Source organism: Micromonospora sp. NPDC048935 (assembly GCF_043197875.1).
Taxonomy (GTDB): domain Bacteria; phylum Actinomycetota; class Actinomycetes; order Mycobacteriales; family Micromonosporaceae; genus Micromonospora.
In genome coordinates, this window is record NZ_JBICTZ010000003.1 from 394436 (window position 1) to 450950 (window position 56515).

The following is a 56515-nucleotide window of genomic DNA, read 5'->3' on the forward strand; positions in this document are numbered from 1 at the left end:
CCATGGCGGTCGGCGCCCCGGTGCTCGTCGAGTAACCGTGCCGGGTGTGCCAGTTGACAAGCGCCAACGCGGTGGTGAAGATGCCGGCCTCCCGGTCGGCGAGCAGGTGACCCACCTCGCGCAGGTTGACCGCCCGAGTCCCCGGAACCTGCGGCAACGGCGCGTCGACCGCGAAGACCGGCACCCCGTCCGGCTCGACGCCGAGGAACATCGCCGTCGACTCGGACCCGGCCGGCACGTCGGCCGAGGAGAACAGCACGAGCGCCGGAGGTGACGTGCCGGTGCGGGCCAGCGCCCGACCCTCGTCGGACGAGTCGAGCACCAGCACCCGGGCGCGCAGCCACGCCTCGGTCAACCACTGCGGATCACCCCGCCGGTGGGCCGCCCGGTCCAGCGTGGACCGCGCCAACGGTGGCGCCGCCTCGCCGCTCACGCCACCGCTCCGCTACGCGCGCTCACGCTGCTGGCTCGGTGTTGATCGTGGTCAGCGCGGCCAGACCCGGCGTGACCCGCTCGGCGTCACCGAGCACCACGATCGCCGCCCGAGCCGGCGCCAGGTAACGGGCCGCCACCCGTGCGACGTCGTCGATGCTCGCGTTCGCCAACCGCGCGGCGTACTCGGCGAGGAAGTCCAGACTCAGCCCGTTGCCCGCGTACGCGCTCGTCAACGCCGCCAACCCGGCCTGGGTGGACATGCCGAGCTGGAGGGTGCCCAGGGCGTACTGACGGGCCTGCTCCAACTCCTCGGGCTTCGGCGGCAGCGACGCCAACCGACCCAGCTCGTACGTCGTCTCCAGCAACGCCGGACCGGTGACCTCGGTGGCCACGTCGGCGGCGGCGACCAGCACCGACCCGGCCACGGAGTGCTCGATGCCCGAGTGCGGCCCGTACGTGTAGCCCTTGTCCTCGCGGATGTTCTCCACCCAGCGGGAGGAGAAGTAACCACCGAAGATCAGGTTGGCCAGTTGCAGCGGGGCGTGGTCCGGATCGGTGCGGGACACCGCCGGGAGCGCGATCCGCAACGACGACTGCACCGAGCCGGGCCGGTCGACGAGCAGCAGCGGCCCCGGCTCCAGCGGAGGGGTCGGCGGCAGCTCGGCGGTGCGCCCGGCGCCGGCCCAGCCGCCGAGCGCCCGCTCGGCCGCGTCCAGGGCCTTCTCCGGCCGCACGTCGCCGACCACGACGAGCTGCGCGCCGGCCGGGTGCACCCGCTCCGCGTGTAGGCTGCGCAGTGCCGCCGGTCGGACGGCACGGATCTGGCCGGGTTCCGGGGTCTGCGTCGCGTACGGGTGCCGCCCGTAGATCCGCTTCAGCAGCGCCTCCCGGGCCAGGTGCGACGGTTGGCTCTGCGCCACCTGGATCCGGTCGACGAGGCGGTCCCGTTCGGTGGCCACCTCGTCGCTGGGGTAGCTGGCGCCGGTCAGCACCTCGGCCAGCAGCTCCAGCATCCGGTCCAGGCCGGTGACCAGGCCGGCGCCGGAGAGCATCAGCCGGTCCGGGTCGACGCCCGCGGAGAGCCCGCCGCCCACCTTCTGCAACTCGGCGGCGATCTGCACGCTTGTCATCGACTCGGTGCCGGACAGCATGGTCTGCGAGAGCATCGCGCCGCGGGCCAGGTGGACCCGGCCGAACGGCACCCAGAGCCGCAGCTCGACGAGCGGCACGGCGGGCCGGCGTACGGCGATCACGGTGAGGCCGTTGGGCAGCGTGCGCTCGGCCTGCTTGGGCACCTTGAGCTTGCGGGTGGGCCCGAGCGGAGGCAGCGTACGCGGCCCCACGGGGGCGGTGGTGGTAGCAGTAGCAGCCGTCATCGGGCACCTCCGGCAATGACCTCGATCGCGGCGCGGCGCTCCGGGCGCAGGGTGGCCGCCGCGGCCCGGACCTGCTCCTCGGTGACCTCGCCCACCAGCCGGGGCAGCTCGTTGAGCAGGCCCGGCTCGCCGCGTTGCTGCTCCAACACGGCCATCCGCAGGGCCCGGCCGAGCACCGCGTCGGTGTCGCGCAGCAGGTGGGTCGCCATCCGAGCCTGGGTGCGGGCCAGCTCACCGTCGGTCAGCCCGTCCGTGGCCAGCCGGTCCAACTCCTCGTCGAGGGTGCGCAGGACCTTGTCCACATCTCCCCCGGGCGGCAGGTGCGCCTGCAACAGCAGCGCGGTGGGGTCGCGGACGTCGAACGGGTCACCCATGAAGCCGATATATCCGCCGAGGCTGGTCACCGTGCGGTCGCGCTGCACCAGCCGCTCGACCAGCCGCGACGCGTCACCGTCGGTGAGCACCTCGGCCAGCACCACGTAGGGCAGGTAGCCGGCGAAGTCGGTGACCGGGTCGGGCACCCGCCAGGCCCCGGCGACCGCCGGCAGCGGCGCCAGGGCATCGGTGTACGAGGTGCGCCGCTCGGCGGTCAGGTCGGGCTCGGTGAAGTCGGGCCGAAGCGGTGCCGGTCGGGCCGGCACGTCGCCGAAGTGCCGGGTGACGAGTTCGGTCGCCTCCGCCACGTCGATGTCGCCGCTGACGGCCAGCACGGCGTTGCCGCTGGCGTAGTAGCGGCGGAAGAAGTCGGCGGCGTCGGCGACAGTCGCCGACTCCAGATCGTCGAAGGAGCCGTAGCCGTCGTGCGCGTTCGGGAAGGTGTCGAACATGACCGGCGGCAGGGTCAGCCAGGGGAAACCGCCGTACGGACGGTTGAGGACGTTGACCCGGATCTCCTCCTTGACCACGTCGACCTGGTTGCGCAGGTTCTCCTCGGTCAGCCGGGGGCCGCGCATCCGGTCCGCCTCCAGGAACAGCGCGCGTTCCAGCGCGTTGCTCGGCAGCGTCTCGAAGTAGTCGGTGTAGTCCAGGTGGGTGGAGCCGTTGAACGTGCCACCCGCACCCTGCACGTGCCGGAAGTGGGCCAGCTTCTCCAGATTTTCCGAGCCCTGGAACATCAGGTGCTCGAAGAGGTGGGCGAAGCCGGTGCGTCCCTCCGGCTCGGAGCGGATGCCGACGTCGTAGACCACCGCCACCCCGATCACCGGGGCACTGCGGTCAGGGGTCAGCACCACCCGCAGGCCGTTGTCGAGGGTGAACCGCTCGACCGGATACTTCGTCGCTGGAATTCTGGATCTCCGGGCAGCCACGGAGTCGACCCTAGCGTGTCGGCACCCCCGCCACCCGCGACCTCCACGGAGCCGCCGCCACCGGGGCGTTCACGAGGGGCAGCACCTCGGCGCCGACCCGCTCGGCCTCCTCCCGGTGCGGCCAGCCGGAGAGGACGAACTCGTCGACGCCGAGCGCCGCGTACTCGTCGATCCGGGCCGCGACCTCGGCGTAGCTGCCCACCAACGCGGTGCCGGCACCCTCGCGGACCAGGCCGACGCCGGCCCAGAGGTTCGGTGCGACGGTGAGCCCGTCGGTGCGGCCGGCGTTGAGCGCGGCCATCCGGGCCTGTCCGACCGAGTCCATCCGGCGGAACCTGGCCTGGGCGGCGGCGATCCGCTCCGGGCTCATCCCGGCCAACAGCCGGTCGGCCTCCGCCCACGCCTCGGCGTCGGTGGGTCGGGCGATGACGTGCAGCCGCAGGCCGGTGCGCAGGGTGCGGCCCTGCTCGGCGGCGAGCGCCCGTACCCGGGCGACCCGGGCCGCGATAGACGCCGGCGGTTCGCCCCACATCAGGTACACGTCGGCCCGGCGGGCGGCCACCGTCTCGGCCGCCGGGGACGCACCGCCGAAGTAGACAGGCGGTGCCGGGGCCAGCGGGGTGGTCAGGCCGCCGCCGTCGACCCGGTAGTGCCTCCCGGCGTAGTCGAAGGGCCGTCCGGCCCAGGAGCGGCGGAGCACCTCGATGAACTCGCCGGTACGCGCGTAGCGGTCGTCGTGCCCGAGGAAGTCGCCGTACGCCCGCTGCTCGGTCGGGTCGCCGCCGGTCACGATGTTGAGCGACAGTCGGCCACCGGAGATGGCCTGGAACGCCTCGGCCTGCTGGGCGATCAGGGTGGGCAGTGCGAAGCCCGCCCGGACCGCGACGAGCATGCCCAGCCGCTCGGTGTGCTGGGCGACCGCGGCGCAGACGATCCACGGGTCGGGGCAGCCGGCGCCCACCGGCGTGAGGACGGCGGTGAAGCCGTGTGTCTCGGCGGTCCGGCCGACCTCGGCCAGGTACGCCACGGTGGCGGCCCGGTCGTGCCGGGCGGCGCCCGCGGTGACGGTGGCGGCACCGACCTGGTCGCCGTCTCCGGAGGTGGGCAGAAACCAGTGGAAGGTCATCGATCGCATCACCCGCCTACCCTAGCTAATCAGTAGGAAATACCGACATAACTGAAGCACGGCTTCCCGGCATGTGGATGAGCCTTGACGCTGGCCCCGCCCTGGCCCACTCTTCCTACCAACTAAGTAGGAATACTGCGGATTGGATGGACGATGAGACGGCTCCCCTTGCGCCGGTTGGTCACCCTGGCCACCCTTGCCGCCCTCGGGGCGGCGACCGTGGGCAGCGCCGCCGGGTGCGGAGACGACAGCGATGGCTCCGGCGGCGCCTCCGGCGGCCCGGTGACGCTGCGTCTCGGCTACTTCCCCAACATCACCCACGCGCCGGCGGTCGTCGGCGTGCAGAAGGGCATCTTCGCCGAAAAGCTCGGTACGAACGTCAAGCTCGACCCGAAGACCTTCAACGCCGGCCCGGCCGCCATCGAGGCCGTCTTCTCCGGTGCGCTGGACGCCACCTACATCGGTCCGAACCCGACGGTCAACGCCTTCTCCAAGTCCAAGGGCGAAGCCGTCCGCGTCATCTCCGGCGCGGCCTCCGGCGGCGTCGCCCTGGTCGTCAAGCCCGGCATCACCGGCGCGCAGGACCTGAGGGGCAAGAAGATCGCCACCCCGCAGCTGGGCAACACCCAGGACGTGGCGGTCCGCTACTGGCTCAAGCAGCAGGGTCTGACCACCACCAAGGAGGGTGGCGGCGACGTCAAGATCGTGCCGCAGGAGAACGCCCAGACGGTCGAGACGTTCAACAGCGGCGCGATCGACGGCGCCTGGGTGCCCGAGCCGTTCGTCTCCCGCCTGGTCAACGCCGGCGGCAAGGTGCTCGTCGACGAGCGAGACCTCTGGCCGGACCGGAAGTTCGTCATCACCAACCTGCTGGTCAGCACGAAGTTCCTCAAGGCACACCCGGACGTGGTGCAGAAGCTGGTCGACGGCCAGGTGGCCGCCAACGAGTTCGTCAACACCAAGCCCGAGGAGGCCCAGCAGGCCATCTCCGACGCGATCGGCCAGATCACCGGTAAGCCGCTGGACCTGAAGCTGATCAAGCAGGCGTGGCCGACGTTGGAGTTCACCAACGACCCGATCCCCTCGTCGCTGAAGGCGGGCCTCGACCACGCCGTCGAGGTCAAGCTGACCGACCCCGTCGACCTCAAGGGCCTGTACGACCTGACGTACCTCAACGAGGCCCTCAAGGCACAGGGCAAGCCCGAGGTCGTCCAGCCATGACGTCGACCACGACGACGCCGCAGGGCGCGACCACCGCGGTCGCGCTCTCCGGCGTGACCAAGGTGTACGGACGTGGCGCGAGCGCCGTCCTGGCCCTCGACGGTGTGTCGCTGGACGTCGCGCCCGGCGAGTTCGTCTGTCTGGTCGGCGCGTCCGGCTGTGGCAAGAGCACCCTGCTCAACCTGGTCGCCGGGCTGGACCGGCCCAGCGGCGGGCAGATCGGGCTGGCCGGCGACGTCAATCCGGGCCTGATGTTCCAGGAGCCGGCGCTGTTTCCCTGGCTGACCGTCGAGGGCAACGTGGAGGTGCCGCTCAAACTACGCGGGATGCCCCGGGCCGAACGCCACGAGCGGATCGCCGAGCTGCTGCGCACGGTGCACCTGGGCGACTTCGGCCGCAAGCGTCCGCACGAACTGTCCGGCGGAATGCGCCAGCGGGTCGCACTGGCCCGCACGCTGGCCCTGGACACGCCGGTGCTGCTGATGGACGAGCCGTTCGGCGCACTGGACGCGATGACCCGGGACATCCTGCACGACGAGTTGGAGCGGATCTGGTCCGAACGCCAGCTCTCGGTGCTCTTCGTGACGCACAACGTCCGCGAGGCCGCCCGGCTGGCCGACCGGATCATCCTGCTCTCCAGCCGCCCCGGCCGGATCATCTACTCCGCCGAGGTGGACATCCCGCGCCCACGGCGGATCGACTCCCCCGAGGTCGCCGCCATCGCCGCCGAGGTCACCGAGCGGCTCCGTACGGAGGTGGGCCGCCATGGCCAGTGACACCCTCACCGATCCGGCGCGTACCGACGCGCAGATCTCCGGCCTGGACGCGCTGGACATCGCCGGCCGGGACAAGGAGGTCTCCCGGGGCGCGCGCCTCTGGGCGGCCACCTGGCCCAAGTTGGCGGCGCTGGCCATCGCCGTCCTGGCCTGGCAGGTGGTGGTCTGGTCGGGTTGGAAGCCGCCGTACTCGCTGCCCGGCCCCCTGGAGGTCGGCCGTGAGCTGATCGCCCAGGCCCAGGGCCCACAGCTCTGGGAGGGCCTGGTCACCACGTTGCGCCGGGCCGCCGTCGGGTACGTCTTCTCGGTCGCCGTCGGCCTGCTGCTGGGCCTCGCGGTGGCCCGGTCCAAGGTGCTCCGGGCGGCCATCGGCTCGATGATCACGGCGTTGCAGACCATGCCGTCGATCGCCTGGTTCCCGCTTGCCATCCTGCTGTTCGAGCTGAGCGAGAAGGCGATCTTCTTCGTGGTGGTGCTCGGTGCCGCGCCGTCCATCGCCAACGGGGTGATCTCCGGTGTGGACTACGTGCCGCCGCTGCTGCTGCGCGCCGGCCGCAACCTGGGTGCGCGTGGGCTCAACCTCTACCGGTACGTCATCGCACCGGCCGCCCTGCCGGCGATCGTCGCCGGCCTGAAGCAGGGCTGGGCGTTCTCCTGGCGCAGCCTGATGGCCGGTGAGCTGATCGTGGTCGGCATCTCGCAGACCTCGCTCGGCGCCCAACTGACCTACTCTCGCGAGCTGTCCGACGCACCCTGGCTGCTCTCCACCATGATCGTCATCCTGGTGCTCGGTCTCGGCGTGGACGCCGCGTTCGGCGCCGCGGACAAGGCGATCCGGCGCCGCTGGGGCGTGCTCGACCAGGCGGGCAACTGACCGGTGTACGTCTCCGCGCGCAGCGACTACGCGCTCCGGGCGATGCTCGCCGTCGCCGCCGGTGGCGGCGGCGAGTTGGTCAAGGCGGCCAGCCTCGCCGAGGTGCAGGACATCCCGCTCAGCTTCCTCCAGGGCATCCTGCTCGACCTGCGCCGAGCGGGTCTGCTGCACAGTCATCGTGGCGCTGACGGCGGTTACGAGCTGACCCGCCCGGCCGACGAGATCACCGTCGGGGATGTGTTGCGCGCGGTCGGCGGTTCGCTCACCACGGTGCGCGGCCTGCCGGCCGAGCGCGCCGGCTACCACGGAGTGGCCGCGGGGTTGACCGACGTCTGGCTGGCGGTGCACGGGGCGATCGCCACGGTGGTCGACAGCACCACCCTGGCCAACCTGCTCACCCGTCACTCGACGGATCACGCCCGCACCACCTGAGCGGCGGAGGCGATGTGGTCGGGTCGGCGCCCCGCCGACCCGACCACATCTCGTACCGATCCTGACCGGGCCTGCCCCCACCGGCACCGGTCGGCCGGCCCACCGCTCAGCCCACGTGCGCGACCACCGGGACGGAGCCCGAGTCGTCAGGGCCGTGCAGCTCCACCAGGCCGGCGGGAGCGTTGCCCGCCAGCGTGGCATGCCAGGGTGCGAAGGCCGCAACCATGGCGAGCAACAGACCGACGAGCGCGACCGCGACCACCAGGATCAGCTCGCGCAGTGCGCCCGAGCCGGCTTCGCCCGCCATGGCCACCCCTCCCGTGTCGGGCCCCCCGCCCGACGTCCCCCGCTGGCCAGCTTCGACGACGGACAGCCGGTGCACAATCGGCCAGCCGACCCAGCCGAGGCTGATTACCGACTGAGCGGTTCGGTCGGCCAATCGACCGAGTGGTCTGGCCAACCAGGAGGAGTGGACACCCCGCTCGCCCCCCTTTGCTCTGCACCTGCGGATGCGACGGCTACGGCCCGTGACCGGCGCCTATTCGGGTGCAGAGCAAAGGCGGTCAGGAGGGGTTGGTGGGCCGCACCCGGTCCGACCCCGCGTGCGCCTGCCGCCACGCCACTCGCCGCAGACAGACCGACCCGCCACGCCGAAGCGGGACGGGTCGGTCTGTCGAAGCGCAGAAGAGATCAGAAGAGATCAGACGGTCCGCGGGCGGCGCGGGCGGCGCGACCGACCCGACGCGCGGTGGGCCGGGCGGGCGGCCCCGTCGGCGACCGCTGCGCCACCGGTGCGGACCCGACCTGCGGGCGCCGGCGGAGCGACGATGGTCACCGGCACACCGGACGGCTCACGGGCACCGGTGACCCGGGCCAACGACCCGTCACCGGGGCGCACCTGCACCGACTCGGGCCGGATACCGGCAACCGCCATCAGCCGCGACACGTCCCGGCGCTGCTCGGGCAGGACCAGGGTGACCACGGAACCGGACTCGCCGGCCCGCGCGGTCCGGCCGCCCCGGTGCAGGTAGTCCTTCGCCTCGGTCGGCGGGTCCACGTTGACCACCATGTCCAGGCCGTCGACGTGGATGCCCCGGGCCGCCACGTCGGTGGCCACCAGAGCGGTCACCTGGCCGTTGCGGAACTGCTCCAGGATGCGGGTGCGCTGCGGCTGGGACTTGCCACCGTGCAGCGCGGCCGCGCGTACACCCTTGGCGAGCAACTGCCGGGCGAGCCGGTCGGCGCGGTGCTTGGTGCCCATGAACAGGATGGTGCGGCCCTCGCGGGCGGCGATCCGGGTCAGCGCGTCGGGCTTGTCGACGGCGTCGACGTGCAGCACGTGGTGGGTCATCGCGGTGACCGTGGCGGTGCCCGGGTCGACCGAGTGGGTGACCGGGTTGCTCAGGAAGCGGCGGACCAGCCGGTCCACGCCGCCGTCCAGAGTGGCGGAGAAGAGCATCCGCTGCCCCTGCGGCGCGACCTGCTCCAGCAGCTTGGTGACCTGCGGCAGGAAGCCCATGTCGGCCATCTGGTCGGCCTCGTCCAGGACGGTGATCTCGACCTGGTCCAGCCGGGCGTCACCCCGGTTGATCAGGTCGTGCAGCCGGCCGGGGGTGGCGACGACCACCTCGGCGCCGGCCCGCAGCGCGTCCGCCTGCCGCTGCAACGACAACCCGCCGACGACTGTGGCGCAGCGCAGCCCGACAGCACGGGCGTACGGGGACAGTGCGGTGGTGACCTGCTGGGCCAGCTCACGGGTCGGCACCAGCACCAGGGCCAGCGGGCGACCCGGCCGGGCCTTACGGCCGGCGGTGCGGGACAGCAGCGGAAGCCCGAAGGCGAGCGTCTTGCCGGAACCGGTACGACCCCGGCCCAGGACGTCCCGGCCGGCGAGCGAGTCGGGCAGCGTCGCCGTCTGGATCGGGAACGGCTCGGTGATGCCCTGCGCGGTCAGCGCGGTGAGCAGCGCCGGCGCCAGACCGGTATGGGCGAAAGACGGAATAACTGTGGTCACGCAGGAGCCTTCCTCGACGCGGCACGTGTCGAGGGAGGGCGCCGAAGTCGGCGCTGTCACCGGCGGCACAGGGCAGCCAGGACTCACAAGCACGAACCGATTGGAGTACGGGCCGGCCCGCCGCCGGGCCGCCGCCCACGTGTGCAGGCGGCGGCGAGGCGGGCCGGTCCCGTCACCGTCACACCCGGAGGGTGCGACAGGTAATGCTGACCGATCCGAAGATCAGAGCGGGCGGATGTTCTCCGCCTGCGGGCCCTTCTGGCCCTGGGTCACCTCGAACTCGACCCGCTGGTTCTCGTCCAGGCTCCGGTAGCCGGAGGACTGGATCGCCGAGAAGTGGGCGAAGACGTCAGCGCCGCCGCCGTCCGGGGTGATGAAGCCGAAGCCCTTGTCAGCGTTGAACCACTTCACGGTGCCAATAGCCATGTGTTTCGTCTCCTTGACGGAACGTCGGACACGCACTTGTTGCGTGCCCGAAGAGGAGCGCTCCGCGCGGGGATGCGCGAATCGCCTGTCGCTTCTGGTCGCCCCGCCCGGAGAACTCCGGACACAACAAAGAGCGCCTGGGGCCACAATCCCGCCAGGCGCACACAGAGTCTCTGGTAACCAAAACTGCAACCCGGTCAACCTATCATGGTTTTCCCGCGAGCGGTCAATGTTGGACGGAATCTTCGGGCAACTGGGCGATCATGGCGGTGAGCCCCGTCACGTCCAGCAGGTCAGCGGGCCGAACCGTCACCCCGTGCCGGACGTAGTGGAACGCCGCGCCCACCAGGTCCACCGGCACGCCGGCCAGCTCCGCCCAGGCCAACCGGTACACCGCCAACTGCACGGCGGCCACCTCCGCCGCCGGCCCGGCGGGCTGCGCACCGGTCTTCCAGTCGACCACGTCGAACCGTCCTCCCGGGCGGGCGAACACCGCGTCCATCCGCCCCCGCACCACGACGCCGCCGATCACCGTGGCGAACGGCACCTCCACCTCCACCGGTGCCCGGTCGGCCCACTCGCTGGCCAGGAACCGCTCCTGAAGCTCGACCAGCGCCTCGTCGGGCGCGGCATCCGCGTCTGCCGCACCGGGCAGCTCGTCCAGATCCAGCAGGCGGTCAGCGCCGAAGCGCTGCTCCAGCCAGGCGTGGAAGGCGGTGCCTCGGCGGGCGTACGGGTTGGGCTCGGCCGGCACCGGGCGGCGCAGCGTACGGGCCAGCGCCGCCGGGTCGCGCCGCAACGCCACCAGCTGGGTAACGCTCAACTGCCCGGGCAGGGCCACCTCGACGGCACCGGAGAGTCGGGTCAGCTCGGCCCGCTCGGCCAGCAACAGATCCGCCTCGCGCTGCCAGCGCGCCACCTCCGGATCCCCCTCCGGCTCCACCGATCCCACCGGCCCGGCGACTGCCGATCCCACCGGCCCGACAGCCAGCGGCCCGACAGCCACCGCCGTCGGGCCGTCAGCCATCAGGCGGCGCACCAGCCCGGCCGCCTCGGCCAACTCCGGTCGGCGGCCACCCAGTGGGTCGGCCGGCCACTCCGCGCGGAGCACCACCTCGGCCGTGGGGTTCGTGGCGTCCGGGGTGGGCTCCGGCGCCCACGCGTCGATCAGGTGCCCCGGCCCACCGTCGAGGCAGGCGTCGTACACCTCACGCAGGAAGACCGACGGACCACGCGGCCGCTTCGTGCCCTCCCCCCACCAGTAGCCGGAGCACAGCAGCAGCCGGCGCGGCCGGGTGACCGCCACGTACGTCAGCCGGCGTTCCTCCCGCTCGTCGTGGGCCCGCCAGGCGTCGGTGAAGTCGGTCACCGCCCGGGCCACCGCCCGCTGGTCGGCCGCCTCGTCGAGTGCCAACTCGGGCAACCCGTCGGCGTCGCCCCGCAGCGGGAACGGCAGCACCCCCAACCCGCCCAACCAGTGATCGGAGTTGCGCACCGGCCCCGGCCACGACCCACGGCACAGGCCGGCCACCGCCACCACGTCCCACTCCAGACCCTTGGCGGCGTGTGCGGTGACCACCTGCACCGCGCCCTCCACCACCTCGACCTCGCCCGGTGCCAGACCGCGCTCCTCGTCCTCGGCGGCGGCCAGGTAGGACAGGAACCCGGACAGCGTCGCGCCCGGCGTCTCCCCACTGAAGCGGGCCGCCACGTCACCCAGGGCGTCCAGGTGCCCGCGGGCCAGGCCGGCGTCGCCGGCGCCGTCGCGGCCGGCCCGCACCGCGACCTCCACGTCCAGGCCGATGGTCCGCTCGATGTCCGCGATCAGGTCCGGCAGCGCCTGGTCCAGCCGGTACCGCAACAGCGCCAACTCCATGCCGTACGCGCGCAGCCGCGCGAAGCCCTCCGCCGAGTACGCCTGCGCCGGGCCGAGATCGGCAAGCGCCTCCACCAGGGTCGCCTCGTCCAGCAGGTCGGGGCTGATCTCCGCGGCCTCGTCGGCGGCCACCTGACGGCGGGCGTTGGCGATGGCTCGGGCCCGCCGGTGCAACGCCACCAGGTCACGCGGGCCGATCCGCCAGCGGGCGCCGGTGAGCAGCCGCAGCAGCGCCGCCCCGTCGGTCGGGTCGGCGAGCACCCGCAGCGTGCAGACCACGTCGCGTACCTCGGGGGTGTCCAACAGGCCGCCGAGCCCCACCACCTCGACCGGGAGGCCGCGCTCGCGCAGCGCGGACTCGATCGCCGGAATCTGACTGCGAACCCGGACCAACACGGCGGTGGTCGGACGCTGCGCCACCGGGATGTGCTCGGGGGCCGCGCCCGGCATCCGGGCCGCCCCACGCCAGGCGGCCAGCACGCTGTCGGCGATCCAGTCCGCCTCGTCTGCGTACGTGGGCAGCAGCGCGCAGTGCACCGTGCCGCCGGCCGCACCGCCGGGGCTGCGGTGCGGGATCGGGTCCCGGACGGTCAGCGCCGAGCGCAGCTCCGGCACCCGGGCGCCGGCCGCCCGCAACGGAGTCGACAGTGCGTTCGCCACCCGGAGGATCTCCGGACGGTTGCGCCAGCTCGTGGTGAGCCCCAGCGCCGGGGCCGGCTCACCGTCGGCGCGGGCGAACTCGGTGGGGAACCGGTCCAGGGTGCCGGCGCTGGCCCCCCGCCAGCCGTAGATCGACTGGCACGGGTCGCCCACCGCGGTCACCGGGTGCCCCCCGCCGAACAGGGCGTTGAGCAGCACCACCTGGGCGTGGCTGGTGTCCTGGTATTCGTCGAGCAGCACCGCCCGGAAGCGGCCCCGCTCGATCTCGCCGACCCCCGGGTGGTCACGGGCCACCCGGGCCGCCCGCGCGAGCTGGTCGGCGAAGTCCATCGCCTCGAAGTCCAGCTTGCGCCGGGCGTACGCGCGCACCAGCGGCAGCAGCCGCAGCCGGGTCTGTTGCAGGGTGAGGGCCTTGCGCACGTCGGCGTACACCCGGCCCGGCCGGGACTGCACCTCGGCGAAGAACCGGCCGGTCCAGGCCGCCAGCTGGTCCGGTGCGACCAGGTGCTCGTCCAGCTCACCGGCGAGCGCCAGCACCGCGTCGGTGATGGTGCTCGGCATCCGGTCCACCTCGGACATGTCGCCGTCGTAGTTGCGCACCAGCAGGTCGACCAACTGCCAGCGGGACGCCTCGGTGAGCAGCCGGGTCGACGGCTCGTAGCCGGACCGCAGCCCGTGCTCGGTGACGATCCGCCCCGCGTAGGAGTGGTACGTGGAGACTGTGGGCTCACCGGCGAGCGGATCGTCCAGTGGATCCCGGCCCTGCCGGCCGAGTCGGCGGATCAGCTGGTCGAGCCGGGTACGGACCCGGTGGGCCAACTCGCCGGCCGCCTTACGGGTGAAGGTCAGCCCGAGGATCTGCTCCGGGCGCACGTACGAGTTGGCCACCAGCCAGACCACCCGCGCGGCCATCGTCTCGGTCTTGCCCGACCCGGCTCCCGCGACCACCAGCAGCGGCTCCACCGGGGCGGCGATGATCGCGGCCTGCTCCCGGGTGGGCGCCGGCAACCGCAGCAGCTTGGCCAACTCCACGGGCGTGTACCGGGGGCCGGAGTCCGCCAGCCGGGGCGCCGGCGTCGGGCCCGCGCCGAACAGGGTGGGCTGGCTCACGGTGCCTTCTCACTCCTCGCCCTCACGGGTGCGCCGGACGGTCGGCGGCTCGACGACCTGACGCCCCTGCCCGGAGACCGGGCAGCTGGTGCGGACCGGGCAGACCCGGCACTTCGAGTTGGCCACCGCGGCGAACGTGGCGGCTGCCATCGTATCGGCGGTGCGCCGGACCAGCGCGGTCGCCCAGCCGGCCGCCGGGCCCTCACCTGCCGCCGGCTGGTTCTGCTCGCGGGCATCCTTCGCGGAGGTGCCGAGCTGCACCAGCGCCGCACCGCCGGACTCGTCGCCAAACTCGGCGAACGCCCCCGCCTCCACCGCCGCCTGGTACGCGCCGAGCTGCGGATGCTCGGCCAGCTCGCTGCCGGTGACGGCGGTGGACTTGCCGGTCTTCAGGTCGATCACCACGAGCCGGCCAGCCTCGTCGACCTCCAGCCGGTCGACCCGGCCGGTCAGGTCGACGGGCCGGTGCGGGTCGTCCAGGCGGACCGCGAACTCGTGCTCGATGGCGAGCAACCGACGCGGGTTGGTGGCCAGCCAGCGCAGCAGCTTGTCGACCATCGCCTCGGCGCGGTCCCGCTCCGGGCCGGCCATCCAGCGGGCGGCCAGCTCGATCGCGTCGAACCGGGCCGCCACGTAGTCGAGCAGGGCACCCCGGTCGGCGCTGGCGTCCTCGGCGAGCATCGCGGCGGCGTGCACCAGGTTGCCCACCCCCTGCGCCGTGCTGGTCGGGCCGCTGCCGCCGTGCCGTTCCAGCAACCACCGCAGGCTGCACCGCAGTGCGCTCTCCATGCCCGACGGGGTGACCCGCACCGGATCCCCGTCGTCGACGAGCGGCCGGTCGTCGGAGAGCGCGCGCAACCCCCACCAGTCGTCCGGGTGCGCACCGGGCACCCCGGCGGCGGCGAGCCGGGCCAACTCGGCCGCCGCCGCGCGCCGCCGGGCCGCCGGAGCGGCCGGGTCGGTGATGGCGGTACGCAGTTCGGCCACCAACGCCGGCAGGGTGAGCGCCCGAGGCGGACGCGTCACCGGCAGTGCCCCGGGACGATCCGGCTCCTCGTCATCACCGGTCCCGCCCGGTGGTGCGGTCGGTGCGACCGGCCCGGCACCCGGCGGGGTGGGCGGTGCGACCGGCCCGGCACCCGGCGGGGTGGGCGGCCGGGTCGGGCCCAGCTCGTGCAGGAACCGGCTCGGCTGCTCCTCGTGGTCGTCACCGCCGACGGCGGCCGAGGCCACGGCGCTGACCAGCAGCCGATGCCGGGCCCGGCTGATCGCGACGTGGAAGAGCCGGCGCTCCTCGTCCAGCAACGCCGAGGTCTGCCCCACCACGTTCGCCCTGGTGGCACCGTCGACAGACCGACCGGCCAGCACGTCGACCAGCCGCTCGGAGCCAAGCAGACTGCCCCGCAGTCGCAGGTCCGGCCAGATGCCCTCCTGCACGCCGGCCACCGCGACCAGGTCCCATTCCAGGCCCTTCGCGGCGTGTGCGGTGAGCAGGCGTACCGCCGCGCCCCGGTCGGCGGTCGGTGCGATGGTGTCGGCAGGCAGATCCTGGGCGAGCACGTGGTCGAGGAAGACCTCGGTGCGGGCGCCGGGCAGCCGGTCGGTGAACCGGGCCGCCGCGTCGAAGAGCACGAGCACGGCATCGAGGTCGCGGTCGGCCGCCTCGGCCCGCCGCCGCCGGGCCAGGTCCCCCTCGCCGGCCGCCGGCCGCCCCTGGTTGATCGCACCCGCCCAGCGCTCGGCGAGCCCGCTGGCGTTCCACACGGCCCAGAGCACGTCCTCGGCGGTCGAGCCCGGCCTGCCGGCGGCCTCCCGGGCAATGGCCAGCAGACCGGCCACCGCCTGCGCCGGCTCGGCCCAGCGGCGCTCGATGTCGGCCAGTTCCTCCGGGTCGCGCAGGGCCTCGACGATCAGCTCACCCGACGGGCGTCGGTCACCGCCGGCCAGCGCGAGGGCGCGTAGGCCCTGCCGCAGCCGCCGCTCGGCCAGCGGGTCGGCCCCGCCGAGCGGCGAGTGCAGCAGCGCGACCGCCGCCTCCTCGTCCAGCTTTTCCGGCTCCAGTGCGCAGCGCAGCAGGAGCAGCAGCGGCGCGACCGCCGGTTGCAGGTGCAGGGGCAGGTCCTCGCCGTGCACCACGGTGGGGACGCCGGCAGCGTGCAGCGCCCGTCGCAGGGTGGGCAGTTGCAGGGCGGTGGACCGCACCAGCACCGCCATCCGCGACCAGGGCACACCGTCGAGCAGGTGGGCCGAGCGCAGCGCGTGGGCCAACCAGGCGGCCTCACTTGTCGCCGAGCGGAACGTGTGCACCTCGACCGTCCCGGGCGGCGCGTCCGGCAGGGGGTGCAGCCGACGGTGCGCGGCCGGGCCACGTAGTCGGCGGCCCAGCCGGGCGATCGCCGCGAGCAGACCCGGCCCGGCCCGGTACGACGTGGTCAGCAGCACCTGCGCGGCCGGCGCGCCGGACGCGGTCCGGAAGCGGTGCGCGAACGTGGTCACCCCGGCCGGGTCGGCGCCGCGGAAGGCGTACGTGGAGGAGTCCGGGTCGGCGAACGCGACGAGCGACTTGCCTCCGCCCGCGATCACCGAGAGCAGCTCCAGTTGGGCGGGGTCGGTGTCGGCCAACTCGTCGATGTACACGTGGGCGAGCCGACGGCGCTCGGCGGCCAGCAACTCCTCGTCGTCGCGCAGCAGCCCGGTGGCCGCCCGGACCAGCTCCGCCGGGTCGTACGCGATGGACCCCCGGTTGCTGACGTCGCGCAGCGCGAGCACGGCGACGTACTCCCGAAGGAAGCGGGCGGCGGCCGGCCAGTCGGCGCGGCCGAGCCTCTCACCCAGCCGGGCCAGCTCGACCGGGCCCACGCCGCGCTCGGCGGCGCGCATGAGCAGGTCGCGCAGCTGGCCGGCGAAGGCGCGCGTCCGCAGAGCCGGGCGCAGGTCGGTCGGCCAACCGACCGGGTCGTCCTCGGGCTCCTCGCCCACCACGTCCAACAGCTCGCGGATGATCAGATCCTGCTCGGGGCCGGTCAGCAGGCGGGGCGAGGGCTCGCCTCGTTCGGCGGCGGCGCGGCGCAGCAGACCGAAGGCGTACGCCGGGAACGTGCGCACCAGCGGCTCGCGCAGCACCCGGTGGCCGTCCTGCGCGACCCGGGCCTCGATGCGCTGGCGCAGGGCGGCGGCCCCGCGACGGCCGAAGGTCAGCACCAGGATCCGTTCCGGGTCGACCCCCTCGGTCACCCGGGCGGCGACCGCCTCGACCAGGGTGCTGGTCTTGCCGGTGCCCGGCCCACCGAGCACGAGCATCGGCCCGTCGGTGTGCCCGACCACCTCGGCCTGCACCGCGTCGACCCGCCAACCGGTGCCGCCGACCGTCAGCTCGGACCCGGCCCCGCGATCGGGCCCGGCCGACGCGCCGACACCGCCCCCGGACGTGCCGCCGCTGGCGGGCACGGAAGCGCCGTCAGGCGTCGCCCCGTCCCCCCGCGCCGGCCCCCCGGGCCGCCGCACCAACCGGTACGCCTGCATCAGCTCATCCCATCAGACCCATACGACACCCACCCGATCCCCCACTCCACCCCATCCACCTTTGTCGATCATGAGGTTGGCGGCGCGACACGCCGACAGCGGCACCACCAACTCCATGATCAACGCAGGCGACCAGGGGGTGGGGTGGGTCAGGTCAGGTGGGACTCCAGGGCGTCCAGGGCTTCGGGGACTGTGGTGGTCACCTGTAGGAGGTCGCGGCCGGCGGTCTTGAGGAAGGTCTGGTCGGCCAGCCCGTCCAGCCAGTCCAGCAGGGGGCGGTAGAAGCCGTCGGTGTCGATCAGCACCATCGGCTTGGTGTGCAGGGCAAGGGTCGCGGTGGTCCAGACCTCGAACAGCTCGTCCAGGGTGCCCAGCCCGCCGGGCAGGGTGAGGAACGCGTCCGACTTGTCGATCATCAGGGTCTTGCGGCTGGCCATCGAGTCGGTCACCAGCAGTTCGTCCGAGGCCAGGTCGGCGACCTCCAGATCGACGAGCGACTGTGGGATCACCCCCAGGGTGCGCCCGCCAGCGGAGCGGGCGCCGTCCGCCAGCGCGCCCATCATGCCGACGCAGCCGCCGCCGCTGACCAGCGTGTGACCGCGTCGGGCCAGCTCCACGCCGGTCTCGGTGGCCAGGTCCAACCAGCGCTGGTCAAGCGTGCGGGAGGAGGCGCAGAAGACGCAGATCGCGGCCATCAGTTGTCCCGTGGCTGGTCGGCGGCCCGCGCGGCGGCGGCCTGCTGGTCCGCGCCGGTACGCGCGACGGCCTCGTCGCGGACCGCCTCCTGCTCGACGGAGAGCGCGGCCTCCGCCTCGACGATGTACCGGACCGCGGCGTCGATGTCGTCGGTGAGACAGATCAGGTCCAGGTCGACCGGCCCGATCTTGCCGTCGGCGGCCATCGTGTCGCGCATCCAGTCGAGCAGGCCCTGCCAGTAGGCGACCCCCATCAGCACCACCGGGAACCGGGTGACCTTGCCGGTCTGCACCAGGGTGAGCGCCTCGAACAGCTCGTCCATGGTGCCGAACCCACCGGGCAGCACGACGAACGCCTGCGCGTACTTGACGAACATCGTCTTGCGGGCGAAGAAGTAGCGGAAGTCGATGGCCAGATCGACCCACTCGTTGAGGCCCTGCTCGAACGGAAGCTCGATGCCGAGCCCGACGGAGAGCCCACCGGCCTCACTGGCGCCGCGGTTGGCGGCCTCCATCACCCCCGGCCCACCCCCGGTGATCACCGCGTAGCCGGCCCGGGCGAGCGCGCCGCCCAGTTGCTCGGCCAGCCGGCACTCGGCGCTGTCCGGGCCGCTGCGTGCGGAGCCGAACACGCTGACCGCCGGCGGCAGGTCGGCGAGGGTGTCGAAACCCTCGACGAACTCGGAGAGGATGCGCAGCGCGCGCCAGGCGTCCTTGGTCTTCCAGTCGCCGCGCCCACGCGAATCCAGCAACCGCTGGTCGGCGGTGCTGCTCGGGATCGACCCTCGGCGCAGCGTGACCGCGCCCCGGTGTCGCTCCTGCCCTGGACCGCGACCGGCCTCCCGCCCGTTGCTCTGGCTCATGGGGCAACCGTAGTGGAGCGGCACCGCGCAGGTGTGCGGGGCGGGGACGCCGAGAAATAGTTCGGGATCATGGGCAACTATTCCGCTTCCCCGTACGTCTTACTATTCACATACCGGGTATGCCCGGCGCGCGCCTTCGGGGGAGGAGACAGCGTGATCAGTAACAGCGAGATGATCCGGATCCGTCGCCAGATGCAGCGACGGATCCGAGACGTGGTGGCTGAACGCCGCCGCAGCAGAGCGCAGGACCCGGCTCTCGTCTCCCCCGCAGCCTCCACCCCCTCGGGAGCTGATCAAGAGGTTTACGTCGCCGACAACGGGCCCGGCTGACGCAAACCTCTTGATCACCGGGGCGACATCGGCCGGCGGGACGCCGGCCGGGGTCGGGGTCAGGCCGGGGCCAGCCAGCGGTGCAGGGTTGCCGCGCCGTCGCGGATCTTGCTGATCTCGACGTGCTCGTCCCTGTGGTGGGCGAGGTTGGGGTCGCCCGGGCCGAAGTTCAGCGCGGGGATGCCCATGGCCGCGAACCGGGCCACGTCCGTCCAGCCCAGCTTGCCGATCGGCGCCGCGCCCACCGCCGCCAGGAACTCCTGCGCCGGAGCCGCCTGTAGCCCCGGGGCCGCACCGGCCATCGCGTCGGTCACCGCCAGGTCGAAGCCGGCGAACACCTCCCGCAGGTGCGCCTCCGCGGCCGCCGGGTCGCGATCCGGCGCGTACCGGTAGTTGACCTCGATCTCGCAGCGATCGGGGATCACGTTGCCGGCGACCCCACCGATGATCCGTACCGCGTTCATGCCCTCGCGGTAGTCGCAGCCCTCGATGGTGACCCGGCGCGCCTCGTACGTCTGGAGACGCCGCAGCACCTCGGTGGCGGCGTGGATGGCGTTCACGCCGTGCCAGGAGCGCGCCGCGTGTGCCCGCTCCCCCGTGGTCGTCACGATGGCCCGCATGGTGCCCTGACAGCCCGCCTCGACGATGCCGTACGTCGGCTCCAGCAGCACCGCGAAGTCCGCCTCCAGCCACTCCGGGTACGCCTGGCCCACCAGGTTGAGCCCGTTGTACCGCGACTCGATCTCCTCGGCCTCGTAGAAGAAGTACGTCACGTCGTAGCGCGGCTCGGGCAGCGTGACCGCCAGGTGCAGCGCGTACGCGGTGCCGGACTTCATGTCGGAGGTGCCGCAGCCGTACATCAGGTCGCCGCGCATGGTCGACGGGAAGTTGTTGTTCAGTGGCACCGTGTCGAGGTGCCCGGCCAACACGACGCGCTGCGACCGACCGAGGTCGGTACGCGCCATCACGGTGTTGCCGTGCCGGTGGGTGGTCAGGTGCGGTACGCCCCGCAGCACCTCCTCGACACAGTCGGCGATCACCTTCTCGTTCAGGGATACGGACTCTATGTCGACCAGAGCGCGGGTCAGCTGCACCGGATCTGCGAGGACCTCGGGGGTCAGCGGGTTCTCCATGCTTCGCACGGTACCTTCAGGTCTGTCCGCGCGAGGAGTGAGCTGAGGCCGGCCCGGCCGCGACCGAGAGGTGTAACAGTGACGTCCGCAGATTCCGCCTGGGGCATTGGCCTGGCCACGGTCACGGCAGATGAGCAGGTGCTCGACACCTGGTACCCGACCGGCAAGCTGGGCCTGGGTGAGCTGCCACTTGTCGCCGGGGAGGACAAGTCGGACGTGCTCGACCTGCCGCCGGCCGCGCTCGGCGAACGGGCACTGCCCGGTCTGCGTACCGTCCAGGTGGTCACCGTGATCGGCTCGCTCGACGACCCGATCAAGGACGCCCCAGACGCGTACCTCCGGTTGCACCTGCTCTCGCACCGCCTGGTGCGACCCAACCAGCTCAACCTCGACGGCATCTTCGGCAAGCTGGCCAACGTGGCCTGGACGTCCGCCGGGCCGTGCCCACCGGAGCGGGTGGACGAGCTGCGGGTGATCGAGCGTGCGGCCGGCCGCCACCTGGCGGTGTACGGGGTGGACAAGTTCCCCCGGATGACCGACTACGTGGTGCCCTCCGGGGTGCGGATCGCCGACGCGGACCGGGTCCGCCTGGGCGCCCACCTGGCCGCCGGCACCACGGTGATGCACGAGGGTTTCGTGAACTTCAACGCCGGCACCGTCGGCACCTCGATGGTCGAGGGGCGGATCGTGCAGGGTGTGCTGGTCGGCGACGGCTCCGACATCGGCGGCGGGGCCTCCATCATGGGCACCCTCTCCGGTGGCGGCACCGACCGGGTCAGCATCGGCGAGCGCAGCCTGGTCGGGGCGAACGCCGGCGTCGGGATCTCGCTCGGTGACGACTGTGTGGTCGAGGCAGGCTGCTACATCACCGCCGCGTCGAAGATCACTCTCCCGGACGGCCGGGTGGTCAAGGGCCGGGAGTTGTCCGGCGTCGACGGCCTGCTGTTCTGGCGCAACTCGGTGACCGGCGCGCTGGAGGCCCGGCCACGCACCGGCCGGGGCATCGAGCTGAACGCCGCCCTGCACGCCAACGACTGACGAACCCGCCGGGTCCGCGGCACTCGGCCGCGGACCCGGACGGGGTACGCCTCAGCTCAACCGGTACGCCTGGATGATCTTCTGCGTCACCGTGTTACCCGCGGTGTCCCGGGCGGTGGCCCGCAGCGACACGTGGCCGGTGCCGGCCGGATGCCGCAACTTCGCCGACCAGCCGTTGGCGGAGGTCCGGACCAGCTTCGCCTTGCCCCAGGTCTTCCCGCCGTCGTAGGAGACGTCGACAGCGATCTTCTCCACCCGGGCCGCCGGCGCGCCGGGCTGCCGCTGCACCCGCACCGGGACGACGAAGTCCCGACCGGCCGGCGCGCTGTTGTCGACCCGCAACGGCGGCGCGAAACGCACCACCGACAGGGGCAGCCGGGCCGGCGTGTCACCGGCGACGTGCCGCGACCGGAAGGCCCAGCTGGATTCGACCTCGGTGCTCAGGTCGGTGAAGCTTCGCTTCGACGACGTGACGAGCCGGTAGTTCGCCGCGCCCGGCGGCACGGCGAACTCCCCGTAGCCGCCGTACTCGCTCTCGCCGACCAGCTTGCCGTTGCGCCGGAGCGTGGTTGTCTCACTGTCGCTCAACGAGCCGCCCGGGTGCCCGGCCGCGTCGCTGAACAGCGGCACGTCTACCACGATGGTGTCACCCACCCGGGTGACGCTCTGGTGCGGCCACCTCGGGTTCGGGAACGACGGTCCGTACGGCGCCTGGTTCCAGGTCTCCGTCACCGTCCGTCCGGCCCGGTACGCGGTGGGGGTGGAGAAGAGCGCGGCATTCGCGTCCAACCAGCCGTCCTCGTCCCGCGTTCCGAAGTAGAGCTCGGACTCCCACTTCACGTTCTTGGTGTTGTAGTACTCGACCCGCTGGCCGGGCACGGTGGTGCGCAGGCCCAGGGCGGCACCGCCGACGTTGTACTCCAGCACGGGGTACACGACCCGATCGGCCTCGGTGCCCGGGTCACCGCCGCGGAACTGATGCACGACGGTGGCCAGGTCCTGTCGGGCGTAGTCGCGGACGAACCCGGTGGGCATGCGGCCCGGGATCGCTTCGGCAAGCGCGTACAGGTACGGGCTGTCGGCCGTGTCCGGCTTGATCCACTGGCTGCTGACGGTGGCGACGAACCGGTCGGCGGAGACCGACTTGCCGATGTGACCGCTGGCCAGGTCGGCGAACGTGTCACCCCAGAGCCCGATGGTGTACCCGCTGCCGTCGTCGGCCGTGAAGTTGCCGCTGACGTCGATCAGCTCCGGGACCGCCGTCCGGTCCGGAATGGTGGTGCGTACCGCCTTGGCCTGGCGCGCGTCCACGACGATCCGGGTGTCCCGTTCCACGGTCAGCAGGGGCTGCGTCAACAGGGACATCCCGCGTGGCCCGTCCTCCGGGCCGGGCTCGTAGACGAGGCCGCTCAGGCCGTAGTGCCCCTTGGGCAGCCGCACGGTGGCCACCCCGTCCGAGCTGACGAGGTCCCACGAGCCGAAGGTGTCCATCCCGACCAGGATGGTCCAGTGGTCCGGGGTGCGGGCGCCGGCGCGGTTCAGGTGCTCCACGGTGAGCGTGTAGCTCTCCACCTCCCGGTGCACGGCCAGCGGGGTGACCGCGACCGCCGTACCGGAGCGGGCCACGATCCGCCCGGTCCAGTAGCCGTCGGCGTCCCCGACCCGGGTGTCCGCGGTGACGGTCGTGGCGGCGGTGCCGCCCGCCGGCACGGTGAGTTGGTTGGCGCCCAGGACGAACAGGCCGGCCGGCAGCGCACGACCCCCGGGGCCGGCGCCCTCGACGCTCAGGTCCACGGTGACCGGGGCCGGACCGTCGTTTCGCCAGGTCACCGTGCGGGTGATCGGGGCGTCGTCGGCGTGCGGCCAGAGCGCACGCCCGAACGAGACGCTCACCGGGTCGTTGGTGATCTGCTGGGTGATCGCGTGCGCGACGTCGACCCGCCCGGCGCCCTGCTGGTAGGCGGTCTGGTCCGGATGCGGCTTGGCGGCGGCCATCAGGGTGGCCTTGAGCCGGTCGGCCCGCCATCCCGGGTGCTGCTGGGCAAGCAGCGCGGCCGACCCGGCCACGTGCGGAGTTGCCATCGAGGTGCCGGAGATCGTGACGTAGCGGTCCCCCACCGGTTCGCCGATGACACCGTTGGCGGACCGCGCGGCGACGATGTCGACGCCGGGCGCGGTGATGTCCGGCTTCAGCGCGTCGTCGCCGACCCGGGGCCCCCGGCTGGAGAAGTCGGCCAGTTCGTCGTCGCGGTCCACCGCGCCCACGGCGAGCCCTGCGTCGGCGGAGGCCGGGGAGCCGACCGAACCGTCTGCGCCGTCGTTGCCGGCGGCGAGGACGAACAGCGTGCCGGTCTGCGCCGTCAGGGTCTGCACCGCCTCCTCCAGCGGGTCGACCTCCGGGGTGTCCCAGCCACCGAGGCTCATGTTGATCACGGCGGCCTTCTTCTCCACGGCAGCCCACTGCATGCCGGCGAGGATCGCCGAGTCGGGGCAGCCCCGGTCCTCACAGACCTTGCCGTCCAGCAGCGTCGCGTCGGGTGCGACGCCCCGGTACTTGCCGCCGGAGGCCGCGCCGGTGCCCGCGATGGTCGAGGCCACGTGGGTGCCGTGACCAACCGTGTCCCGGGCGTCGGCGGCCTCGGTGAAGTTGCGTGCCTCGGCCACCCTGCCGGCCAGGTCCGGGTGGGTCGCGTCGACGCCGGTGTCCAGCACCGCGACGGACACTCCCTTGCCGGTGAACCCGGCCGCCCAGGCGGCGGGCGCGCCGATCTGCGGAACGCTGTGGTCGAGGGTCACCGTGCGGCGGCCGTCCAACCAGATCCGCTCGACGCCCCCCGCCGCGTCGAGGCGGGCTCCAGCGGGGCCGGTGGCGACAGTCGCCCAGACCGCGCCGAGGGCGGACTTGTCGGTGGCCAGGGCGGCGCCGTGAATCACCGGCAGGTCGCGGGTCACCCGCGTGCCGGGCAGAGCGGCCGGGGCACGCCGGGCGGTGCCGGTCGAGCCGTACGACACCAGCAGCGGCAGATTGTCGCGGCGGGCGTCGTCGTAACCGGCGGCGATCAGGCCGGTCACGTCGAACAGTCGCCGGTCGACCCGGCCGGCGTGGATCAGCGGCAGGGCGTCCTCCGGCAGCACGGTGAGGTGACCGCGCTCGCGACTGGTGAGGAAGCGCACATGCGCACGGTCGGGGCCGGGACGGACGGCGGCGGACCCGGACGCGGAGACGGTGACCCGGTCACCGGTGAGCAGGGTGACCGTCTTCGGGGTGGCGGTGCCGGTCGCGGTACGCGGGGCGGCGTCGGGGGAGGTGGTGGGTGGGCTGGCCATCGCGCTGGCCGGCGTGCCCAGTACGAGGGCTGCGACGGCGGTGACGGCGATGGTCATTCTGCTGCGTCGATGCAACGGATCCTCCTCGTTGGAGCGTCTGTAACTGTGAGACGTGCATAGACCGCCGTCAGTATTGCATACCCGGTATGCAAAAAAGGGGTCGAAAATATGACGGACCTGCCAACCCACGGCAGGGTCGACCGGCATCATCGACCGGGTGACCTCCATGAAGGACCGAATGCTCGCCGGTGAGCCCTACCTGGCCGACGACCCCGAGATCATCGCCGACCTGGACCGGGCCGCCCAGCTGATGGAACGCTTCAACACCAGCCCCGCGGCGGATCCGCGGGCGCGGCTGGGGGCGCTGCGTGAACTCCTCGGCGAGTTGGGCGACGACACCTGGATCCGCCCGCCGTTCTACTGCGACTACGGCTGGCAGATCCGGATCGGGCCCCGCAGCTTCGTCAACTACCACGCGGTCTTCCTCGACGTCGCCCCGATCACCATCGGTGCCGACGTCCAGATCGGACCGAACGTGCAACTACTCACCCCGACCCACCCCGTGGAGCCCGGGCCGCGCCGCGAAAAGTGGGAGGCCGCCAAACCGATCACCCTCGACGACAACGTCTGGCTCGGCGGCGGCGCCATCGTGCTGGCCGGGGTGTCGATCGGCGCCAACACCGTCGTCGGCGCGGGTGCGGTGGTGACCCGGGACCTGCCCGCAAACGTGGTCGCCGTCGGCAACCCCGCCCGGCCGGTCCGCGAACTGGACTGACCACGCCACGCCCGTCCGGGCAGTTGGCGGCCCAGCGGTCAGGCCGCCGAGCGGTCAGGCCGCCGGCGGCTCGGGCAGGCGGACCACCAGGTCGGCCCGGTCGGCGGTGGGGGTGATCAGGGCCGCGTTGGCCTCGTCACTGCCCAGCGCCCACTCGCGCGCCTGCTCCGGCGACCGCCCGAACGCCTCGTGCCGGGCGGTCAACCGACGCTGGCGCAGGTCGGCGTCCAGGTCGAGGAACCACACCTCGTGCAGCAGCGTGCGCACCTCCTGCCACGGGAAGTCCGGCAGGAGCAGGTAGTTGCCCTCGGTCACCACCAGCCGGGCCGACGGCGGCACCTCGATCGCCCCGGCCACCGGCTCCTCCCACTCCCGGCGGAACTCCGGCGCGTACACCGAGGTGGGCTCCAACCGACGCAACCGGCGCAGCAACGAGACGAACCCGTTGGCGTCGAAGGTGTCCACCGCGCCCTTGCGCTCCGCGCGGCCCAACCGGACCAGCTGCGCCTGCGCCAGGTGGAAGCCGTCCATCGGCACCAGTCTGGCGGTCGGCCCCACGGCGGCCACGACCTGCTCGGCCAGCGTGGACTTTCCAGCGCCCGGTGCGCCGGCGATGCCCAGCAGTTGTCGCGGGCCCGCCTCGGCCAGCGCCAGCGCGCGCTGCACCAACGCGTCGACGGACAGCACCAGAGGCGGTGGCATCAGTCGAGGACCGGCGTGCTGATCGTGAACCGCGCCTGCACGGCCGCCTGGACGGTCTGCGGCTGCGGGTCCAACTCAAGCTCTGGTGGGCCGCCACCCGCGCCGCTCCCGGCGAACGCCGCGCGGGCGAACATCGGCCGGTCGGCCGGCCCGGCGTCGGCCAGCTCAAGCAACGAGGTGACCTGGGCGCCGAGCGCCTCGGCGTACTCCCGGGCCCGCACCAGCGCGTCGCGGATGGCGGCGTGTCGGGCCTCGCGGTGGGCGGGGCTGTCCGGACGAAGCTCCCACCAGGGCCCGGCCACCTCGACCTGGTCCTGGTCGGCCAGCCGGAGCATCAGCTCGCCGAGGGCGGTGAAGTCGGTGACGGTGACGGTGGTGGTCACGCTGCCGTGCCAGGCGACGACCCGCTCGCCCGAGCGACGGGTCTCCGGTCGCACCCGCAGGTCGCCGGTCTCCCGCCGCGCCACCGCCGGCCCCGAGCCGTCCAGCAGCACCCGGATGGCGGCGGCGCGCTCGGCCAGCCTGGTCAGGGTGGTCTCCCGGTCCCGGTCCCGCGCGGTCGCGGTGACCGCGAACCGGGCCAGCTCGGGCGGCACCTCCCGGTACGCCTCGCCGCGCACCTGCACCACCGGACTGTCCGCCGCCATGCCCCTCAGCCTAGTCAGCCACAGGCCGCCGCGCCGCGTAGGAGACGGTCTCGACGCCGACGTGCAGGCCGCTCAGATGACCGCCGGCCACCCCCAACCCGCGCAACCAGGACACCTCGGCGGTGTGGTCACCGTCGAGGGGGAACCGCCTGTCGTCCGCGTCGAACCGGCGGCCACGCAGCGCCGCGCGGGAGGCACGCGCCTCGTCGTAGCGCGCGGTGAGCGCCGGTGCGTCGCCGGCGCGCAGCGCGGCGGCCAGGTCGTCCAGGAACGCGGTGACCTCGGTCAGCTCGCGCAGCACCCGGTCCCGGTTGCCGAGCAGCATGTTCGCGGTCCGATCGGCGGGGGTGCCGGCGACCCGGGTGCCGTCGGAGAAGCTGCCCGCGGCGAGCGCGAGGATCGCGTCGCGCAGCGGCGCCCGCTGTACGGCACCGGCCAACGCGCCGGCCAGCAGGTGCGGCACGTGGGAGGCGAGGGCGGCGGCCGAGTCGTGCTCCGCCGCGGACATCGGCACCACCCGGGCCTCGAAGACGTCCACCAGCAGCCCGGCCAGCCAGCGGAACGCGGTCGTGGCCGCCCCGGCGGCCGGGCACAGGACCCAGGCGGCGCCGGTGAGCAGGTCCGGCCCCGCGGCCGTCAGGCCCGCCCGGTCGGTGCCGGCCATCGGGTGGCCGGGCACGAACCGGTGCGTCAGCCCCTGGGTGGCGGCGAACTCCGCCACCTCCTCCTTGGTGCTGCCGACGTCGGTCAGCACACACCGCTCACCGGTCATCGCCGCCACCTCGACAAGCGTCGCCGGCAGGGTGGGCAACGGCCCGCAGAGGAAGACCACGTCCCGGTCGGCCACCGCCTCGACCAGCCGGTCCGGAGCGGGTACGCCGATCCGGCGGGCCTCCCGCCGGGTGGCCTCGTCCGGATCCCACCCGGTCACGTCGACGCCCGCGCCGTGCATCCGGAGCAGCACCGAGCCTCCGATCAGACCGGTGCCGACCACCGCCGCCCGCACCCGCGCGCCGGGCCTGTCCACCATCCGCACACCTCGACGTTCCTGCTGGGGGCCGACGCGGCCCGACCGGGTCCGGCCGAGGATATCGTCCGCGGCCGGCCCGCCCGCCGGTCAGTCCTCGACGTCCACCGCATCGTCGCGCCGCGACGAACGGGATCAGCCGCGCTGTCCTCTCCCCCGGCCGGGAACCGCAAGATCGTGAATCTGGCCGAGGCCGGTCCGGAAGGGGGTTGTCCGGTTCGGATCAGCGTCGTACGGTCCGCTCCGCCGCCCGCCACGTCGACGCGGGCTACAGCGGGAAGGAAACGAAATGTCCGCGACATACCGGGCGCTCGCCTCGGTGGTCATGTTGATCGGCTTCTACGTGGTCGCGCTCCTCCAGCTCGCCGCCGTCGTCGCGCTCGGCGTCTGGCTGTTCGACCACACCAACGGGATCGTCACCGGAAAGCTGCTGCTGCCCCTGGTCATCGCCCTGGGCGCGGTGGCCGTCGGGCTGTGGCGCGCGATCCGTACGAAGAACGAGCCGGCACCCGGCCTGATCCTCACCGAACGCGAGGCGCCGGGTCTCTGGGCCACCGTGCGCGAGCTGGCCACCGCGGTCGGCACCCGCGCCCCGGACGAGATCCGGCTGGTGCCCGAGGTGAACGCGGCGGTCGCCGAGCAGAGCCGACTGCTCGGCCTGGTCGGCGGACGGCGGACCCTGTACGTCGGGCTGCCCCTGCTCCAGGCGATGCGGACCGACCAGTTGCGCTCGGTCCTCGCGCACGAGCTGGGCCACTACTCCGGCAAGCACACCCGCCTCGGCGGGGTGGCGTACCGGGGTCGGCTGGCGATCGCGGAGACGCTGGAGCAGATCAGCCCGCGTAACCCGATCGGCTGGGTCTTCAAGGGCTACGCGAAGCTCTACCTGATCGTGGACAACGCCGCATCCCGGCGGCAGGAGCTGGAGGCCGACCGCTCCTCGGTGCTGCTGGCCGGGCACGACGCCGCGACCTCCGCGCTGCGTACCCTGCCCGCGCTCGACGCCGCCTGGGGCTTCTTCATGCGTCGGTACGTCGAGCCGGGCTGGTCCGCCGAGCTGGCGCCGGACGACCTCTTCGGCGGCTTCGGTCAACTGCTGCACGCCCGGCGGGACGAGATCGCCGAGATGCGGGAGAACGCCCCCGACCAGGATCCCTCGCCGTGGGACACCCACCCGCCGATCGGCGCCCGGGTCACCGCGATGGCGGCCCTGCCGGCCGGGGCCGTCGCACCGGACGAGCGGCCCGCCGCGCTGCTGCTCGCCGACATCGCCACCGCCGGACGGCAGTTGCAGGGGATCGTCGTCGACCACGGACGCCGCCAGGTGCTGCCCTGGGCGCAGTTCACCGCCGCGGCGGTCGCGGCCGCCGTGCAACAGAGGGCGGACGGCATCTACCGGGCCGCGGGGCGGTTCACCGGCGTTTCCCAGCCGGGCCTCACGACGGTGCTGGACCTGGTCCGCTCCGGCCGGTTGGGGGAGTTCGCCGAGCAGTTCTTCGACGACGCGACACGCGAGGAGGCCGCGGCCCAGTTCGCCGGGCCGATGGAGACGCTGCTCGACAACGCGGCCGTCCGCTCCGGTCAGGCGCGCTGGCAGCTCTCCTGGTCCGGCCCGGCGCAGCTCGTCGGGCCGCAGGGGCAACCGTGGGACCTCGCCGAGATCGCCAAGTTGGCCGTCGCGCCGCAGACCCTGGACGTGGCGTTGGCCCGCCTGGCCGAGCTGGGCATCGACCCCGCCGGCGCGACGGTGGTCGAGGACCGGGTCTCCGGGCGGGACGCCGGCCTGATCGGCGCACTGGCCAACATCAAGATCGACGGTACGGAGCACGACGTGCTCATCCTCGACCGGGGGCTGGTCCTGATCGTCAACCCCGGCAAGGCCAGCCAGGGCGAGAAACGGCTACGCGCGCTTGTCGGCTCGGTGTCGATGGCGGACCTGGTGGCCGGGCACACGTTCCTGCCCTACGAGGAGATCGTCTCCGTGGATGTCAGGCGGGAGGTGCCGCTGAAGGCCGAGGTGACCCTGCACGACGGCCGGGTGGTCGCCATGCAGGAGCTGATGGGCAGCGAACTGCTGGAGAAGCAGAGCCGCAACACCCTGCTACGGGTCTTCCGTCAGATCGCCGACTGACACCGTCCGGGCGGTCGGGCCGACGGCTCGACCGCCCGGAGCGCGATCAGACCTCGGCGAGGCGGGCCGCGACGCCGGCGATGTGCTCGTCGGACTCGGTAAGCGCCGCCCGCACGTGCTGCTGGCCGCCGGGGCCGTAGAAGACGCCGGCGGCGACCAGGATGCCGCGCCGCGCCAGCCAGTCGACTGTCTGCCAGCAGTCCTCACCTCGGGTCAGCCAGAGGTAGAGACCCGCCTCGGAGTGCTCGACGGTGAAACCGGCACCGGTGAACGCGGCGGCCAGCACCTCCCGCCGGGCGCGGTAACGCTCCCGCTGCTCCTCGGCGTGTCGCTCGTCCTCAAGTGCCGCCACCATGGCCGCCTGCACCGGCGTGGGCACGATCATCCCCGCGTGCTTGCGCACCTTCAGCAGCTCGGCGACGAGCGCCGGGTCACCGGCGACGAAGCCGGCCCGGTAGCCGGCGAGGTTGGACCGCTTGGACAGCGAGTGCAGGGCGAGCAGCCCGGCATAGCTGCCACCGCTGACCTGCGGGGACAGCACCGAAACCGGTTCGGCCGACCAACCGAGCGGCAGGTAGCACTCGTCGCTGGCGACCACCGCGCCGCGTTCCCGGGCCCAGTCGACCACCTTGCGCAGATGTGCCGCGGGCAGCACCCGGCCGGTCGGGTTGCCGGGCGAGTTGACCCAGACCAGGCGGACCCTCGGGGTCGGCCCCAGCGAGGTGAGCGAGTCGGTGCGCACGACAGTCGCGCCGGCCAACCGGGCGCCGTCCTCGTAGGTGGGGTACGCGATCGACGGCACCACCACCACGTCACCCGGGCCGATGCCGAGCAGGGTCGGCAGCCAGGCGACCAGCTCCTTCGAGCCAATGGTCGGCAGCACACCGAGACCGTCGACCCCGGCACCACAGGCCCGGGACACCCACGCCGCGATCGCGGCCCGCAACGCCGGTGTGCCGGCGGTCAGCGGGTAACCGGGAGCATCGGACGCGTCAGCCAACGCCCGCCGGATCACCTCGGGCACCGGGTCGACCGGCGTACCCATGGAGAGGTTGATCAGGCCCTCCGGATGCGCCGCGGCCAGCGTGGCCGCGGCGTCCAGGGTGTCCCAGGTGAACTCGGGCAGTCGCGACGAGACCGGCGCGGGCCGGTTCAGTGGCCCTCGCCGCGCGGCGGCTGCGCGGCGACGAAGGTGGCGTCCTTCTCCACCTTGCCGATCTTCGAGGCGCCACCGGGCGAGCCCAGTTCCTCGAAGAACTCGTAGTTGGCGCCGGTGTAGTCCTTCCACTGCTCCGGGACGTCGTCCTCGTAGAAGATCGCCTCCACCGGGCAGACAGGCTCACAGGCACCACAGTCGACGCACTCGTCGGGGTGGATGTAGAGCATCCGATTGCCCTCGTAAATGCAGTCGACCGGGCATTCCTCGATGCATGCCTTGTCGAGCACATCCACGCACGGCTCGGCGATGATGTAGGTCACCGGTCTTCTCCTCCGCAAGACACGCCGCGATCACCCGCGACAGTAAGAGCCTAGTATCTCGCCGGGGAGGGGGTCGATCGTGCTCCGACAGCAGGATGTGGGACACCGAATCGTAGTCCGCCGGATTGTGGGGATTCGCGAAGGCCGACCGCTCTTCTCCGATGCCCTCGGCGAACTGGTCGAGCTGAGCGAGACTCATCTCACCCTCGCCACGGCACAGGGCCAGCTACGCGTCCCGGTGGCACAGGTGCACCGCGCCAAGCGGGTGCCACCCACCCGGCGGCCCACCGCCGCGGCGGTCGTGGCCCTGGAACGGGCCGCCGACGAAGCCTGGCCGGCACCAACCCGCGACCAACTCGGTGACTGGCTGCTCCGCGCCGCCGACGGCTGGACCGGGCGGGCCAACTCGGCTCTGCCGATCGGCGACCCCGACCGGCCGCTGCCCGCCGCCGTGGACGCGGTCGAACGCTGGTACGCCGACCGGGGGCAGACCCCGATCATCAACACGCCGCTGCCACTCGCCGCCCCGGTCGGCGCCGAGTTGGACGCCCGCGGCTGGGCCGCCCGCCCGCCGGTCCTGGTCCAGACCACGCCGCTCCCCCTCCGACCGCCAGCGACCAGCTCACCGCCCGGCAACGCACCGGTCGCCCGCCGCACCCCCGCAACCGCCGGTCAGCACTCCGACCAGCCCGGCACCGCCGTTGCGGATGCCGATCGGTGGAGCAGTGCGGTCGTCGAGCTGGCCGCCGCGCCGAGCGCGGAGTGGCTGGCCGTCGCGGCCGGCCGCAAGGGCAGCCTGCCGGACGCCGCCCGGCACGTGCTCACCGCCGTGGGCCAGGTCCGCTTCGCCCACGTGTACGACGACAGCACGCTGGTGGCGGTCGGCCGGGGCACGGTGACCGGCCAGGGGCGTTGGCTGGGCCTCAGCCTGATCGAGGTGTCGCCGGTGGCCCGCCGTCAGGGACTGGCCAGCCGGGTGATCCACGAGCTGGCCGCCTGGGGCGTGTCGACCGGTGCGACGCATGCGTTCCTCCAGGTCGAGCAGCACAACACGGCGGCGGTCGCGCTCTACCGGCGGCTCGGCTTCACCACGCACCACACCTACCTGACCCGAGTCGCCCCGCACTGACCCCGACCGGCGCGCAGGGGCGAACCCACCCACGTGCGCGGGCCATGTACACGCGGGCCGACACACGCGGGCCGACACACGTGGCAAGGCCGGCACACGTGGCAAGGCCGGCACACGTGGCAAGGCCGGCACACGTGGCAAGGCCGGCACACGTGGCAAGGCCGGCACGCGCGGCGGGCCGAGCACACGTGGCAGGCCGAGCACACGTGGCAGGCCGAGCACACGTGGCAGGCCGAGCACCGTGATCGACTCGACATTCAGGAAGTTGCGGCATCTGCTTGCCCAGGACGGCCCGAGTTCATGAAAACCGAGTTGATCAACAGGAAGTCGGGGCATCCGCTCACCCGGGACAGCCCGACTTCATGAAAACCGAGTTGATCAAGCGGCAAGCCCGACAGCGCGGGCCCACACATGCCCAACCCACGCCAGCCCGCGCAGCCCACTCACGCCCAGCCGCGCACCCAGCCCAGCCGCGCACCCAGCCCAGCCGCGCGCCCAGCCCAGGAACGCGCCCAGCCCACGCCAGCCCGCGCAGCCCACTCACGCCCAGCCGCGCACCCAGCCCAGCCGCGCGCCCAGCCCAGGAACGCGCCCAGCCCACGCCAGCCCGCGCGCCCAGCCCAGCCCACGCCAAGCCGCGCACCCAGCCCACGCCCAGCCGCGCACCCAGCCCAGCCCACGCCCAGCCACGCACCCAGCTCAGCAACGCACCCAGCCCACGCCAGGCCACGCCCAGCCGCGCACCCAGCCCAGCCCACAAAGCAGCGCGCCCAACCACGCACGTCCCAATGGCCCAGCCATGCCCGCCTTACTCGTGAGCGGTGCGGCCGGTCGCGGCGTTCGGGCGGGTCAGCGGCGGACGACGCGGCGGGGTTTGGCGGCTTTGACTTCGGCGTACCGCTTGAGCTGCCGGGAGCGGTAGTCACGCCCCAGCGCGGTGAGCACCAGGTAGCCGATCAGCACGCCGGCACCGGAGGCGAGCAGGTACAGCCAGATCTGGGCGAAGAACGTCGGCGCGCCTCCGGCGAACGGGTTGTGACCGATCAGGAGGGGCCCGACCAGCACGGTCAGCACCATTGCCACGAGCACCACGAGGGCCATGTCAGTCGCCCAGTCCGCGAGTGGCCGGCGACGACCCCAGCGGAAGGCGACCACGGCCAGGGTCAGCCCGATCACCGCGAACATCGCCAGCGACACCCGGTCGGCGACGGTGTCGTCCTCCTCGAAGCCGAACCGGATGATCAGCCGGGCGACCACGTTGACCGCGAACAGTGCTGCCACGAGCACGCCGATGTCGCGCCACCGTCTGTCCATCGCCAGCCCTCCTGCCGTACGCCCCGTCGTGGGCTCACATCCCTGGCTGGAATATCTACCACCCTTACCTGGGTGGCGTCATCAGCCCGAGCGCGGTGGGTGGAGCGAGGATCTGCCGGAAGCCCATCACCGCGAAGGTCATCGCACCGGCCACGATCATGGCCAGGCCGACCCAGTTGTCACCGGCCAGCAACAGGTCACCCTCGTTTGTCCGGATGGCGGCCACCACCATCAGCGCAAACCACGGCACCGCCGGCAGCGCCACCGCCCACCTGCGGCCGACCGCCGCGTACGCGAACCAGCTCAGCACGATGTTGGCGCCGACGGCGAGGAGTGCGGAGACGCCGATCAACTGCCCACCGACGCGGAACGTGGCGAGCAGCAGCTCGAGGACCCCGGTCAGCACTCCGGCGACCACCACGACGATCGCGCCGGCCACCCGCAGGCCCAGGTCCAGCAGTCGCGGCGGCGGCCCCGCCGGGGGCGGGGCATCCTGGTCGTCCAGAACCGTCATCGACGCGGGCAGAGTCACCGAAGACCTGCCGCCGTGACCGAAGACCGGCCCGGGGCGTCCTCGACCGAAGACCGATCCGAACCAGCTGCGCCCGAACCAGCCCCAACCACAGACCGACCCGCACCAGACCCACCCGAACCAGCCCCAACCACAGACCGACCCGCACCAGACCCACCCGAACCAGCCCCAACCACAGACCGGGACGGCGCGGTCTCCTCGGGGAGCCCGGCGAAGAGGTCGTCCTCCCAGCCGTACGGCCCGGAGCCCGGACCCTTCTCGCCGACCGCGAGGGTGAAGAACTCCACGCCCATGAACTCGCCGCCGAAGTTGCCGGCGATCGAGTAGAGCCAGGAGGTGGCCGGGATCTGGGTGGCGTGCGCCCGCATCGCGGCCTCCTTGGCCGTGTGCTCGTCGGTGCCGTCGATCCGGGCGGCGATCTGGGCGTCCGGGGTGCCGAAGGGCAGGTCGGCGATGTCGGCGATGCCGCCGAACGGGTTGTCGGAGGACTCCGCGAAGTGCGCCATGCCGGCTTCCAGGACGCTGAGCGGCATGGCGGTCCAGTAGACCTTCCGCGGGGCGTAGCCCTCGGCGGCGGCCAGCTCGACAGCACGCATCGCCACCCGGTGGGCCTGGATGTGGTCGGGGTGGCCGTAGAAGCCGTTCGGGTCGTACGTGATCAGCACCTGCGGGCGTACCTCCCGCATGATCTCCACCAGGTGCCCGGCGGCCTCGTCGAGGTCGGCCTGCCAGAAGGCGCGGGGGTGGTTGTTGGTGTCGAGCCCCATCATCCCCGAGTCGCGGTAGCGGCCGGCCCCGCCCAGGAAGCGGTGGTCGCTGACGCCGAGCGCGGCGCAGGCGGCGGCCAGCTCGGCGATCCGGTACCCGCCGAGTTGGTCGGCCTCGGCGGCGGCGAGCTGGGCCAGCGCCGGGACGTGGATCTCGCCCTCCTCGCCGAGGGTGCAGGTCACCAGCGTGACGTGGGCTCCGTTGGCGGCGTAGTGGGCCATCGTCGAGCCGGTGCCGATCGACTCGTCGTCGGGGTGCGCGTGGACCAGCAAAAGGCGTCGGTCGGGCAGCGTCGTCACGACGGTCACTCTAACCGGCAGTCCGGGCCCGCCGACGCTGACGCGTCCGCCCAGGTCGGCCACATCACCCCCTGTACCGCTCTACGATCTGGTCTGTGGACTTTCCGGAGCTGGCCGCCCGCACCCGCCGGTTCAGCCACGGCGCGCCGCGCGCTGTCTCCGTGGCTGAGGACGGCTCTCGGGTGATCTTCCTACGCTCGGCCGGGCCGGAGGATCCGGCGGACGCGCTCTGGCTGCTGGACGTGGCCACCGCCGAGGAACGCCTGGTCGCCGACCCGGCGACCCTGCTCGGCGAGGGCGGAGACGTCCGGTCCCTTTCGCCGGGCGAACGCGCGCTGCGTGAGCGGCTGCGGCTCAGCGCCGCCGGCATCGGCTCGTACGCGCTGGACGCCGCCGGTCGGATCGCGGTGTTCGCGCTGGCCGGGCGGTTGTTCCGGGCGGATCTGGTGCACGGCGACGTGGTGGAGGTGGCCGCCGTCGGCCCGGTGCTGGACCCACGTCCGGACCCGACCGGGCAACGGTTGGCGTACGTGACCGACGCGGGCGAGGGCGTGCGCCGGGGCGAGCTGCGGGTGATCGAGGCGGATGGCGCCGACACCCTGCTCGCCGGCGAGGACGCCGGGGTGAGCTGGGGGTTGGCCGAGCACATCGCGGCGGAGGAGTTCGGCCGGTTCCGCGGCTACTGGTGGGCACCGGACGGGCGTTCGGTGCTCGCCGCCCGGGTCGACGAGTCCCGCCTGGACCGCTGGCACCTGCACGACCCGGCCGAGCCGGGCAGCCCGCCGACCGCCGTCGCGTACCCCCGGGCTGGTGGTCCGAACGCGGAGGTCAGCCTGCACCTGCTGGATCTCGATGACGGCTGGGTCGACGTGCACTGGGACCGGGAGACCTACCCGTACCTGACCTCGGTCAACTGGGTCGAGGGCAGCCCGTTGATCACCGTGCTGCGCCGCTCGCAGCAGCACGGGCTGGTGCTGGCGGTCGACCCCCGCACGGGTGAGACGCAGGTGCACGCGGAGCTGGCCGATCCGCGCTGGGTGGAGCCGATCACCGGCACCCCGGCGCACCTGCCGGACGGCCGGGTGCTGGTCGGCGGGGAGTTGGCCCACGACGGGTACGACGCACGGTGCCTGTTCGCCGACGGCACCCTGCTCACTCCGCCGTCGCTGTACGTGCGGCGGGTGGTGGGTCGGCTGTCGGCCGCTTCCGGCCCGGCCGACCTGCTGGTCGAGGCCAGCGATGGTGAGCCGAGCGAGCGGCACCTGTTCCGGATCCGCACCACCATCGGCGGTGGGGTGGACGCGCGCCGGATCACCACCGACTCGGGTTGGCACACCGCCGCCGTGGGCGGTGACGTGCTGGCCGTCGGGGTCGCGTCACTGGACCACGCCGGGGTGCGGTGGACGATCCGACGCGGCGACCAGGAGCTCACCGAGTTGCGGTCGCTGGCCGCCACCCCTCCGTACTCGCCGCTGCCGCTGCTGGAACGGGTGACCGACAGGCGGTTGCCGGCGGCGGTGCTCTACCCGGACAACCACGTGACGGGCCGACGGCTGCCGGTGCTGCTGGACATCTACGGCGGGCCGGGGCACCAGGAGGTCGTCGCGGCGCGGGCCGCGTGGTTGGAGCGGCAGTGGTGGGCCGATGCCGGGTTCGCGGTGGTCACCATCGACAACCGGGGTACGCCGGGAGTGGCCCCGTCGTTCGAGAAGGCGATCCACCGGCGGGTGGCCGACGTGGTCCTCACCGACCAGATCGACGCCCTGACCGCGCTCGCCGGGAAGCACCCCGACCTGGACATGGGGCGGGTGGGGGTGCGTGGTTGGTCGTTCGGGGGGTGGCTGGCCGGGTTGGCGGTGCTGCGTCACCCGGAGCTGTTCCGGTGCGGGATCGCGGGTGCGCCGGTGACCGACTGGGCGCTGTACGACACCGCGTACACCGAGCGTTATCTGGGGTTGCCGGAGGACGGCACGGACGTCTACGCGCACCACTCGCTCGTCGAGTTGGCCTCCGAGCCGCTCACCGGCCCGAACCAGACCCGCCCGTTGCTGCTGGTGCACGGCCTGGCCGACGACAATGTGGTGGCCGCGCACACGCTGCGACTCTCGGCGGCGCTGCTGAGCACCGGCCGCCCGCACGCCGTGCTGCCGCTGACCGGGGCCACCCATCTGGCCGCGAACGGCACCGCCGAGCGACTGCTTCCGCTGGAACTCGACTTCCTCCGCACCCATCTGCTGTAGGACCGGTCCTCGATAAGTGATTTCGGCACGTCGGGCGCCCTGCCACATGCGATGCTGACCGGAGCGGGGAATTCCCCAGGGTGGCACCGTTTTCGCTCTTTCCGAAAGGACTCCACAATGGTGGGAATTGCGCAGAAACCGTCGGTCGCCGCCGTTCAGGAAGGCGAGTTTCCGGTCACGCACTTTCGGACGACGACCGTGAACGGAATCGACATCTTCTATCGCGAGGCCGGGCCGGCCGACGGTCCCGTCCTCCTGCTGCTGCACGGATTTCCCACGGCATCCTCGCAGTTTCGTCACCTGATCCCGCTGCTCGCGGACCGGTACCGGGTGATCGCACCGGACTTCCCGGGTTTCGGCCACAGCGCCAGCCCGGACCGGTCGTCGTTCGACTACACGTTCGCCAACTTCGCCGACCTCATGCACGGGCTGCTCGGCCAACTCGGCGTGGATCGGTACGCGCTCTACTGCTTCGACTACGGCGCGCCGACCGGCTATCGGCTGGCCCTGAAGGGGCCCGAACGGGTCGCCGCGCTCATCGTGCAGAACGGCAACGCGTACGAAGAGGGCCTGAGCGCGTTCTGGGATCCGATCAAGGCATATTGGGCCGAGAAGACCGACGAGCGCCGTCAGGCCATCGCGTTCATCCTCAATTCCGACACGGTCAAGCAGCAGTACACGGCGGGGGTGAAGGACGTGACCCGGCTCGACCCCGACCGGTGGGCCCACGACGACGCCCAGCTCGCCCGCCCCGGCAACGCGGACATCCAACTGGATCTGTTCTACGACTACGGCAGCAACGTCACGTTGTACCCGGAGTTCCACGCCTTCTTCCGCGACCACCAGCCGCCGACGTTGATCATCTGGGGCCAGAACGACCCGGTCTTCCCGGCCGCTGGCGCCCACCCCTACCGCAAGGACCTGCCGTCGGCCGAGTTCCACCTGCTCGACACCGGTCACTTCCTGCTGGAAGACAAGCTCGACGTCGCCGCGCCGATGATCCACGATTTCCTGGACCGCTCCATCGGCCGATCCTGAGCGCAGGGGCGGTTGGCCCGCCGCCCCTGTCGTCGCCAAGCCCACGGGGGCCTTCATGCGGGCATTGATGGAATAAGGTGCTCCGTTCAGCGCAACTCGAGGATGATGCCGTCCTCGGACTCGCTGCCGCCTGGGCCGTGGTCGTGGACGATTTCTACGATCATGTCGAACAGCGTCTGCCCTTGCCCATGCCGCGCGTCGCTGAGCCCGGCCTCGACGCTCGCGCGGTTCGACGGGTGGCAGGTGCGGAGGATCTGCTCCAGCCATCGGACCGTGACGTCATGACCGAGCGCGACCCGGGACGAGTCAGAGTTGACCCACCTGAGCACCCATCCGGTCTCGGGAGTGCCGAAGCCGCCGCGGAGGATGTCGTTGAAGGTGTCGAGGTTGCCGTTCCAGGTGCCGTGACACAGCAGCTGCGAGAACTCGCGTACGAAGCCAGCGAAGTCGACGAACGAGGCTCCGTCGATGACGAGCACGGGAAGGGCATCGCTCTGGTTGGTCACGAGGGAAGTATGAACGCAGCCCACCGCATCCGGATCTGCCGCCGAGCCGGTGTCAGAGGCCGCAGCGAGCGTCGGTCCCGCACTGTGTCAGGCGACCCGATGAAGGGCTTGCGTCTCAAGCCGCTTGAGATCGCATAGTGGGCGTCGTGGACAGAGACGAGCTGTACCCCATCGGGGATGTCGCCCGGCGGACCGGCCTGAGCGTCAGCGCCGTCCGGTACTACGCGGACGCCGGTGTCGTCACGCCGGCCGCCAGCACCCCGGCCGGCCACCGCCTGTACGACGTGGCGGCCATCGCCCGGCTGGAACTGGTCCGGACGCTCCGGGAACTCGACGCCGGCCTGGACGAGATCCGGCGGGTGCTGGCCGGCGAGGCGACGCTGCGCGACCTGGCCGCCACCCACCTGGCCCTGCTGGCCCGGCAGGAGGCACGCCTGCGCAGCCGTCGCGCGGTGCTGTCGGCCATCCTGCGGCAGGACTCCACTGCCGAGCAGGTCACGCTGATGCACAAGCTGGTCGGCATGCCGGACGAGGAACGCGATCGACTGATCGACGAGTTCTGGGTCGAGGTCTCCACCGGCTGGGAGCCGCCGGAGCGGATGGTCGACTGGTGGCGGGCGGCCCGACCGCAGCTACCCGACCATCCCTCCGCCGCCCAACTGGAGGCGTGGATCGAGCTGGCCGAGCTGGTCCGGGACACCGAGGTCCGGCAGGCCGTACGCCGTGAGCTGCACGAGGCGTGCACCACCGGTGCCGGGCCGCTGATGACCTCGTCGCCGATGCTGGACGCCCTGGAAGCGGGCGCGGCGATCGGCCAACCGGTGCTGGACGCGGCGCGCGAACAGGTGCCGCCGGACTCACCCAGGGGGCGGGAGATCGCCGAGGCGTGGATGGGGTGGTTGACCGGCATCTTCGCGACACCGGACAGCCCCGGGATACCGGACACGCCCGAGTTCCGGATCCAGGCCGCCGATCAGATGCGCAGGGGCGCCGAGTGGGACCGCCTGCCGGCGGAGGGACCATTCGACAGGTACGTGGAGCTGGTCACCGCCGTCAACGACGCACCGCCGGAGCGGTTCCCGTACGAGTGGCTGGCCGCGGCACTGCGCGCGTCCGCCGTACCGGCCCCCTGACCGGCGGCATCCGCCCGCTCTCCCCTGCCTGGCACTGGTGCCGGATCCTCGCCACCTGCGTGGTCAGGACGGAGGGCCGCCGCGGTCGGCCGCACGTGCGCGCACCTCGCGCGTGGCGGTGAGTAGCGCATCAGCAGCGCGGTCGAAATAGTCGAACAGCACCGCCAACTCCTCTGGCCGGTACTGCTGGAACAGCTCGCCCAGCCGCTGCCGGGCCGGGCCGACGATGGTGTCCACGTCGAGCGTGGGCACGGGTTCCACAAGCACCCGTCGCCGGTCGGCCGGGTCGGCAGTTCGCCGCACGTGCCCCGCCCGTTCCAGCCTGTCGATCAGTCGGGTGGTCGCGCCGGTGGTGAGCCCGGTGCGCTCGGCCAGCTCGCCGGAGGCCAGCCGGCCGGCAAGATTCAGGACGCTGAGTGCCGCCCAGTCGGTGGTGTGCAGCCCCGCCGCGTCCGCAGCGGCCTGCGTGTGCGCGGTGACCGACGGCGTGCCAGGGACGACCTGGTCGGCGGCGGCCAGCACCACCATCCTGGCCCGCGCCGACGCCCGCAACACCTGGCCCAACTGCACCGCCGCGCAACCAGCAACACCAGGTAGCGGGGTGAGCCCGTTCCCTGCCGGCCGTCCGACGGGCCACCACTTCGGACGGTACACCGAACCAGGCCCATCGCAGGGTGGACGATTCACAACTTGCACGAGGAGTCAGCCCTGGGGCTGCCGACTCCCGCACCCGGGTCTCGTCGCGCCGACTTCCCCTCTCATTGGTTAGTGTTGTGGCAGCCCAGGATGAGGGAATGTGTTGATCAACGCAGCAGACGCAGCACTCGCCAAGATTGACCAATCCGTGCAACCCAGCGCAGCTGACTACCAGCGTTTTCAAGCCAAGGCCGATGAGGTAGCCGACGTGCTGGTGCGTAGTGGCGTATGCGCCGAGTACAGATTGGTCGGATCTGTCGCTCGCGCAACCGCTCTCGGCAGCCACTCAGATGTCGACCTACTGGCGATCCTGGGAACCGCTGAGCAGCCCCACCCTGAACCGCGTCAAGGGATTGCGGATCTGGCCGCCACCCTAACAGCAGCCGGCATCATGGTGGAACCGGATGACTTCGTAGCCTCAGCAAAATTCGCGCGCCCGCCGGCGGTTGACGTCATGCCCGCAATTCGCCATGTCGGACAGAACTGCTACCTCATTCCAGCGGGTCGAAACAATGAATGGCAAACCTTTTCTCCCACGAGACTGAAAACGCTAACGGAACGTTCGATTCGCAGGCTCGGCGCGCGCTTCGTAAGCGTAGTTCGCTTGTTGAAGCTATGGAATATTTCGCGTGAGGCGAGGCTGGAGTCTTCCGACCTTGAAGAGTTGGCCAGCCTCGCGCTCGAAGACCTTCACACCCTCCCGCCATACTCCCAGTGCCTGGCGCAAATTCTCTCCCTTTGTGCCAGCTGGGTCGGCGGCGATATGGATACAGAAAATCGGATGGGTCGACCTCCCCCCTCCAGGCTACGGAATGCCCACACACTCGCAATCATAAAAGAGTCAACCGCAATCGCGCTTGCAATGCAGCAGACCTCACGCAAAGATGTGGCCTCAGGCTTCGTGGAGGAGTTTTTCGGTGGAAAATTCGCCGGACGTGCCTACTGAGATCGCCGCTATCGCGCACGAACAACTAAAGGCTGCATCTCAAGCATATTCATGTGGCCGGCGGCTGCAGGTCACCGGGACAGTCGTTGCCCCCGCATCATGACCTCCGCTACCTGGGCGGGCCGGCAAGCTCAGCCCATTGCGTGCTGTCCACGAGGACGCCCCGATGGTGCCGAGGACGACAGCGCGGGCACGACACCGGCGGCATACTCACTGCGACATCAGAGTGACACGCCGCCATTGTGGCGGCAGGAACGCCGCGAGGAGCACCCTGCGCGCGGTCCACACCGGGATGAGCCAGGACGACTCCGCCCGCGCGCTCGTTGATGACCAGCACAGCGGGCACGACCTGGCCTCGCCCATTTCCAGCCTGGCCACGCCAACGCCCAAGCCCCTCGCGGTCCACGGCTCGTACGAGGGCGTCTGGCTCAGCCGTTACCAATTCCACTCCAGCGGCCGGGGAGAATCGTTCGCCGGGCAGCACTTCGTGGTCGTACTTCAGCACGGCGACCGACTGACCGTACGCAGCCTGCCCCCAGGATGCTTCCATGTCCAAGGCGACGCTCGACAAGTACAACAGGTCGCCCGAGTAGGACACGTCATCCATGGCCACCCAACCCCACCCCCACCAGGGTGCTACCCCGCCGGCCGCGCCTGCCGGAACGTCGTTGCACACAGGACAACGCAGCCGACGACACCACTTCGGGGCGGTCAGATCGGGGCTGAGGTCGGTAGGGTGCCGTCGTTGGGACGCCGGCCATTCCCCGACGGAATCCCCGGCATGCACCAGGTGACATCCACCGATTCGAAGGAAGCCCGGCATGAGCAGCCCACGCGAAACCTTCCTCCGGCTGGTGAACGGTGTCTGCGGCGGTCCGTACGAAGACCTGTCTGACCTGTACGCAGAAGAAACCCATGTCACCCATCCGTTCCACCCGCTCGACCCGCCTCCGCTGCTCAGCCGCAGTGAGCTGCACGAGCACTTCACCGCGCCGCCTCCGGTCGCCCGGACGCTGCACCGTAAGCCGGTCGACGTGACAGTTCATGAAACTGCCGACCCGGAGGTGATCGTCGCCGAGTTCGCCTATCAGGGGCGGGTCGACGAGACAGGCGAGGCGTTCAGGGTGCCGTGTGTCTTCGTGATGCGTATCCGCGACGGGCTGATCATCGAGTCCCGTGACTACATCGACCACATCTCCAGTGCGCGGGCCTGGGGTCAACTCGACAGTCTGCTGACCGCGCTTCGTCCGTCCGCAGGAAGCACCACCACTGAGGGCGCGGCCCAGCCCTGATTCGCGTCTGACGTCCTGCGCACGGCTCTGCCGTGATGCCCTGAGAAGCTCAGCCGTTGCGCATCATCAGCGGGCACTCGACCGCCTGGGCGTACCGCACCGGCACCTGCACCGACAAGGTCGCCTCCCGTCGATGCCTCACCCGCGGCGAGCGGAACATCGTGCGGGATGACGACTTCACCTGCGTCCTGTGCGACGGCCGCCTACCCGTGCGGTGGAACTTCCCGTCGTGCTGATCAGCACCACACTCATGTCGAAAGCCGAGCGCCGGTCAGCTCCAGTCCCGTCCAGCCTGGGCCCACACGTCCTGATCGACCGGTCGAGGGCCCTGCCGCAGCCACGTGGTGATGTGCCGGGCGTGATCCTCGGGTGTCCCGAGGGACGAGTCCACACGGAGGGCCTGGTCGGAGTACGGGAACGCCTGGGCCCGCTCCCGAACAGTGCCTTCGTCGAGATCCGTGGCCTGACACCGCTCCCGGAACCGGGTCGCCGCCTCGTCGGGGCTCACGAAGAACTCGACGATCCACAGCGGCGCGGAGGAGCCGGCCAACGCTTCCAGCAAGCTGGTGCGCTGGTCGCGCCGCGCGTAGGTGCACTCTAGGAACACGGTCTCTCCGCGTTCGACGAACATCCGGGCGAGGAGGTGCGCGCCGTCGTAGGCCCGCATGCGGTCGTCACGGTTCCTGTCGGATTCCGGGAACAGGAGGTCGAACAGCCTGTCGACCTCCAGGTGTCTCCGTCCCCGGCCGGAGGAAAGCCCGCCGGCCATCACCTTTCCGGCCGTGGTCTTGCCCGAGCACGGAGGGCCCGAGAGCACGACGACCCCGCTGCTGGTCATCTCTCCTCGCGATTCGTCATCAGCGGCGACCATCAGGCGGGTCACGAGACCGACGGCGGCCAGCGGTGTATCCGCCACTCGTCCCAGGTCGCGAATCCAGCCGGGGGCGCATCGATGGGTTCGCTGCCGTCAAGCTCGCCCGGCGTCGGGATGTCGATGCTGGCAGCCCACTCGGCGAGTTCCTCGTCGGACATGGGCCACGTCGTGTGTGGGGCTTCGGCCTGGCGTTGATCGAGTCGTCTGCGCTGCTCGGCCGAGGTGGTTGCGAAGTAGCGCATCTCCACCGTCGCGCCGAGGCCCGCTGCTGCCTGCCGTAGCGCGGAGCGCTCGTCTCGGCTCCAGAGGCCGAAGTCGATCACGACGTTGTTGCCGAGGTCGAGGGCGCGCAGCCCGATCTGGATGAGCCGGCCCTCGATCACGTCCTGAGCCGATGGCGGATTCTCGTGCCCGTAGAGAGCCTTCACCCATTCGTCCTTCGTGAGACGAAGGGCATTCTGCTCGACCTCGATCCGCCGAGCGGCGGTGGTCTTCCCCGTGCAGGGGAGCCCCACAGTCAGGAACAGCGTTGGCTGCTTCATCATCACCCGCCTCCACCCGAACGCCCCATCATTGCCGACCTGCGCTCATGCCGCCACGAGGCCGCAACCAGCTCCGTCGCCCGGAGATGCCCGTTCGGACCGGCACGGCCGTGGCCCCCACCCCTCAGTGCAGCGGGTACGCGGTCAGGCGGTCGGCGAGCTGCCGCGGGTGGCTGAGCGCCACCGCGTGGCCGCCGTCCATCTCGTCCGGGACGACGCCGAGTCGGTCGGCGGCCACCCGGCGCTGGAAGTCCGCCGGGAAGAACCGGTCCTCGCGTGCGATGAGCACCCTCGTCGGCACGTCCGGCCAGGTGCCCAGTGGCCACGGTTCGTTCCCTTCCGCGCTGACCTGCTCCCGGCTGTGTGCCGGTGCCTCCGCGACGATGTCGGCGGGCACGCCGTTGAAGAACTGCTGCTCCTCGCTGAGCCCCTCGGTGCCGCGGTAACCGGCGTTGGCCCACCAGTCACCGGGCCTCTCACCGGGCTTGGGGACCATCGGTGTGAGCAGGACGATCAGCCGCACCGGCAGCTTGTCGGCAATCAGCGGCGCGGTGAACCCACCGTACGAGTGCCCGACGACCACGAGGTCGCTCCGGTCGCCGATCGCGTCGACGACCGTCTGGCAGAACTCGGTGAACCCCGCCGAGCTGTCGTCGATCGGCAGCTCCGGGACCACCACGTCGTGGCCACGGCTGGTCAGCTCGGGGACAAGGAGGTGCCAGTCCCAGGCGCTGCCCCCGCCGCCGTGGATCAGAACGAAAGTCGCCATGCCCCGAAGCCTTACGCACGGGTACGACATCCACCGCTCACGGCTTCGCCGACAGGCGTGTGCGGGGCGGATTTCGCCGCCCCGCGAACGGATTGTCTGCTGTCGGTCACGGAACCGCCGGGATCGCCGGCTGCGGATCGACGCCGGCGAACGCGAGCCCGATGACGAACCCGGCGACCTCCTCCAGTTGGCGTGCCCGGTCCAGCCCGCCGAGTACGGCGGGAATGCCTCCGACGTCGCGGACGAGCGAGCCGACGATCTCCAGCGCTCCTGGGTCGTCCCCGCACATCGCGACAGTCGCCGGTGTCGGCGCGGGTGCCGTCCACCGCGTCGATGGGAAGAGATGGAACGCCTTGACCACGTGAGCGCCGGGGGCGAGTTCGGCGACGTGCTGCGCAATCGCGCGTCCGGATGCCGTCCGCAGCACACCGATGCCATGCTCGACCGCGTTCGTCGGATCAATGAGCGGCTTACCGGCGAGCGACCCGGCGGGTGCGCCGGCCGCCGTGAGGATGTCGGCGACGCCCTCCCAGTGGACGGAGAGCAGGACGGCGTCGGCGTCCGTGACGACGTCGGGTAGCCGTCGAGCACGTGCTCCGGATGCCTTCGCCGCGATCTCCGCGCGCTCCGGCGAGCGGCCGCCGATGCTGATGTCATGTCCGGCCCGGGTCCAGCCGGTGGCCAGCGCCGTGGCGAGGGTTCCGGTGCCGAGAATTCCGATTCGCATGACGTCAGACTCTAGGAAATCCAATGCGAACCGCTCGGGTCGTTACGCACCACCAGGTGCGTATCGGCCGTGCCACGATGACCGAATGTCTCGTGACACGGACGACGACTGCTTGAATTACGTGGCGGACTGCCGGCTGCGAATGGGGACCGACCTGTTCACGCACGTGTGGGATCCGGTGATCCTGGCCGCTCTCGTCGCCGGCCCGCAACGTCGCCGCGCTCTCCGGGTGAGGATCGGCGGCATCAGCGACAAGGCTCTCACCGAGGCACTCCACCGGCTCGTCACCAGCGGCCTGATCGAGCGAAGGTCGTATGCCGAGTCGCCACCCAGGGTCGACTACTCGTTGACACCTCTCGGTCGGACCTTCGCCGACGGCCCGATGCGCGCACTCGCCGAGTGGATCATCCGCTACGGCGACGAGCTCTTCGAGGCGCAGGAACAGATGCGCCAGGCGTAACCAGGCCAGCTCGCCATGCCCAGGCCGCGATGCCCACCCGGTTGTGGAACCCCAGTTTCGCCTGGATGTTCGCGATGTGGGTCTTGGCGGTGCCGGCGGTGCCGCCACCCGCGGCGACCTGCTGGCGCGGCACCTGCCGACACTGCCGACCGGACCGTGGAGTTGCCGGAGACAAGGGAAGGGTCGCTTCCCGACATGAATGTCGGGAAGCGACCCTTGCCTTCCGGCGATCGAGCTACGCCCTGACGTACGCGATCGGGATGTACTACGGGACGCTGGGCACGGACAGCGCTCAGTGCTTGGGGCTGGGGCCGAAGCGGTTCGCTCCGGGGGTGCCCTCCAGAACAAAGAACACGATCAGGACGATGGCGCCTACGACCGGCACCAAGGCGATCAGCAGCCACCACCCCGTCCGGTCAGTGTCGTGCAGGCGGCGCACCGCGACCGCCAGCGACGGCAGCAGCAGCACCAGGGAGGCGATAAGACCGATGACACCGGTCGACGAGCCCTCGAAGGTCAATCCCAGCGAGCTGTCCAGGATGGCGGCGACAATGCTGACAAGAAGAGTGAACAGGGCGAACCACCAGTACTCAGACCGGCGAGCCCGACCCGAGACGCCGACGTACTGGCTAAGAACCGACTTGATTGCGGCACCGAAGGACATGGCTATCTCCCGTAATTTGAGGGGTTATCAAGGTCATCGCGAAGGCAGCCAAGCAGACCGATGTCGCGGGGTAAACGGCAATCTGGCTCGATCTTCTTTCGCTCGCATCTGCCGCTGTCCGCGGCTTGTCCGGGCCGGAAGACGCCTGTCGTGTCGACGTGCGTTTTGGCCATTGCCCGGCTACAGAAAAGCCGGACCTTTTCCGTGCCATCCGGGGTGGACCGTCATGCTCACAGCACCCCGAGGCCGATGGCGAGTTGGGTGATCGTGGCTGGGGCGTCCGGGTTCCGGGCGACCTGGGCGACCACATCCCGTGCGGCTGGCCGGTGACGGATCTCGGCGGGCGCGATGCTGTCGGCCCGCAACAGGACCCGGCCCGCGTTGGTCGGGTCGTCCGCCAGTTGGTAGGCACGCGCCGCGTCGATCAGATGCGCGGCCCGGTGCTCGATCGGCAGCCACCGCCACCCGTCCCGACCGATCGCCGCCTCGTGCCGGGCAACCGCCTGCGGCCCGTCGCCCAACTCCACGGCGGCAGCGACCCGCGCCAGCTCAACGGCCGTCGGCCCGAACGCCGTCCAGCAATGATCGTGGCCGTCGCCCACCCGCGTGGCCAGCACGGCGGCCTCGTCCAGCAGGTCGCCGGCCGCCCGATCGTCACCAGCCCTGGCCGCGATCAGGGCGGCCTGCACCAACAGCGACCCACGCAGCGACGATCCCTCCGGCGTGCCAGGGACGACCTGGTCGGCGGCGGCCAGCACCACCATCCTGGCCCGCGCCGACGCCCGCAACACCTGGCCCAACTGCACCGCCGCGCAACCCAGCAACACCCGATCGCCAGCGGCGGCCGACACCGCCCGGTCAGCGGCCAACCACGCGAGGCTCCCCTCCCCCAGCTTGACCAGCAACGCCGCCGTCACCCGATACATCTCCACCACCGCCGCCCGCCCGACCTCCGAGCCCTGCACGTGGGCGCGGTGCGCCTCGGTCACCACCGCAGGCAACAGCTCGACCAGACGCGGATACCGGGCATGCTGATAGGTCATCCACACCTGCCGCACCTCCCCCGCCAACCAATCGACGGACATCACCTCCCGGCCCGCCGGGCGACCAAAAGCCATCGGGTACGCCGACAGCGCCGCCCGCATCCGCGCCACGCCCTCACGATGCTCAGCCTCCCCAGGGGGCTGCACATCACGGCCGAGCAACACCGCGACGTCGACCCGCAACACCGCCGCGATATCCCGAATGGTCGACACCCGCTCCAGGGACCGGACCCCACGCTCGATCTTGTCCACCCAGCTCTTCGACTTCCCCAACCGATCCGCGAACGACTGCTGCGACAACCTCCGCCGCACCCGCAGGTACGCCACCCGACGACCGATCGGCACCGGATCACGACTCACCACGCCACCGCCGATCCGGCACAGCCCGAGTCGTCTCGTCCACCGGTATCCGCTCCGCCTCAGCCTGCGCGAGCAACCGACGTTTGGCCTCTTCCCGCTCGTCAGCGTCGATCTGCTCGCCCCTGCTGGCCGGCTCGTCGTCGGAACTGGGCACCATCACCTCCGCTGCTGAGGCGCACCGGCAAGCTCAGCCGTCGCGTAATGCCCACCATGACGCCGAGCCGTCGTCAGGCGCGAGGGCACAATTCACGGCATATGGGGCACATAAGGGGCGACATTAGGGCGACACATCGCTATTGTGGCGAACATGAATGGCCCGAATACCGCCCTACGCGCGGTCCGCACCGGGATGCGTATGAGCCAGGACGACTTCGCCCGCGCGCTTCAAGCCGCCGGCCATCGCGTCGGCGAGCCCAACGACGCCAACAAGAGGCTCGTGCAGCGATGGGAGTCCGGTGCGATCGCCGCACCGCGGCCCGTCTATGCCCGCGCCCTGGAGGTCGTCACCGGCTTGCCGGTCTCCCTGCTCGGCTTCGCCGCGATACCCGATGGCCAGGTCGTCGATGACCAACACGGTGGCCACGACCTGACCTCGCCCGTGTCCAACCTGGCCACCCCGAGGCCCCGACCACTCGCGGTCCACGGGTCGTACGAGGGCGTCTGGCTCAGCCGCTACCAATTCCACTCCAGCGGGCGAGGAGAATCGTTCGCCGGGCAGCACTTCGTGGTCCTTCTCCAGCATGGCGACCGACTGACCGTACGCAGCCTGCCCGGCTCGGCGGCGTCGTCACTGTCGATGGATCTCACCGTGGACGGTGCCGTGGTCACCGGCACCTGGGTGGAGCAGACCGATCCTGCCGGCTACTACCGGGGAGCCCGCTACCACGGCGCAACACAGCTACTTGTCGAGCCCACCGGCCGGCGGATGGCTGGAAAATGGGTCGGGTTCGGCAAGGACATGGACGTCAACACCGGCCCATGGGAGCTGACCTTCCGGGACGCTTCCACGTCCAAGTCAACCCTGGACAAGTACAACACCTCGCCCGAGTAGGACAATTCACCAACACCTCCAGGGCGGCTGCGCCGATGTCCCTCTCGCACTACCAGCGATGAGCCAACTGAAGGTGGTGGGTACGCGGACTCGTGCGGGATGGGCCTAGCAGGAACAGAAGGGCCCCTTCCCGACGGCGTTGTCGGGAGGGAGCCCTTCTGGCTTGCGGTGCGACCTACGGCTTGACGTACGCGTTCACGAACGACGGGTAGCCGAAGACGCTGGAGATGAAGATCCCGCCGGCCTTGGACCCGTGCACGTTGTAGGCCACGTCGACGAAGAGCGGCACCACCGGCGCGTGCTCCTTCATGATCCGCTCGTCCAGCTTGGCCCACTCCGGGCCCTGGTCGGCGGCGGGCATGGCCTGGATGCGGTCCATCTCGGCGTTGATCGCCGGGTCGTTGAAGTACGACTGGTTGCTGTTGCCCTCGGCCTTGATGGTGCGGCCGTCGTAGAGCACCGGCAGGATCGACGCCCCGCTCGGCCAGTCCGCCGCCCAGTTACCGATGTACAGGTCCCAGGGGTTGTCCTTCTTCTTGATCTCGTCGAGCTTCGCGTCGTCGGAGATGTTCCGCAGGGTGATCTTGAAGCCGGCGCGCTCCAGGTTGGCCTTAAGCTGGGCACCCTGCTGCTGCTCGGTCGAGTTGTCGGCGACACCGAGGACCAGCTCCGGCGTCTTTCCGCCGAGCAGTTCCTTGGCCTTGTCGACGTTGCCGTTGGCGCCGGCCGGGTACGCCTCGTACGCCTTGTAGCCGATGGTGGCCGACGGCATCAGCGTGGTCAGCGGCGCGGCGACGGTCTGTCCACCCATCGCCTTGATGAAGCCCTCGCGGTCGATGGCGTAGTTGAGGGCCTGGCGGACCTTCAGGTCGGTGACCCGCTGGTTGTTGATGACGAGTTGGTTGGCGCTCGGCGTCGGCGAGAGAATCGTCCGGGACTTGAGCGCGGCGTCACCGGCCACCTTGGCGACGAGCGAGGCGGGCACGGTGTTGAAGGCGAGCGCGCTCTGGTCGGCGCCGTTGTCGGCGATCACCCGGTTGTTGGCGGCGTCCGCGGTCGGGCCGAAGCTCCAGACGAACTGGTCCGGGTACTGGTGCCGGACCGGGTCGGTCTTCGGGTCCCAGTTGGGGTTGCGGTCCAGGGTGATCTGCACGCCGACCTGGTTCTTGGCGACCTTGTACGGGCCGGACGAGAACGGCTGCTTGTCCAGGTCGACGCCGGTGTCCTTGTCGGCCGGCAGCGGCGCGGTGGTCGGCAGCGAGACGGCGAACGGCAGGTCGCAGCGGGGCTTGGCGAACTCGAAGCGCAGCGTCTTGGCGTCCGGCGTGCTCAGGCCGGGTGGCAGCGACGTCTTGTTCTTCTTGAAGTCCCACTTGGTGTCGAACTGCGGGGTGTCGGCCAGCCACTCCTGGATGTAGGTCGGGCCGCCGGACAGGTCCGGGTCGAAGGACCGGGCGATGCCGTACGCGATCTCCTTGGAGGTGATGGGACGGCCGTCCTCGAACTTCACCCCGTCCTTGATCGTGAATTCCCAGACCTTGCAGTCGTTGTTGACGTTCTTGCCCGGCGTCTCCGCCAGGTCGCCGACGAGGACCAGGCCGCCCTTGCCGTCGTCCTTCCAGGTGGTCAGGTAGCGCGCGAAGAGCGGGTTGGTCATCAGACCGGCGAACGAGTAGGTCCGCTGCGGGTCGAGGTGGGAGATCGGCGATTCCCGGATGATGGTGAAGGTGCCGCCCTTCGCCGCGCCGCTCACCTCGGCCGCCGGCCCCTGCGAGTCCTTGGGGTCGGTCGCGATGACCCCGGTCTGCTGCCGGTCGGTGTCCACGGTGGTGCCCTCGCCCGTGTTCTTCGAGCACGCACCCAATGCCACCACCAGAGCGATCGCGCCGCCCGCGGCAGCCACCACGCGTGGTCTCATGAAGTACCCCCTTCACCCATGTGCCGTGCGTTTCGTCGGGGCGAGAACCGCCGACGTCCCGAGGATCGTAAGGAAGAAAAACTACGAGTTGTGTAACAGTTGTCGATAAATTTCGCCACCGGCCACGCGCTTCACGTCGACCCGGTCAGCGCAACCGGACCCGAGGGTCGATGGCCGCGTAGAGCAGGTCGACGAGCACGTTCGCCAGCACCACGAAGACGGCCGCGATCAGCACGGTGGCCATGATGGTGGGCAGGTCACCCGCGCGCACCGCGTCCACCGCCGTACGCCCCAACCCCTGGATGCCGAACGTCGTCTCGGTGATCACCGTCCCGCCCAGCGCCCCGCCCACGTCCAGCCCGGCGATGGTCACCACCGGGGTGATCGCCGCGCGCAGCGCGTGCCGCCCGTACACCGTGGGTTTGGCCAGGCCCTTGGCCCGCGCGGTCCGGACGAAGTCCTCGGACAGGGTCTCCAGCATCTGCGCCCGCGACAGCCGGGCGTAGATGGCCGAGAAGAGGAAGGCCAACGCCACCCAGGCCAACACCAGCCCACTCGCCCACTTCGCCGGGTTGTCGAAGATCGAGGTGTAGCTGGGCACCGGCAGCAACCGCAGGTTGTAGACGAAGACCAGCAGCAGCACCGCGCCCACGAAGTAGAGCTGCAACGACGCTCCGGTCAGCGAGAAGCCGATGGCCGCCCGGTCGAGCCAGGTGCCGCGCCGCAACGCGGAGACCATGCCGAGGCCCACCCCGAGCAGCAACCAGAGGATGGCCGCCGGGATCACGATGCTCAGCGTCACCGGCAACACCCGGGCGATGGTGTCCGAGACCGCCTCGTTGCTGACGTACGACCAGCCCAGGCACGGCGCGTCACACCGGCCACCCTGGGCGCTGCCCAGGTCCCGGCCGGTGACGATGCCCTTCATGTAACCGGCGTACTGGCTGAACAGCGGATCGTTGAGACCCAGGTCGTCGCGGACCCGCTCCAGCCGCTCCGGGTTGCAGTTCTTCGAGCAGATGCTGCTGACCGGGTCGCGCGGCAGGGCGAAGAACATCAGGAAGGTCAGCACACTCACCGCGAAGAGGGTCAGCGTGGCCGAGAAGAGCCGCTTGATCAGGAACCGGAACATGAGCCCACCCCTACCGGGACGACTTCGGGTCGAGCGCGTCCCGCAACGCGTCGCCGAAGAGGTTGAAGGCGAACACCAGCGCGAAGATCATGATGCCCGGGAAGAACACGTAGGCCGGGTCGGTCTGGAGGAAGTCCAGACTGTCGTAGATCATCCGGCCGAAACTCGGGGTCTCGTCGCTGAGGCCGACACCGATGAACGACAGCGCCGCCTCACTGGTGATGAACTGCGGGACCGCCAGCGAGAACGAGACCAGGATCGGCGCCCAGATGTTCGGCAGCAGTTGCCGGAAGATGATGTGCCCCAGCCCGGCCCCGCTGGCCTTGGCCGCCTCCACGAACTCGCGCTCGCGCAGCGCGATCACCTGCCCGCGGACCAGCCGTGCCGTGCTGGTCCAGCCGAAGATGGCGAACACGGCGATCAGCACGCCCACCCCGAAGGCGGACGACACCTGCCCCCGCTCGCCGTAGAACCGCAGCGTGATGGTGGGGGTGAGGGCCAGCGCGATGATCAGGAACGGCATCGCCAGCGTGAGGTCGGTGATCCAGTTGATCACCGCGTCGAGCCAGCCGCCGAGGTAGCCCGCGAGCGCGCCGAGCACGATCCCGATCGTCGCGGTGATCAACGCGGCGGCGAACGCGATGAACAACGACGTCCGCAGCCCGTAGATCAACCGGATGAAGATGTCCCGTCCCAGCCCCGGCTCCAGCCCGAACCAGTGCTCCCCGGTGACCCCGCCGGCATAACCGAGAGGCATGCCGAAGCCGTCCAGCAGGTGCTGGAACTGCTCGCGCGGACCCACGCCGTAGACCATCTCGATCAGCGGAGCCGCCAACCCCACAAGCATGAAGAACACCAGGAGGACGCCGCTGACCGTGGCCGTCCGGTCCCGACGCAGCCGCAGCCAGGCGAGCTGACCGGGCGAACGCCCGACGACGCCCTTCGCCGCGGGCGTGGTCGCGTCCGGGTCGGACTTGATCTCGGCCAGCGCCACACCCTCCACCGGAGACAGGCTCACGACGGCACCTCCTCGACGTTCGCGGCGGCCCCGCGTCCCGCCGCCCCGGCAACGGCCACACCAGCGTCGGCGTCGGCCGGCTCGGGAAAGTGACACGCGGTGGCCTGCCGGCCGCCGTCGCGTGGCACCAGCGCGGGCTCCTCGGTGGCACAGATGTCCCGCGCCTTCCAGCAACGGGTGCGGAAGCGGCACCCCGATGGCGGGTCGAGCGGCGTGGGCACGTCGCCGCTGAGCCGGATCCGGCCCGCCGGGCCGAGCTGCGTGACGTCCGGGATCGCCGAGAGCAACGCCCGGGTGTACGGGTGCTGCGGGCGCTCGTAGATGTCGGCCCGGTCGCCGATCTCCACGATCCGACCCAGGTACATCACCGCGACCCGCTGGCAGAAGTGCCGGACCACGGCCAGGTCGTGCGCGATGAACACGAACGCCAGACCAAGCTCCCGTTGCAGGTCGCGCAGCAGGTTGACCACCTGCGCCTGGATCGAGACGTCAAGCGCGCTCACCGGCTCGTCCGCGACGATCAGCTTGGGCCGCAGGGCCAGCGCGCGGGCGATGCCGATGCGTTGACGTTGACCGCCGGAGAACTCGTGCGGGTACCGGTTGTAGTGCTCCGGGTTCAACCCGACCAGTTCCAGCAGTTCCTGCACCCGCGCCCTGGTGCCGCCCGGCGGCTTGATCCCGTTGACCTGGAGGGGCATCGCCACGATCCGGCCCACGGTGTGCCGAGGGTTCAGCGAGGCGTACGGATCCTGGAAGATGATCTGAAGGTCCTGGCGCAGCGGGCGCAACTCCCGCCGGCCCGCGTGGGTGATGTCCCGCCCGGCGAACTCGATGCTGCCGCTCGTCGGCTCCAACAGTCGCACCAGCATCCGACCGGTGGTGGTCTTGCCGCAGCCCGACTCCCCCACCAGCCCGAGCGTCTCCCCCGGGCGCACGTCGAAGTCGAGCCCGTCCACCGCCCGCACCAGGCCGGTGGCGCGCAGCCCCTGGCGTACCGGGAAGTGCTTGGTCAGGCCGCGGACCCGCAGCAGTGGTTCATCGGTCATCGGGCCACCCCCACGGATGCGACGTCCTCGGCGTAGCGCGCGGCGCGTTCCTCGGCGCTCAGGTGGCAGGCCACCAGGTGGCCGTCGGCCCCCGCCGGGCCCAACTCGGGGACCTCGGTGCGGGATCGACTGCCGACGCGGTCCGCGTAGCGGCAGCGTGGGTGGAACGCGCAGCCCGACGGCAGGTTGATCAGGCTGGGCGGGTTGCCGGGGATGGGCACCAGGTCCGCGTCCGCGTCGCCGTGCAGCGACGGCACGCTGGAGAGCAACCCCCAGGTGTACGGATGCTGCGGCGCTCGGAGCACCTGCTCGACGCTGCCCCGCTCGACGGCGCGCCCGCCGTACATGACAAGCACGTCGTCGGCGACCTGGCCGACCACGCCCAGATCGTGGGTGATCAGGATGATCGCGGAGTGGAACTCGGCCTGGAGGTCGGCGAGCAGGTCCAGGATCTGTGCCTGCACGGTGACGTCCAGCGCGGTGGTCGGCTCGTCGGCGATCAGCAGCGCCGGGTCGTTGACCAGGGACATCGCGATCATGACTCGTTGGCGCATGCCACCGGAGAACTCGTGCGGGTACTGGTCGAAGCGGCGCGCCGGCTGCGGGATGCCGACCCGGTCGAGCATGTCCACCGCCCGCTGGCGGGCCTCGCGCCGGTTGGCCTTCGGGTGGTGCACCCGGTACGCCTCGGCGATCTGCCGGCCCACCGTGTAGTACGGGTGCAGCGCCGACAGTGGATCCTGGAAGATCATCGCCATGTCCCGGCCGCGCAGCCGGCGTACCTCCTCGTCGGCGAGACCGACCACCTGCCGGCCGCCGACGGAGATCTCCCCGGTGATGGTGGTCCGTTTCGGGTCGTGCAGGCCGAGGATGGCCAGCGAGGTGACGCTCTTGCCGGAGCCGGACTCGCCGACGATGCCGAGGGTGCGGCCCCGTTCGACGGCGAACGACACCCCGTCGACCGCGCGCACCACGCCGTCCTCGGTGTCGAACCGGACCCGAAGATCATGCACCCGCAGGTAGGCGTCCTGGTCGGAGCGCTGTGCCGGCACGACGGGGCGGTCGTCCGGTTCGCCGGACGGCGAGGGTTCCGAGCTGTCCACGGCCACCTCCCTCAGTGACGAAGAGAACTTACAGCAAAGTCCCGAGGGTGAAAATAAGCTACAAAGCCGGCACGTGTCAGCGGGCCCGAGCGTAACGAGTCGGCATCGGCCCCGCACCCCCGTCACCTCGCCATCCACGGCTGTTCATGCCGCGCCCCGCGCCCCGCGTCAAGATCTACGCAACTTCCCCGTTGTTGCTGCCTCCGACACGCCGGAGGCAGCAACAACCCTGATATTGCGCGGATCTTGCCGATGACACCGTCCCCGAGAGACCGACGGCGGGGTTGGGGACGCACCGCCGCCAAGGTCACGCTGGAACCAGGTTGCAGTGGCCACGAAGCGCTGGGAAACCACTACATCTACGATCGAGCGCGATCTTGGTGACTCAACCTTGGCGATCACACAAGGTTTGACCGGGAATTTCATCTCGTGCACGAACGTCGGGTGCGACCTCAGCGATGCACAACGAGTTGTGCTGGCCGGGTGGATCCTGCCGACGTTCTTGACCACTCGCTGCCGTGGACCGAGGCGGACTACCTCGCTCTCGGTGAGACGGCCCAGCGGATCGAACTCCTAGACGGCGGACTGCTCATCGGACCATCGCCGTCCGTCC

The 56515-nt window shown here is 71.3% G+C and carries 53 protein-coding genes and 1 pseudogene (2 of these 54 cut by a window edge); 19 read left to right on the forward strand and 35 right to left on the reverse strand.

Translation table 11 applies throughout. The features are described 5' to 3' along the window. The 4 genes in view from nudC to ACGFIW_RS12500 are tightly spaced (at most 22 nt apart) and all read right to left on the reverse strand, a layout consistent with a single transcriptional unit that may run on beyond the window. Positions 1–433, reverse strand: the 5' portion of a protein-coding gene (gene nudC, locus ACGFIW_RS12485; protein WP_393313648.1) for an NAD(+) diphosphatase. 527 nt of this gene lie to the left of the window's left edge; only the first 433 of its 960 coding nucleotides appear in the window; the start codon lies at positions 431–433; the stop codon falls past the left edge of the window. Between the two features lie 22 nt (positions 434–455). Then, positions 456–1811 (reverse strand): M16 family metallopeptidase, encoded by a 1356-nt coding sequence (locus tag ACGFIW_RS12490; protein WP_393313651.1) that lies wholly within the window; start codon positions 1809–1811, stop codon positions 456–458. Beyond that, on the reverse strand, positions 1808–3118 hold the full coding sequence (locus tag ACGFIW_RS12495) for a M16 family metallopeptidase (protein WP_393313654.1): 1311 nt from the start codon (positions 3116–3118) through the stop codon (positions 1808–1810). The genes ACGFIW_RS12490 and ACGFIW_RS12495 overlap by 4 nt, the downstream gene beginning before the upstream one ends. A 10-nt stretch (positions 3119–3128) precedes the next feature. Further along, on the reverse strand, positions 3129–4253 hold the full coding sequence (locus ACGFIW_RS12500; RefSeq protein ID WP_393314058.1) for an LLM class flavin-dependent oxidoreductase: 1125 nt from the start codon (positions 4251–4253) through the stop codon (positions 3129–3131). A gap of 144 nt (positions 4254–4397) precedes the next feature. On the opposite strand from ACGFIW_RS12500, the gene ACGFIW_RS12505 reads away from it, so the two are divergent. The 4 genes from ACGFIW_RS12505 to ACGFIW_RS12520 are packed head-to-tail and all read left to right on the forward strand — an operon-like array spanning position 4398 to position 7547. Then, positions 4398–5465 carry an ABC transporter substrate-binding protein gene (locus ACGFIW_RS12505; RefSeq protein ID WP_393313657.1) on the forward strand — a complete coding sequence of 356 codons (1068 nt, stop codon included), beginning with the start codon at positions 4398–4400 and terminating at the stop codon, positions 5463–5465. Further along, positions 5462–6241: an ABC transporter ATP-binding protein gene (locus ACGFIW_RS12510; protein ID WP_393313660.1), complete on the forward strand. Its 780-nt coding sequence runs from the start codon at positions 5462–5464 to the stop codon at positions 6239–6241. The genes ACGFIW_RS12505 and ACGFIW_RS12510 overlap by 4 nt, the downstream gene beginning before the upstream one ends. Continuing rightward, complete coding sequence (locus tag ACGFIW_RS12515; protein ID WP_393313663.1) at positions 6231–7115, forward strand: ABC transporter permease; 885 nt, start codon at positions 6231–6233, stop codon at positions 7113–7115. Before ACGFIW_RS12510 ends, ACGFIW_RS12515 begins: the two co-directional genes overlap by 11 nt. A 3-nt stretch (positions 7116–7118) precedes the next feature. Beyond that, on the forward strand, positions 7119–7547 hold the full coding sequence (locus ACGFIW_RS12520; protein ID WP_393313666.1) for an RrF2 family transcriptional regulator: 429 nt from the start codon (positions 7119–7121) through the stop codon (positions 7545–7547). A gap of 106 nt (positions 7548–7653) precedes the next feature. Here the strand turns inward: ACGFIW_RS12520 and ACGFIW_RS12525 are convergent, their stop codons facing one another. The 7 genes from ACGFIW_RS12525 to ACGFIW_RS12555 all read right to left on the reverse strand — a co-directional run bounded on the left by ACGFIW_RS12525 (position 7654) and on the right by ACGFIW_RS12555 (position 18713). Further along, the gene (locus ACGFIW_RS12525) at positions 7654–7854 is read right to left on the reverse strand and encodes a hypothetical protein (protein ID WP_393313669.1); all 201 of its coding nucleotides are present in this window, start codon (positions 7852–7854) and stop codon (positions 7654–7656) included. 393 nt (positions 7855–8247) lie between these two features. Next, positions 8248–9561, reverse strand: coding sequence for a DEAD/DEAH box helicase (locus tag ACGFIW_RS12530; RefSeq protein ID WP_393313671.1), 1314 nt, complete (start codon positions 9559–9561; stop codon positions 8248–8250). 222 nt (positions 9562–9783) lie between these two features. Further along, positions 9784–9987: a cold-shock protein gene (locus ACGFIW_RS12535; protein WP_007464836.1), complete on the reverse strand. Its 204-nt coding sequence runs from the start codon at positions 9985–9987 to the stop codon at positions 9784–9786. Positions 9988–10213: 226 nt separating this feature from the next. Then, complete coding sequence (locus ACGFIW_RS12540) at positions 10214–13633, reverse strand: ATP-dependent helicase (RefSeq protein WP_393313674.1); 3420 nt, start codon at positions 13631–13633, stop codon at positions 10214–10216. Between the two features lie 9 nt (positions 13634–13642). Next, positions 13643–17155: an ATP-dependent helicase gene (locus tag ACGFIW_RS12545; protein WP_393313677.1), complete on the reverse strand. Its 3513-nt coding sequence runs from the start codon at positions 17153–17155 to the stop codon at positions 13643–13645. Between the two features lie 149 nt (positions 17156–17304). After that, positions 17305–17850: a TIGR00730 family Rossman fold protein gene (locus ACGFIW_RS12550; RefSeq protein WP_393313680.1), complete on the reverse strand. Its 546-nt coding sequence runs from the start codon at positions 17848–17850 to the stop codon at positions 17305–17307. Continuing rightward, on the reverse strand, positions 17850–18713 hold the full coding sequence (locus tag ACGFIW_RS12555; protein ID WP_393313690.1) for a TIGR00730 family Rossman fold protein: 864 nt from the start codon (positions 18711–18713) through the stop codon (positions 17850–17852). Before ACGFIW_RS12555 ends, ACGFIW_RS12550 begins: the two co-directional genes overlap by 1 nt. 153 nt (positions 18714–18866) lie before the next feature. Here ACGFIW_RS12555 and ACGFIW_RS12560 point away from each other — a divergent pair, with 153 nt between their 5' ends. Beyond that, positions 18867–19043: a hypothetical protein gene (locus tag ACGFIW_RS12560; protein ID WP_393313693.1), complete on the forward strand. Its 177-nt coding sequence runs from the start codon at positions 18867–18869 to the stop codon at positions 19041–19043. A 59-nt stretch (positions 19044–19102) separates the two neighbouring features. Here ACGFIW_RS12560 and dapE read toward each other — a convergent pair whose 3' ends face one another. Beyond that, positions 19103–20176 (reverse strand): succinyl-diaminopimelate desuccinylase, encoded by a 1074-nt coding sequence (dapE, locus tag ACGFIW_RS12565; RefSeq protein ID WP_393313696.1) that lies wholly within the window; start codon positions 20174–20176, stop codon positions 19103–19105. A 78-nt stretch (positions 20177–20254) separates the two neighbouring features. Here dapE and dapD point away from each other — a divergent pair, with 78 nt between their 5' ends. Then, positions 20255–21214: a 2,3,4,5-tetrahydropyridine-2,6-dicarboxylate N-succinyltransferase gene (dapD, locus tag ACGFIW_RS12570; protein WP_357558129.1), complete on the forward strand. Its 960-nt coding sequence runs from the start codon at positions 20255–20257 to the stop codon at positions 21212–21214. Between the two features lie 51 nt (positions 21215–21265). Here dapD and ACGFIW_RS12575 read toward each other — a convergent pair whose 3' ends face one another. Then, entirely contained in the window at positions 21266–24598 is a 3333-nt protein-coding gene (locus tag ACGFIW_RS12575; protein WP_393314061.1) for a S8 family serine peptidase, read from the reverse strand. A gap of 160 nt (positions 24599–24758) precedes the next feature. Between ACGFIW_RS12575 and ACGFIW_RS12580 the strand changes: the two genes are divergently transcribed. Beyond that, entirely contained in the window at positions 24759–25316 is a 558-nt protein-coding gene (locus tag ACGFIW_RS12580; RefSeq protein WP_393313699.1) for a sugar O-acetyltransferase, read from the forward strand. Between the two features lie 54 nt (positions 25317–25370). On the opposite strand, the gene ACGFIW_RS12585 is transcribed toward ACGFIW_RS12580, so the two are convergent. From ACGFIW_RS12585 to ACGFIW_RS12595, 3 genes are read right to left on the reverse strand one after another with little or no spacing between them, the layout of a single operon-like run. Beyond that, entirely contained in the window at positions 25371–26018 is a 648-nt protein-coding gene (locus tag ACGFIW_RS12585) for a nucleoside/nucleotide kinase family protein (protein ID WP_393313702.1), read from the reverse strand. Next, positions 26018–26665, reverse strand: a complete 648-nt coding sequence (locus ACGFIW_RS12590; protein WP_357067844.1) for an SIMPL domain-containing protein — start codon at positions 26663–26665, stop codon at positions 26018–26020. The genes ACGFIW_RS12585 and ACGFIW_RS12590 overlap by 1 nt, the downstream gene beginning before the upstream one ends. A gap of 10 nt (positions 26666–26675) precedes the next feature. Then, entirely contained in the window at positions 26676–27695 is a 1020-nt protein-coding gene (locus tag ACGFIW_RS12595) for a prephenate dehydrogenase (protein WP_393313706.1), read from the reverse strand. Between the two features lie 286 nt (positions 27696–27981). On the opposite strand from ACGFIW_RS12595, the gene ACGFIW_RS12600 reads away from it, so the two are divergent. Further along, positions 27982–29823: a M48 family metalloprotease gene (locus tag ACGFIW_RS12600; protein WP_393313709.1), complete on the forward strand. Its 1842-nt coding sequence runs from the start codon at positions 27982–27984 to the stop codon at positions 29821–29823. Between the two features lie 46 nt (positions 29824–29869). On the opposite strand, the gene dapC is transcribed toward ACGFIW_RS12600, so the two are convergent. Next, complete coding sequence (gene dapC, locus ACGFIW_RS12605) at positions 29870–30979, reverse strand: succinyldiaminopimelate transaminase (protein ID WP_393314064.1); 1110 nt, start codon at positions 30977–30979, stop codon at positions 29870–29872. Further along, positions 30976–31302: a ferredoxin gene (gene fdxA / locus ACGFIW_RS12610; protein WP_091422126.1), complete on the reverse strand. Its 327-nt coding sequence runs from the start codon at positions 31300–31302 to the stop codon at positions 30976–30978. Before fdxA ends, dapC begins: the two co-directional genes overlap by 4 nt. 79 nt (positions 31303–31381) lie before the next feature. On the opposite strand from fdxA, the gene ACGFIW_RS12615 reads away from it, so the two are divergent. Further along, positions 31382–32431, forward strand: a complete 1050-nt coding sequence (locus ACGFIW_RS12615) for a GNAT family N-acetyltransferase (RefSeq protein WP_393313712.1) — start codon at positions 31382–31384, stop codon at positions 32429–32431. 849 nt (positions 32432–33280) lie between these two features. Here the strand turns inward: ACGFIW_RS12615 and ACGFIW_RS12620 are convergent. The 3 genes from ACGFIW_RS12620 to mshB form a co-directional block, all read right to left on the reverse strand. Next, positions 33281–33745: a hypothetical protein gene (locus ACGFIW_RS12620; RefSeq protein ID WP_393313715.1), complete on the reverse strand. Its 465-nt coding sequence runs from the start codon at positions 33743–33745 to the stop codon at positions 33281–33283. Between the two features lie 64 nt (positions 33746–33809). Further along, positions 33810–34259 (reverse strand): hypothetical protein, encoded by a 450-nt coding sequence (locus tag ACGFIW_RS12625; RefSeq protein WP_393314068.1) that lies wholly within the window; start codon positions 34257–34259, stop codon positions 33810–33812. Positions 34260–34273: 14 nt separating this feature from the next. After that, positions 34274–35353 carry an N-acetyl-1-D-myo-inositol-2-amino-2-deoxy-alpha-D-glucopyranoside deacetylase gene (mshB, locus tag ACGFIW_RS12630; RefSeq protein WP_393313718.1) on the reverse strand — a complete coding sequence of 360 codons (1080 nt, stop codon included), beginning with the start codon at positions 35351–35353 and terminating at the stop codon, positions 34274–34276. Between the two features lie 86 nt (positions 35354–35439). On the opposite strand from mshB, the gene ACGFIW_RS12635 reads away from it, so the two are divergent. Both ACGFIW_RS12635 and ACGFIW_RS12640 read left to right on the forward strand, forming a co-directional pair. Continuing rightward, a complete protein-coding gene (locus tag ACGFIW_RS12635; protein ID WP_393313721.1) occupies positions 35440–37584 on the forward strand; it encodes a prolyl oligopeptidase family serine peptidase in 2145 nt (714 codons plus the stop codon). A 198-nt stretch (positions 37585–37782) separates the two neighbouring features. Then, positions 37783–38622 (forward strand): alpha/beta fold hydrolase, encoded by an 840-nt coding sequence (locus ACGFIW_RS12640; protein WP_393313724.1) that lies wholly within the window; start codon positions 37783–37785, stop codon positions 38620–38622. A gap of 86 nt (positions 38623–38708) precedes the next feature. On the opposite strand, the gene ACGFIW_RS12645 is transcribed toward ACGFIW_RS12640, so the two are convergent. Then, entirely contained in the window at positions 38709–39128 is a 420-nt protein-coding gene (locus ACGFIW_RS12645) for a barstar family protein (RefSeq protein ID WP_393313727.1), read from the reverse strand. Positions 39129–39274: 146 nt separating this feature from the next. On the opposite strand from ACGFIW_RS12645, the gene ACGFIW_RS12650 reads away from it, so the two are divergent. Further along, on the forward strand, positions 39275–40261 hold the full coding sequence (locus ACGFIW_RS12650; RefSeq protein ID WP_393313730.1) for a MerR family transcriptional regulator: 987 nt from the start codon (positions 39275–39277) through the stop codon (positions 40259–40261). Positions 40262–40324: 63 nt separating this feature from the next. On the opposite strand, the gene ACGFIW_RS12655 is transcribed toward ACGFIW_RS12650, so the two are convergent. Next, complete coding sequence (locus tag ACGFIW_RS12655) at positions 40325–40831, reverse strand: MarR family winged helix-turn-helix transcriptional regulator (protein WP_393313733.1); 507 nt, start codon at positions 40829–40831, stop codon at positions 40325–40327. 226 nt (positions 40832–41057) lie between these two features. Between ACGFIW_RS12655 and ACGFIW_RS12660 the strand changes: the two genes are divergently transcribed. The 4 genes and pseudogenes from ACGFIW_RS12660 (at position 41058) to ACGFIW_RS12675 (ending at position 43431) form a co-directional block, all read left to right on the forward strand. Further along, positions 41058–41903 (forward strand): hypothetical protein, encoded by an 846-nt coding sequence (locus ACGFIW_RS12660; RefSeq protein ID WP_393313736.1) that lies wholly within the window; start codon positions 41058–41060, stop codon positions 41901–41903. Between the two features lie 328 nt (positions 41904–42231). After that, a pseudogene (locus ACGFIW_RS12665) lies at positions 42232–42438 on the forward strand (XRE family transcriptional regulator); the annotation flags it as partial. Between the two features lie 286 nt (positions 42439–42724). Continuing rightward, on the forward strand, positions 42725–43195 hold the full coding sequence (locus ACGFIW_RS12670; RefSeq protein WP_393313738.1) for a nuclear transport factor 2 family protein: 471 nt from the start codon (positions 42725–42727) through the stop codon (positions 43193–43195). Between the two features lie 56 nt (positions 43196–43251). Then, a complete protein-coding gene (locus tag ACGFIW_RS12675) occupies positions 43252–43431 on the forward strand; it encodes a hypothetical protein (protein WP_393313741.1) in 180 nt (59 codons plus the stop codon). A gap of 35 nt (positions 43432–43466) precedes the next feature. On the opposite strand, the gene ACGFIW_RS12680 is transcribed toward ACGFIW_RS12675, so the two are convergent. The 4 genes from ACGFIW_RS12680 to ACGFIW_RS12695 all read right to left on the reverse strand — a co-directional run bounded on the left by ACGFIW_RS12680 (position 43467) and on the right by ACGFIW_RS12695 (position 46107). After that, on the reverse strand, positions 43467–44033 hold the full coding sequence (locus ACGFIW_RS12680) for an AAA family ATPase (protein ID WP_393313744.1): 567 nt from the start codon (positions 44031–44033) through the stop codon (positions 43467–43469). A gap of 41 nt (positions 44034–44074) precedes the next feature. Then, the gene (locus ACGFIW_RS12685; RefSeq protein ID WP_393314070.1) at positions 44075–44614 is read right to left on the reverse strand and encodes an AAA family ATPase; all 540 of its coding nucleotides are present in this window, start codon (positions 44612–44614) and stop codon (positions 44075–44077) included. Between the two features lie 121 nt (positions 44615–44735). Further along, on the reverse strand, positions 44736–45380 hold the full coding sequence (locus ACGFIW_RS12690; protein WP_393313747.1) for an alpha/beta fold hydrolase: 645 nt from the start codon (positions 45378–45380) through the stop codon (positions 44736–44738). Positions 45381–45486: 106 nt separating this feature from the next. Continuing rightward, positions 45487–46107, reverse strand: coding sequence for an NADPH-dependent F420 reductase (locus ACGFIW_RS12695; protein ID WP_393313749.1), 621 nt, complete (start codon positions 46105–46107; stop codon positions 45487–45489). 85 nt (positions 46108–46192) lie between these two features. On the opposite strand from ACGFIW_RS12695, the gene ACGFIW_RS12700 reads away from it, so the two are divergent. After that, on the forward strand, positions 46193–46567 hold the full coding sequence (locus ACGFIW_RS12700; RefSeq protein WP_393313752.1) for a winged helix-turn-helix transcriptional regulator: 375 nt from the start codon (positions 46193–46195) through the stop codon (positions 46565–46567). Between the two features lie 292 nt (positions 46568–46859). Here the strand turns inward: ACGFIW_RS12700 and ACGFIW_RS12705 are convergent, their stop codons facing one another. From ACGFIW_RS12705 to ACGFIW_RS12715, 3 genes are all read right to left on the reverse strand, one after another. After that, positions 46860–47231 carry a DUF805 domain-containing protein gene (locus ACGFIW_RS12705; RefSeq protein WP_393313755.1) on the reverse strand — a complete coding sequence of 124 codons (372 nt, stop codon included), beginning with the start codon at positions 47229–47231 and terminating at the stop codon, positions 46860–46862. A gap of 230 nt (positions 47232–47461) precedes the next feature. Beyond that, the gene (locus tag ACGFIW_RS12710) at positions 47462–48634 is read right to left on the reverse strand and encodes a helix-turn-helix domain-containing protein (protein ID WP_393313758.1); all 1173 of its coding nucleotides are present in this window, start codon (positions 48632–48634) and stop codon (positions 47462–47464) included. After that, positions 48624–48788 carry a hypothetical protein gene (locus ACGFIW_RS12715; protein WP_393313761.1) on the reverse strand — a complete coding sequence of 55 codons (165 nt, stop codon included), beginning with the start codon at positions 48786–48788 and terminating at the stop codon, positions 48624–48626. The genes ACGFIW_RS12710 and ACGFIW_RS12715 overlap by 11 nt, the downstream gene beginning before the upstream one ends. A gap of 153 nt (positions 48789–48941) precedes the next feature. On the opposite strand from ACGFIW_RS12715, the gene ACGFIW_RS12720 reads away from it, so the two are divergent. Next, positions 48942–49685, forward strand: coding sequence for a helix-turn-helix domain-containing protein (locus tag ACGFIW_RS12720; RefSeq protein ID WP_393313764.1), 744 nt, complete (start codon positions 48942–48944; stop codon positions 49683–49685). 175 nt (positions 49686–49860) lie between these two features. Here the strand turns inward: ACGFIW_RS12720 and ACGFIW_RS12725 are convergent, their stop codons facing one another. The 5 genes from ACGFIW_RS12725 to ACGFIW_RS12745 all read right to left on the reverse strand — a co-directional run bounded on the left by ACGFIW_RS12725 (position 49861) and on the right by ACGFIW_RS12745 (position 55851). Continuing rightward, positions 49861–51603: an ABC transporter substrate-binding protein gene (locus ACGFIW_RS12725; protein ID WP_393313767.1), complete on the reverse strand. Its 1743-nt coding sequence runs from the start codon at positions 51601–51603 to the stop codon at positions 49861–49863. A 145-nt stretch (positions 51604–51748) separates the two neighbouring features. After that, on the reverse strand, positions 51749–52735 hold the full coding sequence (locus ACGFIW_RS12730) for an ABC transporter permease (protein ID WP_393313770.1): 987 nt from the start codon (positions 52733–52735) through the stop codon (positions 51749–51751). A gap of 10 nt (positions 52736–52745) precedes the next feature. Continuing rightward, on the reverse strand, positions 52746–53753 hold the full coding sequence (locus ACGFIW_RS12735) for an ABC transporter permease (RefSeq protein WP_393313773.1): 1008 nt from the start codon (positions 53751–53753) through the stop codon (positions 52746–52748). Beyond that, positions 53750–54799, reverse strand: a complete 1050-nt coding sequence (locus tag ACGFIW_RS12740) for an ABC transporter ATP-binding protein (protein ID WP_393313775.1) — start codon at positions 54797–54799, stop codon at positions 53750–53752. Before ACGFIW_RS12740 ends, ACGFIW_RS12735 begins: the two co-directional genes overlap by 4 nt. Continuing rightward, entirely contained in the window at positions 54796–55851 is a 1056-nt protein-coding gene (locus ACGFIW_RS12745; RefSeq protein WP_393314073.1) for an ABC transporter ATP-binding protein, read from the reverse strand. The genes ACGFIW_RS12740 and ACGFIW_RS12745 overlap by 4 nt, the downstream gene beginning before the upstream one ends. 534 nt (positions 55852–56385) lie before the next feature. Here ACGFIW_RS12745 and ACGFIW_RS12750 point away from each other — a divergent pair. Beyond that, positions 56386–56515: the 5' portion of a Uma2 family endonuclease gene (locus ACGFIW_RS12750; protein ID WP_393313777.1), read on the forward strand. The gene runs 422 nt beyond the window's last position; 130 of the gene's 552 nt are visible here — the first part of the coding sequence; its start codon is at positions 56386–56388; its stop codon lies off the right edge, out of view.

What these genes read in the sequence shown, in the direction of transcription:
- ACGFIW_RS12595 (WP_393313706.1), bottom strand. Translation starts at nt 27,695, where the DNA reads ATGGTGGACAGGCCCGGCGCGCGGGTGCGGGCGGCGGTGGTCGGCACC.
- ACGFIW_RS12505 (WP_393313657.1), top strand. Translation starts at nt 4,398, where the DNA reads ATGAGACGGCTCCCCTTGCGCCGGTTGGTCACCCTGGCCACCCTTGCC.
- ACGFIW_RS12625 (WP_393314068.1), bottom strand. Translation starts at nt 34,259, where the DNA reads ATGACGGTTCTGGACGACCAGGATGCCCCGCCCCCGGCGGGGCCGCCG.
- ACGFIW_RS12525 (WP_393313669.1), bottom strand. Translation starts at nt 7,854, where the DNA reads ATGGCGGGCGAAGCCGGCTCGGGCGCACTGCGCGAGCTGATCCTGGTG.
- ACGFIW_RS12585 (WP_393313702.1), bottom strand. Translation starts at nt 26,018, where the DNA reads ATGCCACCGCCTCTGGTGCTGTCCGTCGACGCGTTGGTGCAGCGCGCG.
- ACGFIW_RS12740 (WP_393313775.1), bottom strand. Translation starts at nt 54,799, where the DNA reads ATGACCGATGAACCACTGCTGCGGGTCCGCGGCCTGACCAAGCACTTC.
- ACGFIW_RS12555 (WP_393313690.1), bottom strand. Translation starts at nt 18,713, where the DNA reads ATGAGCCAGAGCAACGGGCGGGAGGCCGGTCGCGGTCCAGGGCAGGAG.
- ACGFIW_RS12490 (WP_393313651.1), bottom strand. Translation starts at nt 1,811, where the DNA reads ATGACGGCTGCTACTGCTACCACCACCGCCCCCGTGGGGCCGCGTACG.
- dapE (WP_393313696.1), bottom strand. Translation starts at nt 20,176, where the DNA reads ATGGAGAACCCGCTGACCCCCGAGGTCCTCGCAGATCCGGTGCAGCTG.
- ACGFIW_RS12685 (WP_393314070.1), bottom strand. Translation starts at nt 44,614, where the DNA reads ATGATGAAGCAGCCAACGCTGTTCCTGACTGTGGGGCTCCCCTGCACG.
- ACGFIW_RS12510 (WP_393313660.1), top strand. Translation starts at nt 5,462, where the DNA reads ATGACGTCGACCACGACGACGCCGCAGGGCGCGACCACCGCGGTCGCG.
- ACGFIW_RS12620 (WP_393313715.1), bottom strand. Translation starts at nt 33,745, where the DNA reads ATGGACAGACGGTGGCGCGACATCGGCGTGCTCGTGGCAGCACTGTTC.
- ACGFIW_RS12550 (WP_393313680.1), bottom strand. Translation starts at nt 17,850, where the DNA reads ATGGCCGCGATCTGCGTCTTCTGCGCCTCCTCCCGCACGCTTGACCAG.
- ACGFIW_RS12600 (WP_393313709.1), top strand. Translation starts at nt 27,982, where the DNA reads ATGTCCGCGACATACCGGGCGCTCGCCTCGGTGGTCATGTTGATCGGC.
- ACGFIW_RS12500 (WP_393314058.1), bottom strand. Translation starts at nt 4,253, where the DNA reads ATGCGATCGATGACCTTCCACTGGTTTCTGCCCACCTCCGGAGACGGC.
- ACGFIW_RS12515 (WP_393313663.1), top strand. Translation starts at nt 6,231, where the DNA reads ATGGCCAGTGACACCCTCACCGATCCGGCGCGTACCGACGCGCAGATC.
- ACGFIW_RS12575 (WP_393314061.1), bottom strand. Translation starts at nt 24,598, where the DNA reads ATGACCATCGCCGTCACCGCCGTCGCAGCCCTCGTACTGGGCACGCCG.
- ACGFIW_RS12720 (WP_393313764.1), top strand. Translation starts at nt 48,942, where the DNA reads ATGAATGGCCCGAATACCGCCCTACGCGCGGTCCGCACCGGGATGCGT.
- ACGFIW_RS12730 (WP_393313770.1), bottom strand. Translation starts at nt 52,735, where the DNA reads ATGTTCCGGTTCCTGATCAAGCGGCTCTTCTCGGCCACGCTGACCCTC.
- ACGFIW_RS12690 (WP_393313747.1), bottom strand. Translation starts at nt 45,380, where the DNA reads ATGGCGACTTTCGTTCTGATCCACGGCGGCGGGGGCAGCGCCTGGGAC.
- ACGFIW_RS12670 (WP_393313738.1), top strand. Translation starts at nt 42,725, where the DNA reads ATGAGCAGCCCACGCGAAACCTTCCTCCGGCTGGTGAACGGTGTCTGC.
- ACGFIW_RS12535 (WP_007464836.1), bottom strand. Translation starts at nt 9,987, where the DNA reads ATGGCTATTGGCACCGTGAAGTGGTTCAACGCTGACAAGGGCTTCGGC.
- ACGFIW_RS12725 (WP_393313767.1), bottom strand. Translation starts at nt 51,603, where the DNA reads ATGAGACCACGCGTGGTGGCTGCCGCGGGCGGCGCGATCGCTCTGGTG.
- ACGFIW_RS12700 (WP_393313752.1), top strand. Translation starts at nt 46,193, where the DNA reads ATGTCTCGTGACACGGACGACGACTGCTTGAATTACGTGGCGGACTGC.
- ACGFIW_RS12705 (WP_393313755.1), bottom strand. Translation starts at nt 47,231, where the DNA reads ATGTCCTTCGGTGCCGCAATCAAGTCGGTTCTTAGCCAGTACGTCGGC.
- ACGFIW_RS12680 (WP_393313744.1), bottom strand. Translation starts at nt 44,033, where the DNA reads ATGACCAGCAGCGGGGTCGTCGTGCTCTCGGGCCCTCCGTGCTCGGGC.
- ACGFIW_RS12545 (WP_393313677.1), bottom strand. Translation starts at nt 17,155, where the DNA reads ATGCAGGCGTACCGGTTGGTGCGGCGGCCCGGGGGGCCGGCGCGGGGG.
- ACGFIW_RS12695 (WP_393313749.1), bottom strand. Translation starts at nt 46,107, where the DNA reads ATGCGAATCGGAATTCTCGGCACCGGAACCCTCGCCACGGCGCTGGCC.
- ACGFIW_RS12590 (WP_357067844.1), bottom strand. Translation starts at nt 26,665, where the DNA reads ATGGCGGCGGACAGTCCGGTGGTGCAGGTGCGCGGCGAGGCGTACCGG.